General features: G+C 70.7%; 53 protein-coding genes, 2 tRNA genes and 1 other RNA gene (1 of these 56 cut by a window edge). 22 read left to right on the top strand and 34 right to left on the bottom strand.

Translation table 11 applies throughout. From position 1 onward, the window contains the following. Window positions 1–700, bottom strand: partial view of an MFS transporter gene (locus AB0B98_RS15060; RefSeq protein WP_238667279.1) — the start only. Its footprint begins 794 nt before the window's first position; only the first 700 of its 1,494 coding nucleotides appear in the window; its start codon is at window positions 698–700; the stop codon falls past the left edge of the window. A gap of 107 nt (window positions 701–807) precedes the next feature. On the opposite strand from AB0B98_RS15060, the gene AB0B98_RS15055 reads away from it, so the two are divergent. Next, a complete protein-coding gene (locus tag AB0B98_RS15055; protein WP_357363101.1) occupies window positions 808–1,452 on the top strand; it encodes an HNH endonuclease family protein in 645 nt (214 codons plus the stop codon). Continuing rightward, complete coding sequence (locus AB0B98_RS15050; RefSeq protein ID WP_308193410.1) at window positions 1,449–1,835, top strand: hypothetical protein; 387 nt, start codon at window positions 1,449–1,451, stop codon at window positions 1,833–1,835. The genes AB0B98_RS15055 and AB0B98_RS15050 overlap by 4 nt, the downstream gene beginning before the upstream one ends. Window positions 1,836–1,859: 24 nt before the next feature. Here AB0B98_RS15050 and AB0B98_RS15045 read toward each other — a convergent pair whose 3' ends face one another. The 7 genes from AB0B98_RS15045 to AB0B98_RS15015 all read right to left on the bottom strand — a co-directional run bounded on the left by AB0B98_RS15045 (window position 1,860) and on the right by AB0B98_RS15015 (window position 8,980). Next, window positions 1,860–2,972, bottom strand: coding sequence for an oligopeptide/dipeptide ABC transporter ATP-binding protein (locus AB0B98_RS15045; protein WP_357363099.1), 1,113 nt, complete (start codon window positions 2,970–2,972; stop codon window positions 1,860–1,862). Beyond that, entirely contained in the window at window positions 2,969–3,982 is a 1,014-nt protein-coding gene (locus AB0B98_RS15040; RefSeq protein ID WP_357363097.1) for an ABC transporter ATP-binding protein, read from the bottom strand. The genes AB0B98_RS15045 and AB0B98_RS15040 overlap by 4 nt, the downstream gene beginning before the upstream one ends. A gap of 62 nt (window positions 3,983–4,044) precedes the next feature. Further along, on the bottom strand, window positions 4,045–5,007 hold the full coding sequence (locus AB0B98_RS15035) for an ABC transporter permease (RefSeq protein ID WP_196920182.1): 963 nt from the start codon (window positions 5,005–5,007) through the stop codon (window positions 4,045–4,047). After that, window positions 5,004–6,008: an ABC transporter permease gene (locus tag AB0B98_RS15030; RefSeq protein ID WP_124776655.1), complete on the bottom strand. Its 1,005-nt coding sequence runs from the start codon at window positions 6,006–6,008 to the stop codon at window positions 5,004–5,006. The genes AB0B98_RS15035 and AB0B98_RS15030 overlap by 4 nt, the downstream gene beginning before the upstream one ends. A gap of 85 nt (window positions 6,009–6,093) precedes the next feature. Further along, window positions 6,094–7,755 carry an ABC transporter substrate-binding protein gene (locus tag AB0B98_RS15025; RefSeq protein WP_357363095.1) on the bottom strand — a complete coding sequence of 554 codons (1,662 nt, stop codon included), beginning with the start codon at window positions 7,753–7,755 and terminating at the stop codon, window positions 6,094–6,096. A gap of 314 nt (window positions 7,756–8,069) precedes the next feature. Then, complete coding sequence (gene recR / locus AB0B98_RS15020; protein ID WP_091403417.1) at window positions 8,070–8,663, bottom strand: recombination mediator RecR; 594 nt, start codon at window positions 8,661–8,663, stop codon at window positions 8,070–8,072. An 8-nt stretch (window positions 8,664–8,671) separates the two neighbouring features. Then, complete coding sequence (locus tag AB0B98_RS15015; RefSeq protein WP_007466279.1) at window positions 8,672–8,980, bottom strand: YbaB/EbfC family nucleoid-associated protein; 309 nt, start codon at window positions 8,978–8,980, stop codon at window positions 8,672–8,674. Window positions 8,981–9,181: 201 nt separating this feature from the next. On the opposite strand from AB0B98_RS15015, the gene AB0B98_RS15010 reads away from it, so the two are divergent. Then, window positions 9,182–9,853 carry a DUF998 domain-containing protein gene (locus tag AB0B98_RS15010; protein WP_357363093.1) on the top strand — a complete coding sequence of 224 codons (672 nt, stop codon included), beginning with the start codon at window positions 9,182–9,184 and terminating at the stop codon, window positions 9,851–9,853. A 61-nt stretch (window positions 9,854–9,914) separates the two neighbouring features. Here the strand turns inward: AB0B98_RS15010 and AB0B98_RS15005 are convergent, their stop codons facing one another. Together AB0B98_RS15005 and ffs are read right to left on the bottom strand one after the other, a co-directional pair. Further along, a complete protein-coding gene (locus AB0B98_RS15005; protein WP_357363091.1) occupies window positions 9,915–12,869 on the bottom strand; it encodes a DNA polymerase III subunit gamma and tau in 2,955 nt (984 codons plus the stop codon). 203 nt (window positions 12,870–13,072) lie between these two features. Beyond that, window positions 13,073–13,162: signal recognition particle sRNA small type (ffs, locus tag AB0B98_RS15000), an RNA gene on the bottom strand. Between the two features lie 82 nt (window positions 13,163–13,244). Here ffs and AB0B98_RS14995 point away from each other — a divergent pair. Beyond that, window positions 13,245–13,329 (top strand) — tRNA-Ser (locus tag AB0B98_RS14995). A gap of 262 nt (window positions 13,330–13,591) precedes the next feature. Further along, window positions 13,592–14,035: a hypothetical protein gene (locus AB0B98_RS14990; RefSeq protein WP_238667286.1), complete on the top strand. Its 444-nt coding sequence runs from the start codon at window positions 13,592–13,594 to the stop codon at window positions 14,033–14,035. Window positions 14,036–14,204: 169 nt separating this feature from the next. Here AB0B98_RS14990 and AB0B98_RS14985 read toward each other — a convergent pair whose 3' ends face one another. Further along, the gene (locus tag AB0B98_RS14985; RefSeq protein WP_357363089.1) at window positions 14,205–14,837 is read right to left on the bottom strand and encodes a pentapeptide repeat-containing protein; all 633 of its coding nucleotides are present in this window, start codon (window positions 14,835–14,837) and stop codon (window positions 14,205–14,207) included. Between the two features lie 101 nt (window positions 14,838–14,938). Then, window positions 14,939–15,181 (bottom strand): flavin reductase, encoded by a 243-nt coding sequence (locus AB0B98_RS14980; protein WP_357285136.1) that lies wholly within the window; start codon window positions 15,179–15,181, stop codon window positions 14,939–14,941. Window positions 15,182–15,379: 198 nt separating this feature from the next. On the opposite strand from AB0B98_RS14980, the gene AB0B98_RS14975 reads away from it, so the two are divergent. Together AB0B98_RS14975 and AB0B98_RS14970 are read left to right on the top strand one after the other, a co-directional pair. After that, window positions 15,380–16,147, top strand: coding sequence for a helix-turn-helix transcriptional regulator (locus AB0B98_RS14975; protein ID WP_357363087.1), 768 nt, complete (start codon window positions 15,380–15,382; stop codon window positions 16,145–16,147). After that, window positions 16,138–16,329, top strand: a complete 192-nt coding sequence (locus AB0B98_RS14970) for a DUF397 domain-containing protein (protein ID WP_357224749.1) — start codon at window positions 16,138–16,140, stop codon at window positions 16,327–16,329. Before AB0B98_RS14975 ends, AB0B98_RS14970 begins: the two co-directional genes overlap by 10 nt. Window positions 16,330–16,362: 33 nt before the next feature. On the opposite strand, the gene AB0B98_RS14965 is transcribed toward AB0B98_RS14970, so the two are convergent. Next, a complete protein-coding gene (locus AB0B98_RS14965; protein WP_357363085.1) occupies window positions 16,363–17,010 on the bottom strand; it encodes a DUF1349 domain-containing protein in 648 nt (215 codons plus the stop codon). Between the two features lie 157 nt (window positions 17,011–17,167). Between AB0B98_RS14965 and AB0B98_RS14960 the strand changes: the two genes are divergently transcribed. Beyond that, window positions 17,168–17,722: a hypothetical protein gene (locus AB0B98_RS14960; protein ID WP_238667292.1), complete on the top strand. Its 555-nt coding sequence runs from the start codon at window positions 17,168–17,170 to the stop codon at window positions 17,720–17,722. 56 nt (window positions 17,723–17,778) lie between these two features. After that, entirely contained in the window at window positions 17,779–18,309 is a 531-nt protein-coding gene (locus AB0B98_RS14955; protein ID WP_357363082.1) for a hypothetical protein, read from the top strand. A gap of 72 nt (window positions 18,310–18,381) precedes the next feature. Here the strand turns inward: AB0B98_RS14955 and AB0B98_RS14950 are convergent, their stop codons facing one another. Further along, entirely contained in the window at window positions 18,382–19,995 is a 1,614-nt protein-coding gene (locus tag AB0B98_RS14950; protein ID WP_357363081.1) for a carboxylesterase family protein, read from the bottom strand. Between the two features lie 181 nt (window positions 19,996–20,176). Here AB0B98_RS14950 and AB0B98_RS14945 point away from each other — a divergent pair, with 181 nt between their 5' ends. Next, entirely contained in the window at window positions 20,177–21,112 is a 936-nt protein-coding gene (locus AB0B98_RS14945; protein ID WP_357363079.1) for a TetR/AcrR family transcriptional regulator C-terminal domain-containing protein, read from the top strand. Window positions 21,113–21,116: 4 nt separating this feature from the next. Here AB0B98_RS14945 and AB0B98_RS14940 read toward each other — a convergent pair whose 3' ends face one another. Then, on the bottom strand, window positions 21,117–21,749 hold the full coding sequence (locus AB0B98_RS14940; RefSeq protein WP_357363077.1) for a TetR/AcrR family transcriptional regulator: 633 nt from the start codon (window positions 21,747–21,749) through the stop codon (window positions 21,117–21,119). A 160-nt stretch (window positions 21,750–21,909) separates the two neighbouring features. Between AB0B98_RS14940 and AB0B98_RS14935 the strand changes: the two genes are divergently transcribed. Beyond that, a complete protein-coding gene (locus tag AB0B98_RS14935; RefSeq protein ID WP_357363075.1) occupies window positions 21,910–22,659 on the top strand; it encodes an SDR family oxidoreductase in 750 nt (249 codons plus the stop codon). 57 nt (window positions 22,660–22,716) lie between these two features. Here the strand turns inward: AB0B98_RS14935 and AB0B98_RS14930 are convergent. Continuing rightward, a tRNA-Ser gene (locus tag AB0B98_RS14930) sits at window positions 22,717–22,803 on the bottom strand. A gap of 75 nt (window positions 22,804–22,878) precedes the next feature. Here AB0B98_RS14930 and deoD point away from each other — a divergent pair. Beyond that, window positions 22,879–23,586 carry a purine-nucleoside phosphorylase gene (gene deoD / locus AB0B98_RS14925; protein WP_074315244.1) on the top strand — a complete coding sequence of 236 codons (708 nt, stop codon included), beginning with the start codon at window positions 22,879–22,881 and terminating at the stop codon, window positions 23,584–23,586. Window positions 23,587–23,751: 165 nt separating this feature from the next. Here the strand turns inward: deoD and AB0B98_RS14920 are convergent, their stop codons facing one another. Genes AB0B98_RS14920 through AB0B98_RS14905 form a run of 4 tightly spaced genes read right to left on the bottom strand, consistent with a single transcriptional unit; the run spans window position 23,752 to window position 27,243 of the window. Next, entirely contained in the window at window positions 23,752–24,951 is a 1,200-nt protein-coding gene (locus tag AB0B98_RS14920) for an ABC transporter permease (RefSeq protein ID WP_357363073.1), read from the bottom strand. Beyond that, entirely contained in the window at window positions 24,951–25,634 is a 684-nt protein-coding gene (locus AB0B98_RS14915) for an ABC transporter ATP-binding protein (protein ID WP_357363304.1), read from the bottom strand. Before AB0B98_RS14915 ends, AB0B98_RS14920 begins: the two co-directional genes overlap by 1 nt. A gap of 8 nt (window positions 25,635–25,642) precedes the next feature. Continuing rightward, window positions 25,643–26,734, bottom strand: coding sequence for a peptidoglycan-binding domain-containing protein (locus AB0B98_RS14910; protein WP_357363071.1), 1,092 nt, complete (start codon window positions 26,732–26,734; stop codon window positions 25,643–25,645). Continuing rightward, window positions 26,731–27,243, bottom strand: a complete 513-nt coding sequence (locus tag AB0B98_RS14905; protein WP_357363070.1) for a hypothetical protein — start codon at window positions 27,241–27,243, stop codon at window positions 26,731–26,733. The genes AB0B98_RS14910 and AB0B98_RS14905 overlap by 4 nt, the downstream gene beginning before the upstream one ends. A gap of 141 nt (window positions 27,244–27,384) precedes the next feature. On the opposite strand from AB0B98_RS14905, the gene AB0B98_RS14900 reads away from it, so the two are divergent. Beyond that, window positions 27,385–28,041 (top strand): response regulator transcription factor, encoded by a 657-nt coding sequence (locus tag AB0B98_RS14900; RefSeq protein ID WP_238667299.1) that lies wholly within the window; start codon window positions 27,385–27,387, stop codon window positions 28,039–28,041. Then, the gene (locus AB0B98_RS14895; protein WP_357363068.1) at window positions 28,038–29,192 is read left to right on the top strand and encodes a HAMP domain-containing sensor histidine kinase; all 1,155 of its coding nucleotides are present in this window, start codon (window positions 28,038–28,040) and stop codon (window positions 29,190–29,192) included. The genes AB0B98_RS14900 and AB0B98_RS14895 overlap by 4 nt, the downstream gene beginning before the upstream one ends. Window positions 29,193–29,205: 13 nt before the next feature. On the opposite strand, the gene AB0B98_RS14890 is transcribed toward AB0B98_RS14895, so the two are convergent. From AB0B98_RS14890 to AB0B98_RS14875, 4 genes are all read right to left on the bottom strand, one after another. Further along, the gene (locus AB0B98_RS14890; RefSeq protein ID WP_238667321.1) at window positions 29,206–29,652 is read right to left on the bottom strand and encodes a nucleoside deaminase; all 447 of its coding nucleotides are present in this window, start codon (window positions 29,650–29,652) and stop codon (window positions 29,206–29,208) included. A 145-nt stretch (window positions 29,653–29,797) separates the two neighbouring features. Then, window positions 29,798–30,325 (bottom strand): tRNA adenosine deaminase-associated protein, encoded by a 528-nt coding sequence (locus AB0B98_RS14885; RefSeq protein ID WP_112677338.1) that lies wholly within the window; start codon window positions 30,323–30,325, stop codon window positions 29,798–29,800. A gap of 117 nt (window positions 30,326–30,442) precedes the next feature. Continuing rightward, a complete protein-coding gene (locus AB0B98_RS14880) occupies window positions 30,443–30,610 on the bottom strand; it encodes a hypothetical protein (RefSeq protein WP_167362451.1) in 168 nt (55 codons plus the stop codon). Window positions 30,611–30,721: 111 nt separating this feature from the next. Further along, window positions 30,722–31,111, bottom strand: a complete 390-nt coding sequence (locus tag AB0B98_RS14875) for a hypothetical protein (RefSeq protein WP_357363066.1) — start codon at window positions 31,109–31,111, stop codon at window positions 30,722–30,724. Between the two features lie 64 nt (window positions 31,112–31,175). On the opposite strand from AB0B98_RS14875, the gene AB0B98_RS14870 reads away from it, so the two are divergent. After that, window positions 31,176–31,937, top strand: coding sequence for a peptidoglycan DD-metalloendopeptidase family protein (locus tag AB0B98_RS14870; RefSeq protein WP_357363064.1), 762 nt, complete (start codon window positions 31,176–31,178; stop codon window positions 31,935–31,937). 1 nt (window position 31,938) lies between these two features. Then, the gene (locus AB0B98_RS14865; protein ID WP_357363062.1) at window positions 31,939–33,012 is read left to right on the top strand and encodes a PHP domain-containing protein; all 1,074 of its coding nucleotides are present in this window, start codon (window positions 31,939–31,941) and stop codon (window positions 33,010–33,012) included. A 111-nt stretch (window positions 33,013–33,123) separates the two neighbouring features. On the opposite strand, the gene AB0B98_RS14860 is transcribed toward AB0B98_RS14865, so the two are convergent. Next, window positions 33,124–34,104, bottom strand: a complete 981-nt coding sequence (locus AB0B98_RS14860; RefSeq protein WP_357363060.1) for a DMT family transporter — start codon at window positions 34,102–34,104, stop codon at window positions 33,124–33,126. Between the two features lie 130 nt (window positions 34,105–34,234). On the opposite strand from AB0B98_RS14860, the gene AB0B98_RS14855 reads away from it, so the two are divergent. Further along, on the top strand, window positions 34,235–35,905 hold the full coding sequence (locus tag AB0B98_RS14855) for a DUF885 domain-containing protein (RefSeq protein ID WP_357363058.1): 1,671 nt from the start codon (window positions 34,235–34,237) through the stop codon (window positions 35,903–35,905). A 189-nt stretch (window positions 35,906–36,094) separates the two neighbouring features. Here the strand turns inward: AB0B98_RS14855 and AB0B98_RS14850 are convergent, their stop codons facing one another. From AB0B98_RS14850 to AB0B98_RS14835, 4 genes are all read right to left on the bottom strand, one after another. Next, a complete protein-coding gene (locus AB0B98_RS14850) occupies window positions 36,095–37,087 on the bottom strand; it encodes a hypothetical protein (protein WP_357363056.1) in 993 nt (330 codons plus the stop codon). Between the two features lie 35 nt (window positions 37,088–37,122). Continuing rightward, window positions 37,123–38,559: a DUF6114 domain-containing protein gene (locus AB0B98_RS14845; protein WP_357363054.1), complete on the bottom strand. Its 1,437-nt coding sequence runs from the start codon at window positions 38,557–38,559 to the stop codon at window positions 37,123–37,125. 92 nt (window positions 38,560–38,651) lie between these two features. Beyond that, a complete protein-coding gene (locus AB0B98_RS14840; protein ID WP_238667308.1) occupies window positions 38,652–39,275 on the bottom strand; it encodes a DUF6230 family protein in 624 nt (207 codons plus the stop codon). Between the two features lie 396 nt (window positions 39,276–39,671). Continuing rightward, window positions 39,672–40,868, bottom strand: a complete 1,197-nt coding sequence (locus AB0B98_RS14835; RefSeq protein ID WP_357363051.1) for a DUF3068 domain-containing protein — start codon at window positions 40,866–40,868, stop codon at window positions 39,672–39,674. Between the two features lie 111 nt (window positions 40,869–40,979). On the opposite strand from AB0B98_RS14835, the gene AB0B98_RS14830 reads away from it, so the two are divergent. Together AB0B98_RS14830 and AB0B98_RS14825 are read left to right on the top strand one after the other, a co-directional pair. Beyond that, a complete protein-coding gene (locus AB0B98_RS14830) occupies window positions 40,980–42,245 on the top strand; it encodes an acyltransferase (RefSeq protein WP_357363049.1) in 1,266 nt (421 codons plus the stop codon). A 109-nt stretch (window positions 42,246–42,354) separates the two neighbouring features. Continuing rightward, window positions 42,355–43,533, top strand: a complete 1,179-nt coding sequence (locus AB0B98_RS14825) for a glycosyltransferase family 4 protein (RefSeq protein ID WP_238667322.1) — start codon at window positions 42,355–42,357, stop codon at window positions 43,531–43,533. Here AB0B98_RS14825 and AB0B98_RS14820 read toward each other — a convergent pair. From AB0B98_RS14820 to AB0B98_RS14810, 3 genes are read right to left on the bottom strand one after another with little or no spacing between them, the layout of a single operon-like run. Then, window positions 43,518–43,712, bottom strand: coding sequence for a hypothetical protein (locus AB0B98_RS14820; RefSeq protein WP_238667311.1), 195 nt, complete (start codon window positions 43,710–43,712; stop codon window positions 43,518–43,520). The two genes, AB0B98_RS14825 and AB0B98_RS14820, sit on opposite strands and share 16 nt — an antisense overlap. Before the next feature lie 35 nt (window positions 43,713–43,747). Then, window positions 43,748–45,493, bottom strand: coding sequence for a hypothetical protein (locus tag AB0B98_RS14815; protein WP_357363048.1), 1,746 nt, complete (start codon window positions 45,491–45,493; stop codon window positions 43,748–43,750). Beyond that, on the bottom strand, window positions 45,494–47,377 hold the full coding sequence (locus tag AB0B98_RS14810) for a hypothetical protein (protein WP_357363046.1): 1,884 nt from the start codon (window positions 47,375–47,377) through the stop codon (window positions 45,494–45,496). It abuts the gene before it with no gap. Between the two features lie 161 nt (window positions 47,378–47,538). On the opposite strand from AB0B98_RS14810, the gene AB0B98_RS14805 reads away from it, so the two are divergent. Both AB0B98_RS14805 and AB0B98_RS14800 read left to right on the top strand, forming a co-directional pair. Next, window positions 47,539–52,020, top strand: coding sequence for an alpha-(1->3)-arabinofuranosyltransferase (locus AB0B98_RS14805; protein ID WP_357363044.1), 4,482 nt, complete (start codon window positions 47,539–47,541; stop codon window positions 52,018–52,020). A gap of 44 nt (window positions 52,021–52,064) precedes the next feature. Further along, on the top strand, window positions 52,065–53,357 hold the full coding sequence (locus AB0B98_RS14800; RefSeq protein ID WP_357363302.1) for a polysaccharide biosynthesis protein: 1,293 nt from the start codon (window positions 52,065–52,067) through the stop codon (window positions 53,355–53,357). Here the strand turns inward: AB0B98_RS14800 and nudC are convergent. Next, window positions 53,254–54,171 (bottom strand): NAD(+) diphosphatase, encoded by a 918-nt coding sequence (gene nudC, locus AB0B98_RS14795; RefSeq protein ID WP_238672018.1) that lies wholly within the window; start codon window positions 54,169–54,171, stop codon window positions 53,254–53,256. The genes AB0B98_RS14800 and nudC overlap by 104 nt on opposite strands. Window positions 54,172–54,353: 182 nt before the next feature. Between nudC and AB0B98_RS14790 the strand changes: the two genes are divergently transcribed. Next, entirely contained in the window at window positions 54,354–56,174 is a 1,821-nt protein-coding gene (locus AB0B98_RS14790) for a VanW family protein (RefSeq protein WP_357363042.1), read from the top strand. 35 nt (window positions 56,175–56,209) lie between these two features. On the opposite strand, the gene AB0B98_RS14785 is transcribed toward AB0B98_RS14790, so the two are convergent. Next, the gene (locus AB0B98_RS14785; protein WP_238672020.1) at window positions 56,210–56,470 is read right to left on the bottom strand and encodes a hypothetical protein; all 261 of its coding nucleotides are present in this window, start codon (window positions 56,468–56,470) and stop codon (window positions 56,210–56,212) included. Window positions 56,471–56,944: the final 474 nt, after the last annotated feature.

Below are 56,944 nucleotides of genomic sequence, written 5' to 3'. Positions count from 1 at the left end.
GGGCGTAGGTGACGCCGGCGAGCGCGAGCGCTCCGAGCAGGGCTCCGGCGACGTCGAACCGCCGTCGGGTCCGATCCGGTCCCTCGGTGCGGGAGGCGCTCTCGTCCCGGCTCTCCGGCACCCAGCGCAGGGCGGCGAGCAGCACCAGCACGGCGATCGGCAGGTTGAGGAAGAAGATCCAGCGCCAGGAGAGCGCGTCGATCAGCCAGCCTCCGATGAACGGCCCGAGCGCGGTGGACACCCCGGACAGCCCGGCCCAGGCACCGATCGCCCGGCCCCGGTCGTCGGGATGGAAGCTCGCCTGGAGCACCGACAGCGACCCGGGCGTGAGCAGCGCGCCACCGGCGCCCTGGAGGAACCGGGCCGCGATCAGCATGCCGGTGTCCTGGGCCAGCCCGCAGAGCACTGAGGCGGCGGTGAACCAGACCACGCCGATGAGGAAGATGCGTCGCCGGCCGAAGCGGTCGCCCAGCGCGCCGCCGAGCAGCACGAACGCCGCCAGCATCAGCAGATAGCCGTTGATGGTCCACTGGAGATCGGCCACGTTCGCGCCGAGGTCCTGCCCGAGTTTCGGCAGCGCCACGTTGACGACTGTGCTGTCGAGGAAGACCATGCCAGAGGCGAGTACGGCGGCGAGCAGCGTGCCCCGGCCGGCGGTGGTGCCCATCCGGAGGGCAGTCGCCGGTACGGGTGCGCTCATCCCACCAATCTGCCTTGCATCATGTGGGAGACGCCACGAAACGCCGAAACCGTGCCCGGGTACTGTGCGCAATCGCCGGAAGCCCCCAAGCTGGAGAGGTGTCGTCTGTGCGTACCAGATCAGGACCGCGAGCGGCGGTGGCCGCGCTTACCGCGGCGCTGGCGCTCGGCGTGGCCGGTTGCGTCCCGCAGGATGAGCCGACCACACCGCCGTCGAGCGACGGCGGCGGCGGCAACGCCGCGGAGCAGTTGAGTCAGCTCACCGTCGCTACCGCCGGCTCGATGAAGGGCTACAGCCGGGAGCGTTTCCCGCACTGGCGGGACACCGGCAAGAACTGCGATGTCCGGGACAGCATCCTCCAGCGCGACGGCAAGGATGTGAAGCTCTCCGGCTGCAACGTGGTCGGTGGGCGCTGGGAGAGCGTGTACGACGGTCGTAGCTTCTCGGATCCCTCCGACGTGGACATCGACCACATGGTGCCGTTGGCCAACGCGTGGCGCTCGGGTGCCGACGAGTGGGACAACGCGAAGCGCGGTGATTTCGCCAACGACACCACCCGTCCGCAGCTTTTCGCGGTTTCCGCCTCGTCGAACCGGGCAAAGGGTGACCAGGACCCGTCCCAGTGGAAGCCGGCAAACCGGTCCTACTGGTGCAAATACGCTCAGGACTGGGTGACTGTCAAGCACTACTGGCGGCTGACCGTGACCACCGCCGAGAAGGCCGCCCTGACCGACATGTTGGAGGGCTGTTGAGTGGGGAGCTGTTCGTGACCGCCGCCGAGGAGAGCGGCCCGTCCGCCGCCGGGATGACCGCCGACGGCACCGCCGAGACCCCCGCCGCCGTGCCCGGTGCCGGCATGGTCGCGGATTCCGGCGGCGCGGCCGGCCCGCAGAACCGCAGCACCGACATCGTGCCCGGCCCCGGCGGCGTGATGACCGACGAGGTCGGCGTCGTCACCGGTGATCTGACGCTGCGCACCGAATACGCGGACGGCAAAGTCACACTGCGGGTGCAGTACAAGGACGCTGACGAGTGGTACACGGTGACCGGCACCTCGGTCACACTGGCCGATCCGGCTGGGCTGGACGCGGTGCACGGCGTCGCGGTGGGGCTGCTGAACCGCCCCGAGGGCTGACGGCCGCCGGCACCGCGTCCAGTCTCAGACGTACGAACCGGGCTCGGTGGGTGCGGAGACCACGCCTGGCGTGTCCCCCTCGCCCTCGGGCCGGACGACCTGCGCGCTGACCCCGTGCGGGCGCAGTTCGCCGCTGGCGATCTGCTCGGCGAAGTGGCAGGCCACCCGGCTGGCACCGATGTTCCGCAGCACCGGTCGCTCGTCGGCGCAGCGGGTGGGCTGCGCCCACGGGCAGCGGGTGTGGAAGCGGCAGCCGGACGGCGGGTTCGCCGGCGACGGCAGGTCACCCGCGAGCAGGATCCGCTCCCGGCGGTCCTCCACGTCCGGGTCCGGCACCGGTACCGCCGACATCAACGCCCGGGTGTACGGGTGCAGCGGCTCGGTGTAGAGCCTGTCGCTCGGCGCCTCCTCGACAAGCGCTCCCAGGTACATCACGCCGACAGTGTCGGAGATGTGCCGGACCACAGCGAGGTCGTGCGCGATCACCAGGTAGGTCAGCCCCAGGCTGTCCTGGAGTTCGTCCAGCAGGTTGACCACCTGGGCCTGGATCGACACGTCGAGCGCCGAGACCGGCTCGTCGGCGACGATCAGCTCCGGCCCGAGCACCAGCGCGCGGGCGATACCGATGCGCTGCCGCTGCCCGCCGGAGAACTCGTGCGGGTAGCGGGACAGCGCCCAGCGCGGCAGCCCCACCGCGTCCAGGGTCTCGCCGATGATCCGTCGACGGTCGGTGCGGTCGGCGCCGATGCCGTGCGTCTGCAGGCCCTCGGTCAGGATCGACTCGACGTTCTGCCGGGGGTCCAGGCTGGACATCGGATCCTGGAAGATCATCTGCATCCGGCGACGCATGCTGCGCAGCTTGCCGGACGGCAGCGTGGTCAGCTCGACGCCGTCGAAGCTGACCTCACCGGCGGTCGGCGGGGTGAGCTGGAGCAGCGCCCGACCCAACGTGGACTTGCCGCAGCCGGACTCACCCACCAGGCCGTACGTCTTGCCGCGCGCGATGCTCAGGTCGACCCCGTCGACGGCCTTCACCTGGCCGACCACCCGGTCGAAGAGCACCCCCCGTTTGATCGGGAAGTGCACCTTCAGGTCGCGCACCTCGACGAGGATGTCGTTCTCGGTTCGCTCGCTCACGCTGATTCCTCCTCGCGCGGGGCGGGCACCATGCCCGGCAGCGGCTCCGGGTTGACGCACCGGTAGCTCCGTCCGTCGTGCGCGTGCACCAGCTCCGGCGGCTCACCCACGCACTCGTCGGTCCGTCGGGCGCAGCGCGGGGCGAAGGCGCAACCGTCCGGCCAGGGCAGCAGGTCGCGGACCGAACCGGGAATCGGGTTGAGCTTCTCGCCCCGCCCGGCGTCCAGGCGCGGCACCGAACCGAGCAGACCCACCGTGTACGGGTGACGCGGCTGGCGGAACAGCGGACGGCGGCGGGCCGTCTCCACCACCCGGCCGCCGTAGAGCACGTTGACGGTGTCGCACATGCCGGCCACCACGCCCAGATCGTGCGTGATCATCAGCAGTGCGGTGCCGGAGTCCCGGACCAGTTCCTTGAGCAGCTCCAGGATCTGCGCCTGGATGGTGACGTCCAACGCGGTGGTCGGCTCGTCGGCGATCAGCAGCCGAGGCTGGCAGGCCACCGCCATCGCGATGAGCGCACGCTGGCGCATCCCACCGGAGAGCTGGTGCGGGTACTCCTTGAGCCGCCGCTTCGGGTCGGGGATGCCGACCCGGTCCAGCAGCGCCGCCGCTTCCTTCGCCGCGGTCTCGCCCTTCATCCCCCGGTGTCGGGTGAGCACCTCGGTCACCTGCAACCCGATCGGGATCACCGGGTTCAGCGAGGAGAGCGGGTCCTGGAAGATCATCGCGATGTCCCGACCCCGGATGTCCCGCCGCGACCGGTCGTCGAGCTGGAGCAGGTCGGTGCCGTCGAAGACGGCCTTGCCGCCAACCGAAAGGCCGGGCTGCTTGGGCAGCAGGCCCATGATCGCGAGCGAGGTGACGCTCTTGCCGCAGCCGGACTCGCCGACCAGGCCGACCACCTCACCGGCGTCGACCGAGAAGGACACCCCGTCGACAGCGTGCACGGCCCGCTGACCGCGGCGGGCGAACGTGACGGAGAGATCTTCAACTTCGAGCAGTGCCATGCCGTACCGGCCTTTCGTTCGCGACTGCGGGGCTCGCAAGCTCACTCCTCGCGCTCACGGCACTACTTCCGCAGCTTCGGGTCGAGGGCCTCACGCATCGCCTCACCCAGCAGGGTGAAGCCGAGCGCGGTGATGATGATCGCGACGGCGGGGTAGATCGCCAGCGACGGCCGGATGCCGAGGTACTGCTGCGCGTCGGCGAGCATGACCCCCCATTCCGGTACGGCGGTGTCCGGGTTGCCGAGGCCGAGGAAGGAGAGCGCTGCGGCCTCGATGATCGCGGTGGCCAGGGTCAGCGTGGCCTGCACGATCACCGGGGCGAGCGAGTTCGGCACCACGTGGGTCAACGCGATCTTCGACTTCTTGACGCCGAGCGACGTCGCCGCCAGCACGTAGTCGCTGTTGGCCTGGGAGATCATCGAGCCGCGCAGCAGCCGGGCGAAGACCGGCACCGAGACCACGCCGACCGCGATCATCACAGTGGTCAGGCTGGCCCCGAGCAGGGCGGCGATGCTCACCGCCAGCAGCAGGCTCGGCATCGCCAGCAGCATGTCGATGAACCGCATCAGGGTGGTGTCGATCCACCGCCCCCACCGGCCACCGAGGCCGGCCGCCGCGCCGGAGACGCCACCGATCAGCGCGCCGATCGCCAGACCGATCAGGGTGGAGACCACGCCGACCAGCAGGGTCTGGCGGGCACCAACGATCATCCGGCTGAACTCGTCGCGGCCCTGGTGGTCGTAACCGAACCAGTGATCACCGGTCGGGCCGGGGATGACACCCGGCTTGATCAGCCCCTCCCGGATGCCGATCGTGTCCGTCGCCGCGTAGGGCACGAGGAACGGGCCGACCACCGCTACCAGCACGAAGAGCGCCAGGATGATCGCGCCGACGATCGCGGCGGGGTTGCCGCGCAGCCGGCGGAACGCCTCCTGCCAGAGGCTGACGCCCCGCTCGTCGTCGCGGGCGGCCAGTTCGGAGAGCCGGTCGATCTTTTCACGCTTCTTGCCTGGGCTGAGTGTCATCGCACCCTCACCCTCGGGTCGATGAAGCTGTAGGAGAGATCGACCAGGAGGTTCACCAGCACGTACACCACCGCGATGATCAGGATGAAGCCCATCAGCACCGGATAGTCGCGTTGGCCGATGGCCTCGGCGACGAACGCTCCGATGCCGCTGAAGGCGAAGACGGTCTCGGTCAGCACCGCGCCGGAGAGCAGGCCGCCCGCGAGCAGACCGATCGAGGTGGCGACCGGCAGCATGGCATTGCGCAGGACGTGCCGGCGACGAACCGTCTGCTCGGTCAGGCCCTTCGCCTCGGCGGTCCGTACGAAGTCCTCGTTCAGCACCTCCAGCACGCTCGCCCGGGTGATCCGGACGATGATCGCCAGCGGGATGCTGGCCAACGCGATGCTGGGCAACACCAGATGCCAGAGGGCGTCGGCGGCGGCGTCCCACTCACGGGTCATCAACCCGTCCAGGACGAAGAAGTTGGTGACCCGGGTCGCCCCGAGAGTCGGGTCCTGCCGGCCGCTGGACGGGAACCAGTGCAGGTTCTCCGAGAAGATCGCTTTGAGCACGTAGCCCAGGAAGAAGACCGGGATGCAGATGCCGATCAGCGAGCCACCCACCGACGCGTGGTCAAGGAAACGGCCGCGACGACGGGCGGCCAGGTAACCCAGCGGGATACCGACGCCGATCGCGATGATCATCGCGGTGATGGTCAGCTCGACGGTCCCGGGGAAGCGCTCGATGAACTCAGTGGTGACCGCCCGCTTGGTGGAGGTCGAGGTGCCCAGGTCGAGCTTGATCATCCGCCGTACGAAACGGCCGTACTGCACCAGGATGGGCTCGTCGAGCCCCATGTTGCGGCGGATGGCGGCCCGCATCTCAGGGGTGCCGCGCTCGCCGAGGATGGCGGTCTCGGGGCCGCCGGGGAGACGGCGGAGCCAGATGAAGAGCAGGAGGGAGAGCCCGAACAGCGTGGGTATCAGCTGAAGCAGGCGCCTGACGATGAACCGGAACACGGCGGCCTCGAAGGGGTGCGGAGGGTTGCGGGCGGGCGCTGTGCGACAGCGCCCGCCCGCGTTCCTTGCTGCGTCAGATCAGGACTTACTTGAACTCGGCGGTCGCGTACCGCTCGTCGGTGAGCGGGCTCGCCTTGACGCCGGTCACGTCCTTGCCGAACACGATCGCCGGCGGCGAGTGCGAGATCGGCACACCGGGCAGGAAGTCCATCACGGACTTGTTCAGGGCCTTGTACTTCTCGGTCCGGGCCGCGATGTCGGCGGTGCCGTCCGCGTCCTTGAACTGGTCGAACAGGGCCTTGTTGTTGAAGCCCCACTCGTCCTTCGGCCGGTCGAAGAAGGTGCCGATGAAGTTGTAGGCGTCACCGTAGTCACCGGTCCAGCCCAGGAAGTGGATGTCGTGCTTGCTACCCGAGGTGGTGGCGTTCAGGTAGTCCGGGCTCCACTTCAGCGGGATCGCCTCGACGGTGATGCCAACGGCCTTCAGGTCCGCCGAGAGCAACTCGAAGATGTCCTTCGGGTTCGGCATGTACGGCCGGGTGACCTCGGTCGGGTAGTGGAACCTCAGCGTCAGGTTCGACGCGCCGGCCTCGGCCAGCAGCGCCTTCGCCTTGGCCGGGTCGTAGGTGTACTTCGTGACGTCACCGTTCCAGCCCTCGACGGTGTCCGGCATGAAGTTGTCGGCGACCTTGGCACCCGGCGGCAGCTTGGAGGTGACCAGCTGCTGACGGTTCAGGGCGTACGCGATGGCCTGCCGGACGCGGAGGTCGGCGAGCTTCGGGTTGCCCTTCTGGTTGATCGCCAGGTAGAGCACGTTGAACGCCGGGCGCGTGAGCATGTTGAAGCCCTCGCTCTTCAGCGGCTCGACGTCGGCCGGGCCCACCAGGTCGTAGCCCTGGATGTCGCCGGAGCGCAGCGCCTGCTTGCGGGCGTTCTCGTCCGAGATCGTCTTGAAGATGACGGTCTTCAGCTTGGCCTTGGTGCCCCAGTAGTCCTGGTTGCGCTCCAGGGTCAGCGTCTTGTTCGCGACGTCCCAGGTCTTGAACTTGAACGGGCCGGTGCCGGTCGGGTGCTCCGTCGCGTACGCCGGGTACTTGATGTCCTCGGCGGTGCCCGCGACGTTGCTCGCGTCGAACTCCTGCAGCGCCTTCGGGCTGTGGATGCCGAACGAGGGCAGCATCAGCGCGGCCGGGACCTTGCTGGAGACCCGGGTGAAGGACAGGTCCACAGTGGTGGCGTCCTTGGCGGTGCAGGACTTGAAGAGGCTCGGCGGGAGATCCGCGTTCTCGTTCTTGGCGAAGCCGCCCATGACGTCCTGCCAGTACGCGGTCACGTCCGGGCTCTGCATGAGGCCCTTGGCGTTGTACCAGCGGTTGAAGTTGACGCAGACGGCCTCGGCGTTGAAGTCGGTGCCGTCGTGGAACTTCACGCCCGAGCGGAGCTTGAAGGTCCAGGTGGTGCCGGCGGCGTCCGGGGTCCAGGACTCGGCCAGGCCGGGGGTGACCTTCGTGCCACCCTCCTCCGGACGGACCAGGGTCTCGAAGACCTGACGCGCCACGCGCAGCGACTCACCGTCGCTGGCGAAGCTCGGGTCGAGCACCTTCGGGTCTCCGGCGACGCCGAAGACGAGGGTGTCCTTCTTGCTACCGCCTGATTTGTCGTCGCGGTTGCTCTCGGCGCAGCCTGCTACCGCGAGGGCCGCGACCGCGATGGCCGCGATCGCGACCTTCGGCCTGGGTGCACGCATGTGTGCTTCACCTCGTCCTTGGGGGTACGGACAACGTGGTGACAGGGGTCACCGATGGCGGTGACCATAGCTCCCGATGCGTCCACCCGGAAACCGCTGAGTGGACGGTTGGTATCGGATCGTGCCTCAACCGCCGTTTGACATTCGATTCGTAGGTAAACAGCGGCAAAAACCGATCAATCAGTGCCCGCGATGCCAAACTGTTACGTCGAACAGCCCCGATGAGGGCACAGGTGTCAGATCATTTCCGGGCAGAGACGCAGCGGTGGCCGGCACCCACACAGGGTGCCGGCCACCGGCAGTACGTCAGGGAATCAGACCGCGCGACGCCCCTCGAAGGCCCGACCGAGAGTGATCTCGTCGGCGTACTCCAGATCGCCGCCGACCGGCAACCCACTGGCCAGCCGGGTCACCGAGATGCCCATCGGCTTCACCATCAACGCCAGGTAGGTGGCGGTCGCCTCGCCCTCGGTGTTCGGGTCCGTGGCCAGGATCAGCTCCCGCACCCCGCCGCCACCGAGCCGGATCATCAGCTCCCGGATGCGCAGATTGTCCGGGCCGATCCCCTCCAGCGGATTGATCGCGCCACCCAGCACGTGGTAGCGACCGCGGAACTCACCAGTCCGCTCGATGGCCACCACGTCCTTGGGCTCCTCCACCACGCACAGCACCTCGTCGGTGCGACGCTGGTCGCGGCAGATCCGGCACTGCTCGGACTCGGCCACGTTGTAGCAGGTCGTGCAGAACCGCACCAGCTCCTTGACCTTGCGCAGCGCGCCGGCCAGCCGGTTGACGTCGGCCGGATCCGCCGAGAGGACGTGGAACGCGATCCGCTGAGCGCTCTTCGGACCCACGCCCGGCAGCCGACCCAACTCGTCGATCAGATCCTGGATGGCACCTTCGTACATCTGCCGGCTCAGAAACCGGGCAGGCCGAGGCCGCCCATGCCGCCGGCGACCGGACCCATCTTGCGCTCGGTCAGCTCCCGGGCCGCCTCGGCGGCGTTGTGCACGGCCGCGACGACCAGATCCTCAAGCGTCTCCACGTCATCCGGGTCGACGGCCTTCGGGTCGATCTTGATGGCCTTGAGCTCACCGGAGCCGGAGACGGTCGCGGTGACCAACCCGCCGCCGGCGGTGCCGGTCAGCTCGGCCTCGGCCAGCTCGGCCTGGGCGGCGGCGATCTGCTGCTGCATCTTCTGCGCCTGCTTCAGCATCTGCTGCATGTTCGGCTGTCCACCTGGGCGCACGGGATGGCTCCTTCTCGCACTCGTCTGCTCGACCGCCGCTCAGCCTATCCGCTGGGACCGACCTCGCCCCGCCCGGTGCGTCCGCCCACGCCGAGCCTTCGGGTACGGCTACCCCTACCCCGAATCGGCCATCTGCTGGTAGTGCACCCACAGCCGTCGCACTGGTCTGCTCATGGCATGAACCTCAACCGCACCGGCCGGGTCGGCGCACTGTGCTGGCTCGCGGCCGCGCCCATCTTCCTCGTCGCCAGCCTGATCACCGGGCTGCGGTGGCGCGAACCGGCCTACAGCTGGGCCACCCACAACATCAGCGATCTCGGCAACGCCCACTGCGGCATCTGGGACACCACCCGCCCCCGCTACGTCTGCTCACCGTGGCACCCGCTGATGAACACCGCGACACTGGCCACCGCCGTCCTGCTCGCCGGCGGACTCCTGCTGACCTGGCGGGTTCTCGGTCACGGCCCGGTGGTACGGACGGCCCAGACACTCCTGCTGCTGGCCACCGGCGGATACGCCCTCGCGGCCCTCTACCCGGCCGACATCGACGAGAATCTGCACGTCCTCGGCGCAGTCCTGATCATGGGCATGGGCAACGTCGGTTTGCTCCTCGCCGGCTTCGCACCACGCAGCACGACGCTCGGCCGATGGCGACGACTCACCGTCACCGCCGGGCTCGTCGCGCTGGCCGGAACGACGCTGTTCGCCGCCCAACAGAGCCTGGGGATCGGGGTGGGCGGCATGGAACGGGTAGCCGTCCTACCCTTCCCCCTCTGGGCCTGCGCCCTGGGCGTCCTGCTGGCCGAAACCCCTCCCCTACGCGATCTTGCACTTCCTGCATCGACATAAGGGGGCATTCCACGCAAGACGACGACCGAAACTGCAAGATCGCCGGGGCCGGGGCCGGGCGCTAGCGGGCGTCCACTTCGTTGATCTTCTCTGCGCCGAAGGTTTCCCTGAGCAGCCGTACCGCCTGCTCCTCGCTGGACTCCCGCGCGGTCTTCTCGTCGATGATCTCGTCCAACGGCTCGTCGCCCGGGTCGAACCCCTCAAAGGCCGGGGCCGGTGCCGCGCCGCCGGATCGACCGGCCCGCGCAGGGCCGTCGAAGTCCGGGTCGTAGGGCGGCTCGCCCGCCCACTCGGCGTCCGCGACGGGCCGGGCTGCCGCTCCGGTACGCGCACCGCGCCCCGCCGCCGCCGCGCGAGCCGCGGCGATGGCGCTGCTCACCGGTGCGCCACCGGCTGCCGCCGGCTGCCGGGCCGCCGGTGTCGGGTTACCCCGCCCGCCCGGCTTACCGCCACCGGCCACTGACCCCGGACCGCCCGAACCGCCTGGCCCGGTGCCGTTGGTGCCGCTGCCGTTCCCGGTGGCGCCGTTCCCGGTGCTGCCGTTCCCGGTGCTGCCGCTGCCGGTGCTGCCGTTCGCGCCGCTCGACGCCGGTGCGGAGTGGGGGCCCGACTCGTTTCCGGCCGACGCGCCGCCAGGTCGGGCGGCCTCCGGCCAGTCCTCGTCATCAGTAGCCTCGGCGGCGAGGGCCCTGCCGCCGGGCCGGGCCGCCTCCGGCCAGTCGTCGTCGGATGCCGGGGCGGACGGCGCTGTGCCCTGCCCACCAGCACCGTGACCAGTCGAACCCCCACCGACTCCCCCACGCGAAGCCGAGCCGGCAGCGGCGGTCGGGGTCGCCGCGGTCGGCGAGGCGGTCATCGGACCGGCGGCGGTCGGGGCGTCGGGGCCCACAGTCCCCCGCCCGGCGGCGCTCGCACTCGGCGCGGCGTTCGAGCCTGACGTGGCGTTCGAACCAGGCGCACCGTTCGAGCCAGGCGCACCGTTCGAGCCAGGCGCGGCGTTCGAGCCAGGCGCGGCGTTCGAGCTTGGCGGGGCTGGCGGCGCGCTCGTCGGGTCGGCGGCAGTCGGGGTCGCTGCGGACGGCGTGGCTGGCGGGGCGGCGGGTCGAGGCGGTGCGGTCTGCTGCGTGCGCGGTGCGCTGGGCAGCGACACGCCACCGCGCTCGCCGGCCACCTCGCACCGGATCTGCCAGCGCCCGCCCAACTCCTCGTAGAGCGCGTCGGTGAGCACCGCCGCGTGGTCGGCCATCATCTTGGCCAGCACTGTGGACTTCACAGTCAGCACCAGCATGTCGCCGTCGAGTTCGCGGACGACCGCGTCGCGCATCAGGGCGGCGATCCGCTTGTTGGTCCGGTTGACCTTGCCGACCACGTCGGGCCAGACGCGGCGGACCGCTACCGCGTCCAGCGCGGCGGCCGGCGCGCCCGGTCGGGGCGGCGCGGGCGTGGCCGGGTCGGGAAGCACCGCCGACGGTGGCACCACGCGACGCGGGGTCGACCCGGCGGGCGAGACGGGTACGGCCTGGTCAGCGGTTGTCGACCCGGTCGACGCGCCGGGGGAGGCCGGGATCGGCGAGTCGGCCGCCGAGACGTACGAGGCCGGCGCACCGGAGGTCGGAGCGGGCGGGGTCGGTGCCTCGGTGACCGGAGCAGCCGGGGCGGGAGCACTCTGGGCCGGTGACGCCGCCGGGCCGACCTCCCACGGCGGTGCGGAGGTAGGGGCGTTCGCGGGTGCCGGGGTGGCGGCAGCCGGGACCGGGGTGGCGGCAGCCGGGACCGGGGTGGCTGGCTGTGGGCGTACCCCTGGGTGGTTGGTTGGCGCGGAGCCGGCGGCGGCCGACGGCGCTTCGGTGCCGCCCACTGTGAGCCGGCGTTCCATTCGCTCCAGGCGTTGGAGCAGGCCGCCGGTGGAGTCGTCCGCGCCGGGCAGCAGCATCCGGGCGCAGATCAGCTCCAGCAGCAGACGGGGCGCTGTGGTGCCGCGCATCTCGACCAGGCCGTTGTGCACGATGTCGGCGCAGCGGGACAGCGTGGCCGAGCCGAGCTGTGAAGCCTGGGCTGCCATCCGCTCGATCTGGTCGGCCGGGCCGTCGATCAGGCCCTTCGCGGCGGCGTCCGGCACCTGCTGGATGACGATCAGGTCGCGCAGCCGTTCGAGCAGGTCGGAGGCGAACCGGCGCATGTCGTGCCCGGCCTCGGCGACCCTGTCGACGGTGGCGTACGCGGCTGCGCCGTCACCGGCGGCCAACGCGTCGCACATCTCGTCGATCAGCGCCGAGTCGGTGACCCCGAGCAACGCGACGGCCCGGGCGTAGCTGACCCCCTCGGCGCCTGCGCCGGCGATGAGCTGGTCGAGCACTGAGAGGCTGTCCCGCATGCTGCCGCCACCGGCGCGGACCACCAGCGGAAAGACCGCCGGCTCGACGGCGACGCCCTCGGCCTGGGTGAGCTGCTCCAGGTACGGGCGGACCACCTTCGGCGGAAACAGCCGGAACGGGTAGTGGTGGGTCCGCGACCGGATCGTGCCGAGGACCTTCTCCGGCTCGGTGGTGGCGAAGATGAACTTGACGTACTCCGGGGGCTCCTCGACCAGCTTGAGCAGGGCGTTGAAGCCCTGGGTCGAGACCATGTGCGCCTCGTCGATGATGTAGATCTTGAAGCGGCTGCTGGCCGGCGCGAAGAAGGCGCGCTCGCGCAGCTCGCGGGCGTCGTCGACACCGCCGTGGCTGGCCGCGTCGATCTCGATCACGTCGATCGAACCAGCGCCGTCGGCGGCCAGCGAGCGGCAGGAGTCACACTTGCCGCACGGCTCGGGAGTGGGGCCCTGCTCACAGTTGAGCGAGCGGGCCATGATCCGGGCGCTGGTGGTCTTGCCGCAGCCACGGGGGCCGGAGAAGAGGTAGGCGTGGTTGAGTCGTCCGCTGCGCAGCGCCTGCGACAGCGGTTCGGTCACGTGCTCCTGGCCGATGACCTCAGCGAAGGTACGCGGCCGGTACTTGCGGTAGAGCGCCAGCGTCACTCGTCCCGCCTCCTCTCGACCGAGCCATTCTGCGCCGGTCGGGCGCGGGTGACCACCCACCACCCCGGGCGCCGCGGATGCCGTGCTTGATCCACCGGGCCGCCAGGGCTTGATCGACTCGGCTTCCTGGAAACCGCTGTGTCCGCATGGCCGGGACACCGCGACATCACGGATGCCGAGTGGATCAACCGGCCCACAGACAAAAAGGCCTCCCGTGCACCCGGCAGAGCTCGCTTATCCTTGCTGCCTTCCGGCCCTGGGGAGGTTCACGAGATACCGCCGCACGGGAGGTGACGCCCAGCCTACCCGACCGCCCGTCGATCTTCAGGGGGTGGTGGGGTGGCCCGGCCGACACGGGCCTGTATCCTGGCTCGCGGAGGATTCGCCTAGAGGCCTAGGGCGCACGCTTGGAAAGCGTGTTGGGTTTACACCCTCACGAGTTCGAATCTCGTATCCTCCGCTCGCCTGAGCTGCACGAACGACAGGGCCGGCCCCACGGGGACCGGCCCTGAGTCGTCTGTGCTTGGCAGCCGTTGCATCCGGCGCCGCCCAGCGTGCACCACCGCAGGTTGGCGACCTCCAGGTTGGCGTCCCGTTCGCGGATCTCGTGACCTCGGGGTTCAAGGTTTGTCGAAGGTCTGGACAAGCCGGCATCGCAATGATCAAGCCAATCGGCACCGACCGAAGGGCCGGAGCGAGCGATGCAGAGGAGTGCGACGGACATGACACGAGCCCTTGCCAGGCGGGTACTACTGCCGCTGACGGTGGCGCTGACCGCGATCCTGGCCACCACAAACCCGGCGGCTGCCGCTGGCAACGACGACTACACGGTCTACACCGGCCAGTCGGGCGGCGCAGTCGACTTCATCGACTACGGCCCCGGCGCGGCCGGCGGCGGTAACAACGACGACTATCTGGTCATCCGCGACATCGCCGCCGATGGCCACGGGGTGCAGGTCTGGGCGTGGCTGCACGGGAAGTACCTCGGCACGAAGTACAACGGCAACGGCGCGTGGACTTCGGTCATCTACGACCCGTACACGATCTTCCCGAACAACGTCGCGAAGAACGAGGTCATCGGGCTCAAGATCTGCCTGGTCGACGGGATGGACAACCTGATCCAGCCGAGCTGTTCGAGTCTTGAATGGCCCAGCATCGACGGCTGACCGGACGAACAGGGCCGCGGGTCGGCGCCCTTCGGAGGTCCGTGGGTACTCCGAATGGCGCCGGCTCTCCCACCGGTCAGCGACACCGCGTTCAGGCGGCCGTCAGCCGCCGACCCACCGCAGGCCGACAGAGACCTGCATGCCGGTCTGAATCGTCTGGGCGGCGGCGTCAGCCCACCACCTGGACGTGCTCCGCGCCCTGCGCTGAGAACCACGCCTCCAGTTCAGCGCCGCCGAGGGACCGGGTCGCTTCCTCATCGACGAGGACCGGGCCGACGACGGCGCCCTTCGCGCCCTCGAACTGACAGCCGAACATCCTCGTGCCGGTCAGCACCGTCGGCATGCTCGTGCCGCCGAGCGTGCACCAGCGCAGGCTGGCCAGCTCAAGGTTGGCGTCGCGCAGATCGGTCTTGTAGAGCGTGGCGGAGTTGAGAATGGCGTGGCGGAGATCCGCCCCTTTGAGAACGGCATCGTCGAGCTGCGCCGCGAACAGCCGAGCCGAACAGAAGACCGCCCTACCGGCCGAGCAACCCGCCATTTCCGCCTTGGCCAGGTCGGCGCGGGAGAAATCCGCGCCCTGCACGTCGGCGTTGGTCAGGTTGGCGTCGCCGAGGTTGGCCTCCTCGAATCGGACACCGGCCAGGTGGGAATTGGCGAGATAAGCGCCGGCCAGATCGAGCCGGCTGAGGTCCGCCCCGCGAAAATCAAGATGATCCCCGGAGAGGTACGCCGTGGCCGAAGCGTCGGCGAACCATTCCTGGAGCGCTTTCCGCGCGTCCGGGCTGTCCGGCCAGCGGATCACGTCGTCACCGGCCCGCTTGTACCTGCTCATGTGCCGAACACCACCTTGCCGCCTCACTCCGACCTCGGCCTCGATCCGGAACTTAGCGTGCGCGGGCGAGGTCAGGCGCGGGCGCGGGCCCAGGAGAGGAAGCGGTCGGTCAGCCGGGCCGGGTCGACGTCGACGAGGTGTTCACCGGCCTCTGCCTGCAGCGTCGCCAGGTAGACGGTCAACGCGAGCCGGTCGTGCCGGTACTCGCCCAGCAGCCGCAGCTTCGCCGCCGAGCAGGGCCAGGCGATGCCGCACGCGGCGCAGCGCCAGGTCGGTCGGGTCGGCAGGTGGTTGCGGTGGCGGCGGCGGGGCATGCGCGGATCTCCTTCGCGGTGGACGGAGGCCGCCCCGCCTCCCCGTCGGAGCGGCCTCCGGACTGACGCAGACCGCCGGGCTCCTGCACCTCCACCGGCCACGCCGTCTTCTATCGACCACCTTTGGGTGAGTTACCAGGCAGGTACACCGCGTAGCGATATGGTGCCCGGATATTTAGGACATCCGATGGAGGGGCCGTGAACGATGCGCTAAGGATGGCGCTCAGCGACACCGGGCACACCACCGAATCCCTCGCCGAGACCGTCGGCGTCGACCCGAAGACCGTGGGGCGCTGGTTGACCGAGGACCGCATCCCGCATCCACGCCACCGGCTGGCGGCAGCGGAGGCTCTACACAAGGACGTGTCGGACATCTGGCCGGACACTTCAAGACGTCGTGATCCCATTTGGTTTCGTCCGTGGCAGGAGATCGAGCGCGAGGCGGTGTCGCTTCGGTCGTACGAATCGACAGTTCTGCCGGGGTTGCTCCAGACCGAGGCGTACGCCCGCGCGGTGCTGGGCGGCGCGGGCCTGATCCCCCGCGGTGAGATCGAGCGGCACCTCGCGGTCCGGCTCGGCCGGCAGGGCATCCTCAAGCGGGACGACCCTCCGCAGTTCACGGCGGTCGTCGACGAGGCGGTCATCCGCCGTCCGGTGGGCGGCCGGTCGACGATGCGGGAGCAACTGCTGGCCGTGGCGGCGGCGTGCGTCGAGCCGCACATCCGGGTGCACGTCGTGCCCAGCACTGTCGGCGCCTACGCCGGCCTCAACGGACCCTTCGTGATCGCGCACAGCCACGACCACCGGGTCGCCGGCTACCTCGACAACCAACTCCAGGGACAAGTGGCTAGCGACCCCGAGGACATCGCGGCCATGATGGCGGCATGGGAGAACGTGCGCGGCGAGGCGTTGTCCCACTGGCAGTCGGTCGAACTCATCCAGGAAGTGGCGGAGTCATGGAGCTGAACGGCGCCCGGTGGCGCAAGAGCAGCCGCAGCAGCGGCAACGGCGGCAACTGCGTCGAGGTCGCCGACAACCTGCCCGGCGTCATCGGCGTACGGGATTCAAAGGACCCGACCGGCCCGGCGCTCGCCTTCGCGCCCACGGCCTGGCGCGCGTTCGTCAGCCAGCTCACCCGACGCACCTGACCTGCGCCCCGTCACACGCCCATTAGGGCAGGGTCAGGAGCCGTCACGGAGATCACCCAGACGCTCTGCCCGGAACGTGATCTCGTCGAACGTCACGCTGCACCCCTCACCGGTCGGGGACTGGCCCGCGAAGCCGATCCGGTCGCGAGACGTGTCGGGGTCGAGGAGGAAGACGCGGATCAGCTGCCAGGTCTCACCGTCGACCGAGGCGTGGTACGCGTAGACCCCGTCGACCCGGGAGACCCGCAGCCACACCGACCGGTCGGGTACGACGAAGGCGTTCGCGTCGTCGGCGACACCTCGGCAGATGACCGACACGATCATCGGGTCTCCCGCCGGGGAGAACTCGAAGCACAGCTTGGCCCAGCGCCGCTCGTCGAGCCACAGCAGGAGCACACCGGCATCGAAGGTGGCGGCGAAGCCCACTGTGACCCGGGCGCTGAACTGGAAGTCCCCCGTCGGCAGGTCCCCGAGCAGCGTCGCCGCGTTGAGCGTCGACTCGGCGCTGACGGTGGTGGTCTCAGCCGCGTCGGCGGAGCCGGTGCTGGGGTCGATGAAGATGTCAGTGTGCGGCTGCGCCTCGACCGCCACGGTGCCGGCCGCCTCGTCGACCCGCCACAGTTCGGCGGACGAGGGCACGAGCGGGAACGGCACACCGGAGACGCTCAGTTGATTGGCCATGGCCAGGACCGTACAACCGTCGCAGTGCTCGCCGATGCCCACTCATCGAGCGGGGCCCGGCACGTCCACCCTCGGGCCGGTACCGTCCCAGGAACCAACGACGGGGAACCCGTCGTACACATGTTCTATCCACAGGCTGTGGACGGCGGAGGGATCGATGGCTTACCAGCTCAGCGCGGTGGTCGCGGACGTTGAGCTGCTCCGCGAGCAGACCGCCGGGCTGGATCACGCCGTCCTCGGCGAGCTGCGCCAGGACTTCGCGTTGCTCCCGGTCACCCCACAGTTGGTGATCGAGCTGACCGGGTCGTTGCCGGATTTCGCCACCGACGACCGCAGCGCCGCGCACCCGTTCGGCCTGGTGTTGTCGACGGCACTGGTCGAGGTGCTGACCCGGTGGTCACAGTCGGGGCCGGTGGCCTACGTGGAGGCGGAGTTCGGTGGTGGCGTCGGCTACCAGTCGGCAGTGGTGTGGTTGGGCGGGGTGCTGTCCTGGGGCCCGCGCTTTGACGACGAGTTGAGCGCGCCGCGCGAGCAGTGGCCGATCAACTGTGCGCTGAGTCAGCTCGGCGTGGAGCCCGGCACCTGGATCGACAGGTTCGCCGAACTGGGGTTGCACCTGGAGCGGAGCACCGAGGGTTGGCTGGCGCACGGCCGACGTCGACTCAGCGCCGACTACTGGGATGAGCTTGTCGAACAGTGGGAAAACCAGTAATCCGGCGATCGGCAGCAACCTGAACGCTCCCGTTCCGTTGGGGACTGGGGGATTCCATGAAATTGCGACAATTTACTTTTATCGCCACGCTGTTGACGGCTGCCTCGATCGCGGGCAGCGGCGTACCGCCAACCGGGTCGATTCCGAACGGCCGACCCGCCGGCAACGTGGAGATCATCGACCTGAACGGCCTGCGCAACATCGAGTTCGGAGCCACCGAGGACGAGTTGACCCGACGCGGCATCCTGCGTACCAGCCTGGACGCCTGCGGGCCGATGCTCGCCGGCCACGACACGGTCAGCCCGGTCTTCATGGAGGACAAACTCGTGCTGCTCTGGGTCGGCGACCCGATGCGGACACCGGAGGGCATAACGGCGGGCTCGCCCGTTGACGAGGTCTGGGACCGCTACCCGGAGGTCAGCCGGCTGCGCGCTCCACAGGGGACACACCGGCTCGACGGGTTGCTCGCCCGCAGCGGCGACCGCGCGTACCTGTTCCTGCACGACGGGCGCACTGTCCGAAAAACCATCGCCGGGTACGCGGACTGGGCCCGCCGCCTCTTCAACGAGGGTGCGGGCCCGTGCTGAGCCGCTACGGGCTGACCTGCCGGACCGCCCCGATCCACGATGGATCGAGGCGACCGACAGGTCAGTCGTCGTTCAGCGGCGGAACGACCGCCAGAAGTCGTACGAGTGGGCAGCCGCGAAGTCTGTCCTGCCCGACTCGCCGGCACTGCCGAACACGCGCAGGTACGGGGCTTCCGGGCGCAGTCGAGGCCAACCCGCCCGACCCGTCCGGGCGAAGTCGCTCCAGGTGCGGACCATCTCGTCGGAGAGCCTCCGCCGGGTCGGCGTGAGCGCCTCGGCGTAGTCGACAGTGAAGAGGTACGGCAGTTCGGCGCAGTGGTACGCGCCGGTGTCGAACGTCGGCTCGGGCCCTTCGGTGAAGAACGGCGCGTCCTCGTCGGCGAACTCGTACCCGAAGGTCGGCACCCGCCGCGCGAACGCCAACGCGGCGGAGTAGACCGGCTCGGCGTAGTCGTGATCGGTCAGCACGGCGCCCAACGTCACGCTTGCGGGTTGTGCGGGGTCGCGCGGGTAGCGGGCCAGCACCTTGGCCGCCTGGTCACCGAACATGGCGCGCACCTGGTCGCGGTACTGCTCATCGGTGAGCGGGCACGACTCCGGCTCCTGGTTCGGCTTCGGCGGCTCCGAGCAGTTGAGCCCGATCCGTTCCATCCCCCACACCACCAGCCGGGACTCGTCCCGATTCAGCCCGGTCAACACCGGCACCCGATGCAGCCTCCCGGTGGTCAGCGCTTCGGCCGGGTCCACCGGCAACGTGTGACCGTCGACGACCGGGCCGAGGTCGACACCCGCGCCGGGGTAGCCGACCGTCTCGATCAGCCGGGCGGGAGTACGTCCGCGTAGGCAGGTGGTGACCACAGCCGGGTCAGTGCAGCCGATCCTTTGGGCGAACTCGTCGGCCGCCGCGATGGCCTCGGTGCGGGTCTGGACCTGGTTGGCGCACGAGTTGCTCTGCATGATCGCGCGGTGGAACAGGCCAGCGGAACCCGGCGCGGCGAGTTGGGCGCAGACGCTTGTCGCTCCGGCGGACTGGCCGAACACTGTGACGTTGCCCGGGTCACCACCGAAGGTCGGGGCGTTGCGTCCTACCCAGCGCAGAGCGGCCTGCTGATCCTGCAAGCCGAAGTTGCCGGTGATGCCGTCCCGGCCGGCCAGCGCCGGATGTGCCAGGAAGCCGAGCGCGCCGATCCGGTAGTTCACCGTGACGACGATGACGTCGCCAGCGGCCGCCAGTCGCTGTCCGCCGTAGCCGTCGCCGCTGCCGAACCGGAAGTCCCCGCCGTGCAAGAAGACCATGACCGGTCGAGGTGTTCGTGCGGAGGAGCGCGGGGTGGTGACATTCAGGTAGAGGCAGTCCTCGGACTCCGAGGGTGTGTCCATCGGCAGTCCTTGCAGTTGCGCGCAGGCAGCACCGGGCCGGGTCGCGTCGCGTACTCCGGTCCACGTCGGACCGGGCTGCGGCGGGGCCCACCGCAGCGCGCCCAGCGGTGGGCTTGCGTACGGGATGCCCTGGAACGTGCGGTGGTCGGCCGCGACGGTCCCCCGCACCGCGCCCTGGTCGGTCCAGACGACGATCGCGCTGCGGCGGTGGTCGTTGGCCGCGGCCGGCCCGACGGTCACCGTCGAGCCGGCGAGGACGACAGCGCCCACCGCGACGGCCCATCGGGGGTACGAGATGCTGGTCATGACTCTCCCCATCGGTCGATGCCGGTACGGCGTACGCACCGGGCTGCGCCGAGCATGTCGAGCCGACACCCACCCGACCAGGGAGCTCTAGTACGCGTCTGCGGGAAGCGCGCGACCATCGACGGGGCACCGCCCGGTGCTCTAGAGCGCTACGGTCACCGCGAGGCCGAGGGAGGCGACCGTGGCGGAGATCGGCGAGGCTACTCCGCCTTATCTGCGCATCGTCGGGGAGTTGCGACGGCGCATCATGGCGGGCGAGTTGGGCGCCGGCGACCGGGTGCCGTCCACCCGGCAGATCGTCCGGGAGTGGGGCGTAGCCATGGCGACCGCCAGCCGCGCGCTCACCGCGCTGCGGCAGGAGAGCCTGGTGCGGGCGGTGCCGGGTGTGGGCATGGTGGTGACCGGCGCGGAGCCGACCGCGCCGGGTCGGGGTGCGCCGTCCAGCGGTCGACGTCTGCCGGCTCAGGGGCTGACCCGCGACCAACTGGTGCGGACCGCCATGAAGATCGCCGACGCCGAGGGGTTGGCGGCGCTGAGCATGCGGCGCATCGCTACGGAGTTGGACGTCCCCACGATGTCGCTGTACCGGCAGGTTAGGGGCAAGGAGCAGCTCCTCGTGCTGATGGCGGACGCGGCGTTCGCCGCGCACCGGTTGCCGCGTACGTTCCCGCCCGGGTGGCGAGCCCAACTGGAGTTGCTCAGCCGGCTTCAGTGGTCGATCTACCGGCGACATCCATGGCTGGCCCAGGTCATCTCGCTGACCCGCCCCCTGATGGCACCGCACGCCGTCGCGCACACCGAGTGGGCGCTGCGTGCCCTCGCCCGGCACGGCCTGGACCAGCACACCCAGCTCCACCTGGTGGCCGCACTCGCCAACCACGTGCGAGGCACCGCCATCAACCTGGAGCGGGAGGCCGAGGCGGAGCAGGACACCGGCCTGACCGACGACGAGTGGATGGCGGCCCAGGCCCACGTGTTCGGTGGGTTGCTCGCGGCGGGCGAGTTTCCGCATCTGGCCCGGCTCAGCCGGACGGCGGTCGACCTCAACGTCGAAAGTCTCTTCGAATTCGGCCTGCAACGGCTGCTCGACGGGGTGGCAGCGCTACTCGAACGTTGACCGCTCAGACCGGATCGGTGGCCTGCTCGGGCGGGCGCGCCCCGGATGCGGCGGCGAAACCGGCGAGCGCGATCTCGGCGGCCTGCCGCAGGTCTTCCCTGCTGACTCCGGCGGCGGCATGCACCGCCTGCCCCTCGGTGACGATCATGACGAAGCGGGCGAGCGCGACCGGATCGGCCTGCGCGGGTAGGTCGCCTTCGGCGACGGCGCGGGCGAACCGGTCGGCGAGGGCACCTTCACCGCCCAGGCGGCTGCTGGCGAGGAACCCGGCGATGGGCGCGTTCTCGGTGGAGCAGGCGACGCCACCCTGGATCGACAGGCAGCCGAGTGGTCGGTCGGGCCGGGTCACGGCGACCACGTTCTCGCGCAGCAGAGTGGCGACCACCTCGTACGCGGTCGGCTGGGCGAAGGCGTCCCGCGCGTACCCCATGTCCTTTTCGGCGTAGCGGGCCACGGCCTTGCGGAACAGCTCCTCCTTACCGCCGAAGGCGGCGTAGAGGCTGGGCTTGTTGATCCCCATCGCCTCGGTGAGGTCGCTCACCGAAGCGCCCTCGTACCCCTGACGCCAGAACACCTCCACCGCGCGCTCCAGCGCCTCGTCGGCGTCGAAGCCCCGCGGTCGACCTCGCTGCGGCACAGCCCACCACCCCTTCTCCGCCCATCCTACCGGCAGCGAAAACCGATCGGTACAGAAATTTGCGGACGCGGTCGGCGGTTGCTACGGTCGGATACGTACCGCTCGGTACAAAATTCGCTGGACCGGCCGCACCACCACACCCCAACAGAGGAGAACCATCGTGGGACAGCTCGACGGCAAGACCGCCCTCGTCACCGGGGGCACCACGGGCATCGGCCTGGCCGCCGCCCGCCGCTTCGCCGCCGAAGGCGCGTACGTCTTCGTCACCGGCCGCCGCAAGGGCCCGGTGGACGAGGCAGTGGCCAGCATCGGCGCGAACGTCACAGGCATCGCCAGCGATGTCAGCAAGCTCGACGACCTGGACCGGGTGATGCGGGCGATCGAGGAACGGGGCGCGGGGCTGGACGTGGTGTTCGCCAACGCCGGCGGCGGTGAGTTCCGCTCACTCGACTCGATCACGGTCGAGCACGTCGCCAACACCTTCGACACCAACATCTACGGCACCATCTTCACAGTGCAGAAGGCCCTGCCCCTGCTCAACGAGGGCGCGTCGATAGTGCTCACCGGCTCCACGGCCGCCAGCAACGGCACCCCGGCGTTCAGCGTCTACGCCGCGTCCAAGGCGGCCATCCGCTCGTTCGGCCGCACCTGGGCCGCAGAGCTGATCGGCCGGAAGATCCGGGTCAACACCCTGGTGCCCGGCTCGACCGAAACACCCGGGCTCGCCGGCCTCGCGCCAAGCCCCGCGGAGGCCCCCGGGCTGCTCCAGGCCATCGCCTCGGGCGTGCCCATGCAGCGCATGGCACACCCGGACGAGATCGCCAACGCCGCGCTCTTCCTCGCCTCCGACCAGAGCAGCTTCATGACCGGCGGCGAACTGTTCGTCGACGGCGGCGAGCAGCAGCTCTGAACGCGAAAACGCCCGGTCGATCCTCACGGATCGACCGGGCGTTTCTGCATTTCAGAGCGGTGGCGGAGGGATTTGAACCCTCGGAGGGCGTTAACCCTCACACGCTTTCGAGGCGTGCTCCTTAGGCCGCTCGGACACGCCACCGCCGACGAGGGTACAGGACCGCCGGTTCCGACGCCGAACCGGTATCGCCCGGGCCGGCCTGGCAGGATCTTTGCCATGAGTACGCACATCGGCGCGAAGCCGGGCGAGATCGCCGAGCGGGTCCTGATGCCGGGTGACCCCCTGCGGGCCAAGTGGATCGCGGAGACCTACCTCGAGGGCGCCACCTGCTACTCGACGGTTCGGGGCATGCTGGGCTTCACCGGCCGCTGGAACGGCGTCGAGGTTTCCGTCCAGGGCTCCGGCATGGGCATGCCGTCGGCCTCCATCTACGCCCACGAGTTGATCAACGAGTACGGCGTGAAGACGCTGATCCGGGTCGGCTCCTGTGGCGCCCTCAGCACCGACCTGCAACTGCGGGACGTGGTGGCGGCGATCGGGTCGTCCACCGACTCGAACATGAACCGGATGCGCTTCGACGGGCTGATCGACTACGCCCCGGTGGCCGACTTCGGGCTGCTGCGCACGTCGGTCGAAGTGGCCGAGCGGCGCGGCATCACCATGCACGTGGGGCCGATCCTGGCGGCGGACGCCTTCTACACCGACCGGCCGGACCTGTACGACACCCTCGCCGACTACGGCGTGCTGGCGGTGGAGATGGAGTCGGCGGCGCTCTACACGATCGCCGCCCGGTTCAAGGCCCGCGCGCTGACCGTGTTGACGGTCAGCGACCACATCAAGACCGGCGAGAAGACCACCTCCGAGGAGCGCGAGCAGACCTTCAGCCAGATGGTCGAGATCGCCCTCGACACGATCATCGCCTGACCCGTCTGACCGGCCGGGCAACACCGCGGAGAGCGTGATGACTGTGGGACATCTTGATGTCTCCCAGTCATCACGCTCTTTCGCGTCCGACGCCCGACCGTAGGAGGCCACCGCGGTCACCACGGGCCACCACGGCCACCAAAGGCCACTGCGGCGCCGCAGGAGTCAGACGGCGGCCAACGCCTCGGTAGGCGACAGGCGGGCGGCGCGCACCGCCGGGTAGAGGCCGGCGAAGCCGCCGATGACGAGTGTCGCGCCCACCCCGCCGAGCATCGCCCAGGCCGGCACCACCGTCGGCCAGTCCTGCGACAGCGCGTACCCGGCCGTGACCAGGATGCCCAGCAGCACCCCACCGATCCCGCCGAGCGCGGAGAGCAGCAGCGACTCGGTGAGGAACTGGGCCCGTACCTGACCGCGGGTCGCGCCCAGTGACCGGCGCAGGCCGATCTCGGCTCGGCGTTCCAGCACCGAGATCACCATGGTGTTCGCCACGCCGACCCCACCGACCAGCAGGGCGACCGCGCCAAGGCCGAGCAACAGGCCGGTGAACGCGTCGTCGGTCGCCTCGGCGGCGGCCAGCGCGTCCGAGGGCCGGGACACCTCTACCTCGTTCGGCGCCTCCGGGTTGGTGGTCGCGCCGAGCACCGATCGGACCGCTTCGACCTGCGACTCCTGCGCCCGTGTGTAGACGGTGGTCGGATGACCGTCGAAGCCCAGGTATTCGGCCGCCGCCGCCCAGCCGACCAACGCCGACGTGTCCAACTCCGGGGCGAGCGGTGCGGCAGCGAGGGTGCCGACCACCGTGAACGGCCGCCCGCCCAGCCACACCTGTACCTGCGGGTCCGCCGAGGTGATCCCGAGCCGCTGCGCGGCGGTGGCGCCGAGCACGACCGCCGGGTAGCGGGCGGTCGCCTCGTTGAGCCAGGTGCCGGTGGTCACCTCGGCTCCCACGGTGCCGAGCAGGTCCAGCCGGGCCGCCCGGGTGGCGATGCCACCGGTCTCCGCCGCCGGGATCCGGTCCGAGCGGTACACCTTGGCGTCGGGCACCTGCCCGGTCGCGGACACCTCCGTCACCGGGCCGATCCGCCCGATCATCGCGATCGACTCCTCGGGCAGTTGCGCGTCCGCGCCGAACAGTGTGGCCCCCGGCTCGACGGTGAGCAGGTTGGTGCCGAGCGCGTCGAGCGCCCGGTCCAGCTCGGCCCGGGACGACGAGGAGATGCCGACCACCGCGATCATCGCGGCGATGCCGATCGCGATGCCCAACGCGGAGAGAAACGCCCGCAGCGGACGGGTCCGCAGCCCCACCCCACCGACGCGCACGACGTCCGCCGGCCGCAGTCGGGCCGGGGTCAGCGTCGCCATCAGCCGACCCCGCCCGACGCGAGGGCCGAGTCGTGCCGCACCGCGCCGTCGCGCATCCGCACCTGCCGGGGCAGGCTTCCCGCGATCTCCCGATCATGGGTGATCACCACGACTGTGGTGCCGGCCCGGTGCAGATCGTGCAGCAACTCCAACACCCCGGCACCGGAGTGGGAGTCCAGGTTGCCGGTCGGCTCGTCGGCGAGCAGCACCGCCGGCTCGCCGACCACAGCGCGGGCCACCGCCACCCGCTGCCGTTCCCCGCCGGACAGCTCGTGCGGCCGGTGCCCCAACCGGTGGCCCAGGCCGACCCGGACCAACGCGGCCTCCGCACGGTCCCGCCGCCGAGGCAGCGGTACGCCGGAGTAGAGCAACCCGTCGGCCACGTTGTCCACGACCGGGACGCCGGGAGCGAGGTGGAACTGCTGGAAGACGAAGCCGATCCGGGTGGCCCGCAGCGCTGACAACTCCCGGTCGGTCAGCTTCGCCGCGTCGTACCCGTCGATGAGCACGCTGCCCGACGAGGGCCGGTCCAGGGTGCCGATCAGGTGCAGCATCGTCGACTTGCCCGATCCGGATGGGCCGACGATCGCCACCAACTCACCGTGACCGATCCGCAGCGACACGTCGTCCAACGCGACGACGCCGCCGGCGTACCGCTTGCTGACCCGGTCGAGCACTATCACCTCGCCGCTCACGTCGGCACCACCACGGTCGTGCCCTCGGTGAGGCCCGTACCGGTGACCTCCACCCGGCCGTCGGCGAACAACCCGGTGGTCACCGCGAGGACCCGGCTCGCGTCGCCATCGGCGACCTGGACGCCGTAGCCGCCCTCGGCCAGCGCCAACAGGGCCGCCACCGGCACTGTGAGCACGTCGCGGCGCTCCGACACGGTGAACGTGACGTCCGCGCTGGCCTTGTCGAAGCCGGTGAGGGCCTTCGGGTCGGTCACCGCGACTGTCACCTCGATCTTCGTCTCGGCGTCGCCGGCCTGCCCGTTGGCGCCGGTCGCGCCGGCCTGGACGACGGTCTCGACAGTGCTGACAGTGCCCGCCACCGACCGTCCGTCCGGCAACCGCACGGTGACCTTCGCGTCGCGCTTGGCCAACCGCTGGTCGTCCACGTCCAACTCGACTGTGACGACCCGGCTGGTGCCGGTGTAGGTCAGCACCGCCTGCCCGGGCTGGGTGAGGTCGCCGACGTCGACCTGGTGGCTCTCCACCCGAACCTCCCGGTCGGCGTACACGACCCGCCCCGGCTCGACCCGACCGTTCTCGGTCAGGCCCAGGTCCTCCTGCCAGTCCCGGACGGCGTCTGCGGTGGCGCCGGTGTACTCGTCGTCGACGGTGAAGCCGGTGTAGCCCAACGCTTCGAGGTTCTTCTCGAACTGCGTGACGTCGGGCCCCTCCACCCCGGGGGCGAGGGTCCGGTACGCGGGCAACCCGCCGTAGAGCAGCACCACCTCCTCGTTGTCGACCAGGTAGAGCGCTTTGCCCCGTCGTACCGTCGACCCGGTGGCCGTCAGCGCGGTGACGGTGCCGCTGAGCTTCGCCGTGGCGGTACGCGTCGCGCCGTACCCCAGCTCACCGTCCGCGGTCTCCGAGTCGGCAAGGGTCTGGCGGGTGACGGTGGCGGTGGCGGGTGGCGCGCCGCCGGCCTGGGCGCGGCCCCCGTCGGCGCTGCCGTCGAAACCCACCGCGGCGATCACGCCCACGGCGGCGACCAGCAGGACGACGCCGCCGGTGACGGCGGCGCGCAGCCACGAACGTCGGATGGCGCCGGTCACCGGCCACCTCCGAACTGCGGCGCGTGCTGCCGGCACTTCTCCAGCGCGGCCTTCATGGCCGGGTCACCGATGTTGATCGCGTTGCCGCCCGCCCCGATGCGGACCCGCCCGTCGGCGTCCGGGTCCGGGAAGTCCGGCACCCCGTTCTCCCGCATGCACTTCGCCAGCGTCCGCATCTGCTCGGCCTGCTCGGGGTTGAGCTGCGGTCCCTGCCCGCCGTTGGGCAGCTTGTCCTGGCACTTCTCCATGGCCGCCTGGACCTTCTGCTGATCCACGTCCGCCCCGAGCCGGAAGCCGGGACGACCGCCCGGCTCCGGGTCGGGCATGTCCACGCCGTTCTCCCGCATGCACCGCGCGAAGGCGAGTTGCCGCTCCGAATCGCTGACCGGCGTGCCACTCGCCGCGGTCTCGGCCTTCACCCCACCGGCGGTCGCGACCCCGCCGCCATCGTCGCCTCCCGCGCCGCACCCGGACAGCGCCAGGGCGAGCAGGACGGGGATCGCAAGCATCTGTCGTCGCATGGTGTCCGCTTCCGCTCAGGTCCGGCGCGGTTCGCCGAACGAGACACCCAGTGCAGGGCAGCGGGCGTATCCCCGGCGTTACCGTCGGCGGTTATGCCGGCGTTACCGCACCCCGAGCACCATGGAGTGGTGAGAGTGCTGGTGGTCGAGGACGAGAACGTGCTGGCCGACGCGATCGCCGAGTGGCTGCGTCGGGAGTCGTTCGCTGTCGACGTGGCGTACGACGGGGACGCCGCCCTGGAACGGCTCGGCGTCAACGAGTACGCGGTGGTGGTCCTGGACCGGGACCTGCCGGTGGTGCACGGCGACGACGTGTGCCGGGCGATAGTGGACGCGGGCGGGGAGACCCGGGTGCTGATGTTGACCGCGTCGGCGGCCGTCCGGGAACGGGTGGCGGGGTTGGCGCTCGGTGCCGACGACTACCTGACCAAGCCGTTCGCCCTGGTCGAGCTGTCGGCCCGGGTGCACGCGCTGACCCGCCGGTCCCGCCCGGCGGCACCGCCGACGCTGCGTCGCGCCGGCATCCAGCTCGACCCGGCAAGACACGAGGTACGCCGCGACGACAGGCACGTGGCGCTGTCCCGCAAGGAGTTCGCGGTGCTCGCCGAACTGCTGCGCGCCGAAGGCGCTGTGGTTTCCGCCGAGGACCTGCTGGAACGCGCCTGGGACGAGCACATCGACCCGTTCACCAACGTGGTCCGGGTGACAGTCATGAAGCTGCGCCGCAAACTCGGCGACCCGCCGGTGATCGAGACGGTCCCCGGGGCGGGGTACCAGATCCGATGAAACGCCTCACGATCCGCGCCCGGCTCACCCTCATCTACGGCGGGCTCTTCCTGCTGGCCGGCGTGGTCCTGCTCGCCGTCACGTACGTGCTGGTGGATCAGCGGATGCCGCAGCCGTTCGGGGTGAAACTGAGCGACCTGCCGAAGACCGCCCCCACGACGCCCAGCGGGCAGAACGTCGACAACCTGCGCGCCCTGTTGCAGGAGGTGCAGGACGAGGCGAAGCGCAACGCGTTGGAGTCGCTGCTCACCCAGGGCGGTATCGCGTTGATCGTGGTGTCGACGGTGGCGATCGCGTTCGGCTGGCTGCTCGCCGGTCGGGCGTTGCAGCCCCTGCTCCAGATCACCGGCACGGCCCGCCGGATCGCCGGCGCGGACACCGCCGGCCGTGGTCTGCACGAGCGGATCGCGCTCACCGGCCCTGCCGACGAGGTACGCGAACTCGCCGACACCTTCGACGAGATGCTGGAACGGCTGGACCGCTCCTTCGACGGGCAGCGCCGGTTCGTGGCGAACGCCTCGCACGAGCTGCGTACGCCGCTGGCGCTCAACCGCGCCCTGGTGGAGCTGGCGGTCACTCGCCCGGACGCCTCGGCGGAGACCCGGCGACTGGGCGAGTCGCTGTTGGCGGTCAACGAACGCCACGAGCGGCTGATCGACGGTCTGCTGACCCTTGCCGACTCGGAGAACGAGCTGACCGAGCGTACGCCGGTCGACCTGGCCGAGGTCTGCGCGCACACTACCGAGCAGGCCGGGAAGCAGGCACCCGGCGTGCCGGTTCGGCGGACCCTGGCCCCGGCGCTGACCAGCGGCGATCCGGTGCTGTTGGAGCGGCTCACGTTCAACCTGGTGGAGAACGCGTTGCGCCACAACCTGCCCGCCGACGGTTGGGTGGAGGTGCGCACCGGGCTGGTCGACGGCCGGCCCACCCTCACCGTGACCAACACCGGCCCGGTCATTCCCGGCTACGACGTCGAAACGATGTTCCAGCCCTTCCGTCGGCTGTCACGTGAGCGGGTCGTCGGCGCGCGGGGTTTCGGGCTGGGGCTGTCCATCGTCCGCGCGGTGGCCCGGGCGCACGGCGGCACCGCCGAGGCGCAGCCCCGCCCGGACGGCGGTCTGATCGTCACTGTCACCCTGCCGCCGCCCTGACCGGCGACCCGCCTCAGCGGAAGAACGCGCGCAGGACGGTGGCGTTCTCGGCCTCCAGCACCCCGCCGTAGACCTCGGGGCGGTGGTTGAGCCGGCGGTCCCGCAGCACGTCCCAGAGTGATCCGGCCGCGCCGGTCTTGGGCTCCCACGCGCCGAACACGACTGTGGAGACCCGGGCCAGCACCAGCGCCCCGGCGCACATGGTGCACGGTTCGAGGGTGACCACCAGTGTGCAGCCGTCCAGCCGCCACCGGCCGGTGCGCTCGGCGCCCCGGCGCAGGGCCAGCACCTCGGCGTGGGCGGTGGGGTCGCCGGTCAGCTCGCGCTCGTTGCGTCCGGTGGCCAACTCGGTGCCGTCCGGACCGTAGAGCACCGCCCCCACCGGCACGTCGTCGACGTCGGTGCTGACAGTGTCGTCGACTGGTGGGCCGGCGACGGCGACCTCCAGGGCGCGGCGCATCCACAGCTCGTGCCGCTGCCGTCGGCCGACCTCGCCCAGGTCGGCCAGGCCCTCGTGGGCGCCGGGCCCGGCGCGGCCCACCGCGCCGGGGGTCGGCTGGCCCGGTCGGATCGACTCCAGCGACGGATCGGTGGCGTCGGCCGGCTCAGACCTCACGCAGCTCCTCGACCTCGTCGGCGCAGCCGAGCACCTGGCAGATCTCGGCGGTGACGTCCGCCGGCATCATCCCCTCGTGGGTGCAGAGGGTCAGCAGCTTCTGCGCGGAGATGCCCAGGTTGGCCAGCAGGTCGGCCTCACCGACCGGGTCGGCTTCCGGGTCGACGACGGGCTGTTCGCTCTCCTCGTCACCGGTGCTCACCGGGCGCGGCTCGTCGTCACCGTCGAGCCCGGTAACCGAGGTCTTCAGGTCACCGACCAGCAACGCCCCGAGCTGTGACTCCTCGGCGTACGCGGAGTCCGAACCGAACACCCGCAGGTCCTCGCCCTCGTCGAGGCGCAGGATCACCAGGTAGGCGTCGTCGGCCTCGACGAAGAGCAGCGACACGTCGGCCTCCTGGTCGACGTCACGCAGCCGGTCGGCAACCTCGTCGATGTCGGTGGCGCCACGCAAGCTGACCTCGGCGGCGGTCCAGCCACTGTCGTCGCGCACCACGGCCGCAGCGAAGTACGACACGGTCCCCCCAATAGCCCTCGACACAGCGTCGACTCGTTACGCGTGCACGTTAGCCGGTCGGGTCGGCAGGCGACCCGTCAACGCCCCGAAGGGCGGGTCATTCCTGACAAAGTCGGATCAGCCGACGACTCGACGGCGGGTGGCGATGAGCTGGCGCAGACGCTCGGTGCGCTGCCGCTGGGGTCGGCTGCGCTGGCGGACCGCCCGGGCGCCCGCCAACTCGGCAAGCAATTGCAGTCGACGGCGATTGCGATCGGGATCCTGCCGGGGAGTGGTCCAGGCCATGGTCCCGAGCGTGCCGAGTCTCGGCGGCCACGTCAAGACGGCGTTCGCTACGCAGCCAACCGGGCACACGGTGCAGTCACCGAGCGCCGTTTCGGGGCCCGTCCGTACCGGTCACCACAGCGGCCAGTCACCGCTGGTGGCCCAGCGGACCGCCACCACGGCGGCGGCGATGCTCCAACCACCCGCCGTGACGATGGCGACCCCGGTGGCCACCCCTCGGTCGCCGTAGCGGACCAGCACCAGGGCGGTGACCCAGGCCAGCAGGCCGGCGAACACCGTCCACCACGCGTAGCTGGCCACGTCGGTGCCGAGCAGGCCGAACAGCAGCAGCCAACCGGCCGCCGCGCCGCCACCGGCGGCGACACCACCGCCAGTGACCGGGTGCGGCTCGCGGTAGGTGGGCCGCGTCGGTGGCCCCGAGGGAAAGAGACCTGACGGGGTGCGCGGCACCGGGCGGACGGCACCGAAATCCGGGCCAGGGTCGGGTCGGGCAATGGTCACCGTCGTTGCCCTCCCTCACGCGTGCCGCTCGTGCCCACGGTACCGGCTCTGCCAGGATGACCGGATGTCCTCGCCGACGATCAGCCGCCGCGCTCGTCCGGCGTACCCGATCCTGCTGCTGCTCGCCCCGGTGCTGGCCGCCGGCTGTGCGACCACCCGACCGGGGGTGCCCGACGGCGCCGCGCCGACGCCACCTTCGGTCTGGGCGACCGCCGACCAGCCGGCGTCACAGCCGCCCACGCCGGCGGCGACCGAGCCGAGTTCCCCGGCGCCGTCGTCGGCCAGGCCGTCGACGACGGCACCCCGCACCGGGCTGAAGCACGTCTTTCCGGTACGCGCGGACGACGTCGACTACCACCCGACGCACGGGGCGTACCCGGCGACGGATCTCTTCGCCGACTGCGGCGAGCCGTTCGTTGCGGTGACCGACGGGACGGTGCTGGAGGTGAGCCGCGTCGACCGGTACCGCAAGCGTGGGCCGCAGGGCCCTGACAACGGCGGTCTGTCGGTCGCCCTGCTCGGCGACGACGGGGTGCGCTACTACGGCTCGCACCTGAGTGTCGTGACCAGCGGAGTCGACGCCGGGGTGCGGGTCCGCGCCGGGCAGCAGCTCGGCAAGGTGGGCCGCACCGGCAACGCGAACAACGTGTGTCATGTGCACCTCGGCATCTCGCCGTCGTGCGCGGGCAAGGACGGCTGGTGGATCCGGCGCGGAGTGATCTGGCCGGCACGTTACCTGGACTCCTGGCGGCGCGGCGGCAACCGGGAGCCAGCCGCCGAGGTCACCGCGTGGCAACGCAGGCACGGCTGCCCGAAGGCGCCCTGACATGGCTCACGCGAGAGATCCCATCGCCGACCTGCGCCGGATCGCGTTCCTGTTGGAACGGGCGAACGAGGCCACCTACCGGGTACGCGCGTTCCGGTCGGCGGCGCAGGCGCTGGCCGGCCTGCCTGCTGCCGAGCTGACCGAACGGGCCGGCAACGGCACGCTCACCGAGTTGGCCGGTGTCGGTGACGTCACGGCCCGCTGCGTGGCGGAGTCCCTCGCCGGTGAGGAACCGGTCTACCTCCGTCGTCTGGTGGCGACCGAGGGCAGCGACCTGGACGCCGAGGCCACGGCGCTCCGCGCCGCCCTGCGCGGCGACTGTCACACCCACTCGGACTGGTCCGACGGCGGCTCGCCCATCGAGGAGATGGCGCTGGCCGCTGTGGAGTTGGGCCACGAGTATCTGGTGTTGACCGACCACTCGCCCCGGCTGACGGTGGCGCGGGGGCTGACCGCGGAGCGGCTGCGCCGGCAGCTCGACCACGTGGCGCAGGTCAACGCGGCGCTGCCCGAGGGTTTCCGGATCCTCACCGGGATCGAGGTGGACATCCTCGCTGACGGTTCCCTGGACCAGGACGACGACCTGTTGGCGCGGCTCGACGTGGTGGTGGGGTCGGTGCACAGCGGTTTGAAGGACGAGCGGTCGAAGATGACCCGGCGCATGCTGAAGGCGGTCGCGAACCCGCACCTGGACATCCTCGGTCACGTCACCGGCCGGATGGTGTCGTCCCGCCCGGCCGGGGTGACGGGTCCGGGCGATCGGGGGCACCGCGCGCGTACCCGGGCGGAGAGCGACTTCGACGCGGACGCCGTCTTCGCCGCCTGCGCCGAGCACGACACCGCCGTCGAGATCAACTCTCGGCCGGAGCGGCAGGACCCGCCGAAACGCCTGATCCGCCGTGCGTTGGAGGCCGGTTGCCGGTTCGCCATCAACACGGATGCGCACGCCCCCGGCCAGCTCGACTGGCAACGGTTCGGCTGCGAACGCGCCGCCCTTTGCGGGGTCCCCGCCGACCGTGTGGTCAACACCTGGTCGGCAGAGCAGTTGGTGGCCTGGACGCACGACCGCACCTGATCAGCCCGCCCCTGCCCTTCGGGGCTGATCCACTCGCGTTTCGTGAAACCGGGGTGTCCCGGTCCGCCGGACACCCCGATTTCTAGGAAGCCGAGTCGATCAGGTGGTCTGTCAGCGGTGGGCGGGTTCGGCGGCGGGGGTAGCGGGAGCGCCGACGCCGACGACCGGGCTGCTCCGGCGGCGACTGAACATCCCCTGCGAAACCGCGACCCCGAGCAGCACGATCAGCGCGCCGACCGGTTGGTGCCAGTTGAGTCGTTCGTCGAGCGCCAGCGCACCGATCAGCACCGCGAAGATCGGAATCAGGTACGTGACAGTGGATGCGGTGCTCGCGCCGGCCACCCGGATGTTGCGCATGTTGATCACGAACGCGAGCCCGGTGCCGAGCGCGCCGAGGGTCAGCACACTTGCCACCACCCCGGCCGACAGCTCGGTGGGCAGCGGCGGCAGGCCGGCGACGAAGGGGGCGACGATGGCCAACTGCGCGGCCGCGAGCAGCAGTTGCGCGGTGGAGAGCGACAGGCCGGAGTACGCGCTGCCGGCGACGAACCGCTTCTGGTACGGGATGGCCACGCCGTAGCAGGCCGCCGCACCGAAGCACATGAGCTGCCCGGTGAAGTGCGCCCCGCCGATGCCCTCCCAGACCCCGAGCACCACCAGCACCCCGACGAAGCCCAGCCCGAGCCCGACCGCACGGCGCACCGTGAGCCGCTCGGTGCGGAAGACCAGCACCGCCAGCGGCAGCACGATCAACGGCGTGGTGGCGTTCCAGATGCCGGCCAGCATCGACTCGACCCGCTGCTCGCCGTAGCCGAAGAGGGTGAACGGCACTGCCACGCCGAAGGCGGCGACGACGGTCAGGTGGGCCCAGACCCGGGGCTCGCGGGGCAGCCGGTCGCGCAGCACGGCGAGGACCACCAGCAGGGTCAGCGCGCCGGCGACGACCCGGTAGAGGGTGAGTTGCACGGGGTGCAGCTCGGCCACCCCGACCTTGATGAAGAGAAAGCTGGAACCCCAGATCGCGGCGAGGGCGACAAAGCCGGGCAGCCAGGCACGGACCGGCGCTTTGTCAGGAGTGGTATCGGTGTTCACCCCTGACACTCTGCCGCAACCGTGCGACAAAGTCGCGCGCCTTTCGGCCGTCACGCCGTGCCTCAACCCGCAGCTCCAACACGACAAACGTCGGCGACATGGGGGCGGCGTGGTCACGTAGGGTCGCAGCGTGGGACGAATTGATGAACTCGCCAACCGCTACGTGGCCGAGTGGGCGCCGTTGAGCCCCACCGGCGCCACCTTCGTCGGCATCGCCGGCCATGACGACCAGCTCGACGACCTCTCGCCCGACGGCTACGGGGCACGCGCGGACCTCACCCGCCGGACCCTCGCCGAGCTGGAGGTGACCGAGCCGGAGACCGAATCGGAACGGACCGCCAAGGAGGCCATGCAGGAACGACTCGGCCTGGACCTCGCCCGCTACGACGCCGGTGAGGTGACCAGCGAGGTCAGCGTGATCACCAGCGGGCTGCACGAGATCCGCATGGTGTTCGACCTGATGCCCACCGCGACCAGCGACGATCAGGCCAACATCGCCGCCCGGCTCAACGGCTTCGGCGCCGCGCTGGAGGGCTACAAGACCACACTGCGTGAGGCGCTCGCCGCCGGTGAGGTCAGCTCGAAGGTGCAGCTGGTCGAGGTGGCCAAGCAGTGCGACATCTGGGTCGACCCGACCGGTGACAACTTCTTCCACGGGCTGGTCGAGCGGCTCGGGGCGGAGGGCACGCTCGGCTCGGAGCTGCGTCGGGGTGCGGCGGCGGCGACAGCGGCGACAGCCGAGTTCGGCCAGTTCCTGCGCAGCGAGCTGGCCCCGCACGGGCGGGACAAGCAGGCCGCCGGCCGGGAGCGCTACGAGCTCGCCTCGCAGTACTTCCTCGGCGCCAAGGTCGACCTGGACGAGACGTACGCCTGGGGCTTCGCAGAGCTGGCCCGCCTGGAGGCGGAGATGCGGGTCGTGGCGGGGCGCATCGCCGGCTCCGGTGCCACAGTCGACGAGGCAGTGGCCACCCTGGACGCCGACCCCGCCCGGACCATCCAGGGCAAGGAGGCATTCCGGGACTGGATGCAGGCGCTGGCCGACAAGGCGATCACCGAGCTGCACGGCACCCACTTCGACATCCCGGAGCAGGTCCGCCGCATCGAGTGCTGCCTCGCCCCGACCAGCGACGGTGCCATCTACTACACCGGCCCCAGTGAGGACTTCTCCCGCCCGGGTCGGATGTGGTGGGCGGTGCCGCAGGGCATCAGCGACTTCTCCACCTGGCGCGAGGTGACAACGGTCTACCACGAGGGCGTGCCGGGTCACCATCTTCAGGTGGCGCAGACCGCCGTCCGGGCCGACCTGCTCAACCGTTGGCAGCGGCTGCTCTGCTGGGTCTCCGGGCACGGCGAGGGCTGGGCGCTCTACTCGGAGCGGCTGATGGACGAGCTGGGCTACCTGGATGATCCGGGCGACAAGCTGGGCATGCTCGACGGCCAGGCAATGCGCGCGGCACGGGTGATCGTGGACATCGGCATGCACCTGGAGCTGGAGATCCCGAAGGACAATCCGTTCGGTTTCCACCCGGGCGAGCGGTGGACGCCCGAGCTGGGCTGGGAGTTCATGCGGGCACACTGCCGGGTTCCGGACGAGAACCTGCGCTTCGAGCTGAACCGCTACCTGGGTTGGCCGGGACAGGCGCCCTCGTACAAGGTGGGTGAGCGGATCTGGCTCCAGGCCCGCGAGGACGCCAAGGCCCGCAAGGGCGCCGATTTCGACCTGCGGGAGTTCCACCGGCAGGCGTTGGACCTGGGTGCACTGGGTCTCGACCCGCTGCGCCGGGCGCTGGCCCGGCTCTGACCGGGCGGTGGGGGGGGGCGCCCGGCGGGCGGCCGGGCCGGTGGGCGGCGCCCCCCCCCCCCCCCCCCCCCGACCCGGCGCCGGCAGCGGGGGGGGGACCCCCCTTCCTTTGCTGCTGTCGTTGGCCGCGCCCCCCCACGCCCCGAGCCGAGACTGCTGGCGCGGAAATGCGGGCGAGCAAGCGCCTCCTCACGCTTCAGCCAGCGACCCCCGTTCTCTTTTCTGTAGGTACGACAGAAATTCCGATACGCTGGGCAGGTCGTCCGCCGGAAATGTGATGCCGAGAGTGTAGGTGTCCTGGTTGAGCTTCCCGAGCGAATCTCGGAGGAATGACTCCCTCAACTCGACCACCAGTCGCAGGTAGCTGCCCCAGACGCCAATCTGCTTCGCCTGGAGCGGCAGGGAGAAAAACGGTTGCTCGGCCAACACTTCAGCCGGCGGGGTTCGCGTGGTGCCGTAAAATGTGGGGAGCACATAGGCAATGTCTTCGCCAAACGGTCGGCTTGTCATCAAGGCGGGCTCCATGAACTCGCTTATGGTCAGCCGCCCTGCCGCACGGTCGAGCCTGAAAAGGCCATGCTTGCCGGATTCTCGGACTCCGACCGTTCCCTCCAGGGGCACTTCTTGACATAGGCGTTCGACCGCAAGCAGGAGTAGTTGGCAGACGTCGATGGCATCACTCACCGTCTCCTTGCTTGGAACTCGGTATTCGTGTTCCATCACGTTGCGCTCGACGTTCAGCTTCCGAAATATGCTCAGCGAGATCAATCCACACTCGTCGAGCAGGCGTAGCTTCTGTCCGAAGTCGCACCGCTTGTTCAGCGCGAGCAGGCCGTAGTTGTGCAGCAGGGTGTCAATCGCAAGGTGCAGCGCCCTCTTGGCATTTCCCATCGCATTTACGAGGCCCCGCTCCTGACCCGACTTGAAATCTTCGTGGGCGAAGCTCAGGTACTGCTCGGCGGAGATCTCAGAGGATAGCGGAATAGCGCTGGCGTGTGAGACCTCGCCGAAGTAGCCAAAAGGTCCATCGTCAAAGAAAATAACCCTCGCCACCCGGTGGTCCTCCTCCTGTCGGAACAGGACAGCGTATCGACGCGAGGGCCCTGCTGGACAGCCTGTTTCGACGCTCGTCTCTGGTGTCGTCCAGCGGTAGCCGCGCAAGCCCCACCAGTTGGCGCGCATGCGCGCCAACCGAGGCTGCGCCCACTGTCGTGCGCTCAGCCGAGGGTGAGTGCCAGCGCCGGGCGGGCGGTGAGCGTGTCGCTGGTGACGTACGCCAGGTCGATGGTGGGGTCGGTGAACGTGATCGGAATGGGCGAGGTGATCGGAAGGCCGTCCGGTAGCGGCAGATCCGGGGTCAGGGTGATCTTGATGCCGAGCAGTCGGCCGACGAACCGGGTCGCGTAGAAGGCCACGTCTCCCCGGACGGTCAGCTGGTTGGTCGCGTACCGCTGGTTGCGCCCTGCGGGGCCGTCGGCCCGCAGCAGGAAGTCGGCGGTCACCGCCTCCCGCATGCTGAACTTCAGCACCTTGAGGTCGCCCTTCACGGTGTGCAGGTCCGTGACCCCGTCGAACCGCAGCCCGGTCATCCGCACCGACGACCCGGTGAGCTTCGACGGCGTCTGGGCCACCGTCGGCAGGGCCGGATCGGCGACGATGCGCGGCAGGAGTTTGCCCGGCTGCACCGTTGCCGGCCGCTCGGGTGCCGGTTTGCCGGGCTTGCCGGGGGTCGGCTTGCCCGGGGGCTGCGACGGACAGTCGGCGGGGCCGGGGCGAGGCGTCGCCGTGCTGGTCGGCTGGGCTGTCGGCGTGGCGGTGGGACGCACCGAGGGCGCGGGGTCCGCCTGATCTCCGATGCCGAGCAGGTCCCCGATCCCGTCCAGGATGTCGGTGATCACGTTGCCGCCCCGCGTCGGGCTCGGGGTGGGCGTCGGCGTGGCGGTGCCGCGACCGGGCGACGGGGCGACGGCCCGGGGCGGGGTGGGACAGCCGGACGGGGCCTGTCGATTCGGTGCGGCCTGCACCGCTCGGGGCTGGGCGGTCAGGCCGACGGCCGCCAGGCCGAGGACCACGAGAGCGATGGCGAAGGCTCGCGGATCAGCGGAACGCCCCGGCCACTCGGGCGGCGCACCCTCGTCGGAGGCTCCGACCCCCGGATGATCGACCCGCACGGCAGCGCCCTCGCCGGCACTGCCCTGGTCGTCGTTGCCCTGGTCATCGTCGTGCTGCTCGATCTCGGCCGGCGGCGGGGTGGGTGGTGTGGGGTGGATGGGCGTCCAGGCGAAGGCGAGCGCGCTGCCGACGATGCCGAGCAGCAGGCCGACGAAGAAGCCGCCCAGGTTGAGCCCGATCAGCGAGTACACAGCGGTGACCGCCGCGACGACCGAGTAGAACAGCCGCTGCGCCGGGGTGAACCAGAGCAGCAGGCCACAGGTCACCAGGATGATCGGGATCAGTAGCGAGAGCAGGCCGGTCGCACCGCTGTGGAAGCTGAGGCCGTTGAGGGTCATCCGGGTGGAGGCGAACATCTCCAGTCCGGCCAGGGCGATGAGCAGTCCACCCCAGAACGGCCGGCTGCGCTGCCAGCGGCGGAAGGTCCGCCACGCCTGAGCCGGACCACCGGGCCGGGCGTGGGACGGGTTCGCGGTTGTCACGTACTCCTCCTGGCCGAGCGGGGACGGGACCGAGCGGGGATGGGGGCAAGGGCCCGGCCCGCGGTGCTGACCACCGCGGGCCTCGGCTCAGCTCAGAAGCACTCCTTGCCCTTGGCGTCGTCACCCACGTTGACCTTGAGTCGGAGGCCGACCAGGTTGAACGTGGCCGCCGTGGTGTAGCGGGACACCTGTTGCAGGTTGGTGATGGTGACGTGGTCGGAGTTCTGGCCGAACGAGCCGGCCTGAGCCGTCGGGTTCAGGTCGGTGGCGTCCCGACCGATCCTGATGTTGGTGAAGGTCGCGTTGCCGTTCAACGAGTCCATCGCGATCAGCAGGTCCTTGGCGCGGGCGGGTTCCTTGCCCTCGCCGGCGTTGATGGTGAGCACCACAGGCAGGCCCGGCAGGTCGGCGCGGACGGACTGGCAGAGGCTGTACAACTCGGCGCTGCTGATCTCGGAGAGCGCGATCGGGTGGACCTTGCCGGACTTCCCGTCGGTGCCCTTCTCGCGGACGATGCCGCCGTACTGCTTGAAGCCGTCGCCCTCCAGGCGATCGGCGCCGATCTTGAACGTCTGCCCGGAGACAGTGATGTCGGACGCGATCGCGCCGGTCGACATTCCGAAGAGGATGGCGCCGGCAGCCGCCGTGGCGGGCACCATCATGGCGGCGAAACGCCACCATCGGGTACGACCCTGACTGTCTATCCGATCCTGCACGGGTTCCTCCTCGGGTCGATGCGCGCGAGTGGCCGGTACCGAGCGGGCGGCCCGCGCTGGGAGCCCGCGTTCTGTTACCGACTGGTAACCATCGGGCTTGATGGTGCACCCGTTGCGGCGCAGGTCACAACCCCCCGATTACCGAGCGGTAACAGTCGGCCGACACCACGGAGGTGGGACATCACGGAAGGTGAGCGGATTCGCCTTCGCAACACGCCTATATGTCCACAAAATGGGCGCTGGGCGGCAGATCGATCAGCGCAACGTGACGCTGCATTGACTAATTACAATCGAATAACAAATGTAAAGCACGCAGGTCGTACGGGTTGTCACACAGGTCGAGGGGCGGACCGCGTCGCGGTCCACCCCTCGGTCGTACGTCCTGTCGTACGCGCGTCAGCGCTGCTCCACCTCGCCCGGAGCCGGGCGCTGGGTCGGCACGGTCGGATCCTCCGACTTCCAGTTGGTCGAAGCCGGCGGGATCTCGTCGGTCAGTGGCCCGCCGACCGGCTGCGGCCTTGGCTGCTCGACGGTGTCCGTGTCGCGCACCGGCTCCTGGTCCACCCGGGTCGGCGTCGGGTCGTCGACCGCCGGCTCGGCGCGGTGCCGGGCCGTCCCACCCTCGGGTCGGGTCACCAGCCACACACCGAAGACGACAGCGATCAGACCGAGGACACCAGCGACGATCGGGCCCCAGAAACTGATCAGGCCGATCTTGAAGCGGTTTTCCTTGACCGTCTCCACACTGCGGCTGACCGTGTCGTCGGTGTAGTTGAAGTCCGCGTCCAACAGCACAGTGGGAGTGCCGGTGTCAGGGCGCAACTCCTTGTGCTGCTGCTCCCGCACGTTCACGTAGGAGCCGGTGACCGGGTCGACCCAGAGCGTACGGATGTTGCTGTAGACGATCTGGCCGTTGGTGGCACCCGGCGCGAACTTGCCGACCAGCGTCTGGATGCTGCTCTCCGGGGTGGCCAGCACCTCGTTCTCGATCCGCTGCTCGAAGCGGTACGCCTCGATGCCCTTGATCTTCTCGGTGCCGACGAACTTGGCCGGGACAGCCCGCTTCAGGTCACGGTCGAAAACCTGGTAGTCGCGCTTGGCAGTGCCGAACGGGAACTTGTAGATCTGGCCGGTGTACTTCACGTTGCCGACCGGAGTCCCGTCCGCCCCGGTCTCGTTGAGCCACTGGTCCTTCCACGAGGCGGCCGCACCGGAGATCCGGTAGAGAGCGAGTTCGGTGCTGTACTGGCTGACCACGTCCTGGTTGTCGGTGCGCCGGACCGTCTGGTAGACGTCCCAGATCACCGCGTCACCCTTGAGGTCCGCGGGCAGCCGATCCTTGGTGTCGTCGGGCTGTGGGATGACCTCCACGTTGGACACCAGGTCGCCCTGCGGAACCTCGATGCTCACCGAGCTGCCGGTGGCCGTGATCTTCAGGAACCTGGCGTTCTTCGCCTCGGCGACGGACGTCGTTGGCTCAAGATCGTAGGGGAGCTTGGTCACGGCGGGGGCCACGTAAAACGGCAGCCCGGCCGCGAAGACCAGCAATAAGACGCCAAGCCCGAAGAGCGCGGCGCCCACGCGAAGCTTCACTCATCCTCCTGTAACCTGCCGCCCTACGACCTGTTGTCCGGGGCACCCGATCCTTAACATGGCGGGAGGTTACTCCCCGGTCACCTTCAAAGCGACCCCCTGGATGTCCAGATGTCCACAGCCGCCGCGCCAACAGTTTCGGAGCCTTCGGCAACCGGCCGACTTCCCGCCCTCGACGCGCTGCGAGCAATCGGCGCGGTGGCGGTCGTCGGTCACCACGTCGGGTTCCAGACCGCCGCCACCATGAACACCACCTGGGGCGGCTGGCTGGCTCGACTGGACGTCGGCGTCGCCATCTTCTTCGTACTGTCCGGGTTTCTGCTGTTTCGGCCGTGGGCGCTCAACGTCGCGACGGGCCGGAAGCGACCCCGCGCCGAGCGTTACCTGTGGCGGCGAGCAGTGCGCATCCTGCCCGCCTACTGGTTGGCGACGGTGGTCTGCCTGATCGTCCTGCCGCAGAACGGGCAGGCGTCCGGCGGCGACTGGATCCGCCACCTCACCTTCACCCAGATCTACCAGGCCGGGCAGTTGCGCGCCGGGCTCAGCCAGACCTGGAGCCTCGCCACCGAGGTCGTGTTCTACCTGATCCTGCCGCTGGTCGCCGTGCTCGCCGTCGGCCGGTCCTGGCGTCCTGTCCGGACCATCGTGATCGTCAGCGGAAGTGTGCTGGTGACCGCCGGGTGGCTCACCCTGATGGGGCTGGGCTGGCTCGACACCGCCCTGCACACCATGTGGTTCCCCTCGTACGCCGCATGGTTCGGCACCGGCATGGCACTGGCGGCGGCGCACGTCGCCCTGCGCACCGGGACGGCGCCCGCGGCTCTCCGGGTCCTTGACGACCTGGCCTCGGCGCCGGTCACCTGCTGGGCTGCCGCCGTCGGCCTGATGGCGATCGCGACGACGCCCGTCGCCGGCCCCCGCGACCTCAGCAGGCCGACGGCCGCCGAGTTCGGCGTCAAGCTGGCCCTCTACCTCGTGATCGCGGCGCTGATCCTGATCCCGGTGGCCTTCGGCGGGCCGAGCCGGGCCAAGGAGATCTTCGGCAGCTCGTCCGCCCGGTGGCTCGGCGCGGTCTCGTACGGGCTGTTCCTGTGGCACCCCATGGTCATCGAACTCATCTACCTTGTCGGCGACCGACAGCTGTTCACCGGCGGGCTGCTCAACACCTTCGCCCTCACCATGGCCTTCGGCCTGTTGTACGCAGCGGTCAGCTACTACGGCGTCGAGCGGCCCCTGCAACTGCTCGGGTCGCAGGGTCGACGCCGATCCGCAGGGCGTGGGCAGACGCCCGCGACTCCCGCCGCCGACGTGGCCGCACCGGCCACCACGCCGCCGACCGTCGCGGCTGGCACTCCGGCGCCCACCGTCGGCGGGTAGCGCCCAGCGCTGGCCCATCGGGGCATTGCCGGCCGGCACACCAGCCCCTAATGTGACGCGGGTCGCTAAATTACTTGAGAGTAGGGTTCGCGTGGAGCGTCGCTTCGGCATGCCCGGACACGTGTTGTTCCTCAACTGGCGAGACACCCGCAACCCCGAGGGCGGCGGTTCCGAGGTGTACGTCGAACGGATCGCCGCCGAACTGGTCGCGCGCGGATTCCGTGCCACTCTCTTCTGCGCCGCCCACAGCCAGGCTCCCGCCGACGAGGTCAACGAGACGGGCGTACGGCTGGTACGGCGCGGCGGCCGACACAGCGTCTACCTCTGGGCGGCACTCTGTTACGTCGCGGGCGCGCTGGGCATCGGCCCGCTGGCGGCCCGGCGCGGCGGCCGGCCCGACGTCCTGGTCGACGTCTGCAACGGGTTGCCCTTCCTCTCCCCGCTGTGGGCACGACGCCCGGTGGTCAAGCTGATCCACCACGTGCACCGCGAGCAGTGGCCCGTTGTGCTTCCACAGTGGGCGGCCCGGTTCGGCTGGTGGGTCGAATCGTCGCTCGCCGTACGCGTCTACCAGCGGTGCCGGTACGTCACCGTCTCCGAGGCGACCCGCCGGGAGTTGGCAGAGCTCGGAGTGCCGCCGGAGCAGGTCTCCGTGGTGCACAACGGCACCCCGACGCTGCCCCGCACCGACGCCGAACGGGCGACGTTCCCGCTGCTCGTGACGCTGAACCGTCTGGTGCCGCACAAGCGGGTGGAGGTGGCGCTGCGGGCCGTCGCGGCCCTCGCCGACGAACTGCCCCAACTACGTCTGATCGTCGCCGGCCAGGGCTGGTGGGAGTCGCACCTGCGTGAACTCGCCGCGGAGCTGGACATCACCGAGCGGGTGGACTTCCGGGGCTTCGTGACCGAGGAGGAGAAGGCCGCCCTGCTCGCCTCGGCCTGGGTAGCCCTGACCCCGTCGCTCAAGGAGGGCTGGGGCCTCACGATCGTGGAGGCGGGTTCGGCGGGCACCCCGACTGTGGCGTTCCGGGGAGCGGGCGGAGTCGCCGAAGCTGTCGTCGACGGGCGTACCGGCCTGCTGGCCGACGACATCGACGACTACCTGATGAAGGTGCGCACGCTTCTGCACCGGGATGAGCTGCGGCGGGAGATGGGCGCCCAGGCCCGGGAGCACGCCGCCAGCTTCACCTGGCAGGCCGCGGGTGGGCGCTTCGAGGCGATCCTCACCGGTGTGGAGTCGCCCCGCCCAGTGCAGCAGCGGGGCGAGCCGTCCTACCTGTCGCCGTAAACCGCTGGGGCGTACGGGTCCTTCTTACCGGCCCGCTTGGCGGCCTCCGTGACGAGCTTGGCCTCCTTTGCGGCCTCCTCGTCGGTGGCGGTCGCGGCGGCCGAGATCCCGCCGAGAGCCAGGATCCCCAGCAACGCCGCCACCAGGCCAGACACGACCAGGGTCAGAGCTCTACGCATGCCAATCCTCCAATGGCGAGACGTGCGAGCGGACGTTACCACGCGGTAGCTCGCCGGTGTAGTGCCGAAACGGCGGCAGCGATGACCACCAGAAGGGCAGCGCTGAGGGCCGCCACCACCGCCAGTCGGGCCGGTCCGGACCCGCCCGGTTGCAGCACGGTCTCCGGGTTGCGGTACAGCGTCAGGAACGGTCCGTCGTGGACGCGCTCGAGGCCGCCGAGCACCTGAGGATCCAGTTCGCCGGAGACCTCGTGCTGCACCAGGACCCAGCGCACCCCGGTGGTCCAGACCGGCCGCCCCTCGTCCAGCGCCCGGCGCATCTCGCGGACGCGCGGGTTCTCACCGGCCACGGCGACGTCGCCGACCCGGAGCGTGTCGTCGGTCAGCACCGTCCCCGGCAGGTAGCGCGGCGCCGGGTCCAGGACAACCCGACCAGGGTTCCACGGGTACGCCCGGTAGGCGCTCAGCGGCAACGAGAGGATCTCCCCCGGCTCCTCCTCGATGTGCTCGGCCACCCGCTGCCACTCCTCCGGATAGCTCACCGGACGAAGCCGACCGGCACCGCCGAACGCCAGGTCCGGCAGGACCGCCACCGGCAGGAACAGCAGCCCGACCAGGATCACCCCGGCCACCTCCCGGTCGATCCGGGCCACCAGCCGCTCGGCCCCCAACGCCGCGCACACCACCAGCAGCAGGGCGTACGGCGCCAGGAACTTCTGCCCATCCCGCAGCAGCCCCGCGCCGGGCAGGTGCACCACCGCCCAGCGCAACGCGGCATCCCCGCCGGGGAGCAACCCGAAGGCGGCGAGCAGACAACCGGTCCCGGCGAGCACCGCCAGGCGCGCCGCCCCACCCAGGGGTAGCCGACGCCGCAGCAGGCCCGCACCGACACCGGCCAGGATCAGCAGCACGACCGTCGCCACCGGCACCAGTGGCGTCGCGCGACTGGCGGGGGTGGCCTGCGCGCTCCAGATACCGCCGGTGCCGGCCAGCGCCACCAGCGGGCCCGCCCAGTTCTCCGCACGCGCCGCGAACGCCGCCACCCCCGCCGGGTCCGAGGAACCCCCGGCGCCGGTGACCACTGCCGCTACCACCCAGGGGGCGTTGAGCACTCCGACCGCGGCCAACGCCTGCCGGGACCGGTGCGGATGCATCCGCTGCGACACCAGCAGCGACCGGGGCGCGCGCATCCGGTCCGACGTCAGCACCAGCACCGTGCCCAGCGCGATCAGACCACCGGTCGGCGTGATGGCGGCCGGAGCGGCGGCGAGCACCACCCGGGCGAGCGCGCCGTCGCGCCCGGCCCGCAGGTCCAGCGCCGCCCGCACCAGCCAGGGCAGCGCGGCGTACGCGAGCAGCAGCCCCCACTGCCCGATCAGCAACCGCTCGGCGAGGTACGGCGACCACGCGTACGCCAACGCGGCGAACAGCCGGACCGCACGCCGTTCGGTCGGCACCAACCGGCCGGCGCCGACCGCCGCGAGGAAGACCGCCCCGGCGAGCGCCAACCGCTGCACCACCCAGCCCGGCACGAGTTGAGTGACCAGCGAGACGAGCGCGTCCATCGGCACCGCCCGGGGCAGACTCTGCGCCGGGGCGACGAGATCCCAGGTCAACGGCTGCCGGGGTACGAACACCATGTCGTACAGCAACGCGTAGCCGGGTGCCGCCAGCGGGGCCAGCACCACCACGGTGACCGCCGCCGCTACCACGTACAGCGACAGCGTGTCGGGCGTCCGCCGAACCGGTGCGGCCTCGACGCCGTCGGTCGGCTCAACCATTCACGATGCCGGCACCGCCCGGCCCACCGTGATCAGCTCGGTGCACACCCCGACCCCTGGCGTTTGGACGGTGAGCTCGACGGCGTCCCCCGCACCCTCCAACAGGAAGAACAGGTCGTTCAGCCCACGTCGCAGAGTGATCTCGCGGGTGGCGTCCCCGAGCCGGAAAAGCGCTGTCGAGTCACCCGAGCTGAGATAGCCGAAGTGCACCACGTACGGCCACTCCACCAGGTACCCGTCCAACGGGATCCGAGTGGGTCGGCCGCCCTGGGCCAGGTGTCCGCAACCGTCCACCGGACCGGGCACGATCTTCCGACCCTGGACCACCACCGGACGGATCCGGCCGAGATCATCGAACGTCGACGGGCGCGCGGCCTCCGTCACGAAGGTGGGTCGACGCTCGGCCGGGCGGAAGAAGTGCGACTGGAGATTGTCCGGCCAGAAGTAGCCGGCGATCACCCGGTCCGGGACCGCGGTGTCGAAGAAGACGGTGCCCGGCGGCGCAGCGGCCAGCTCGGCCTGCGTCGTCGCGAGATAGTCCCGCCCGTACTTCGTACTCCAGTTGTCGCCGAAACGGGCAGTGCTCCACAGGGTGCCCACGCCAATGGTCACCAGGACGACGATCATCGAGACCAGGCCGACAGCGAACGCGCCCGGCTCCCGCAGGACCGTCGGCACCGGCCACGCCGACACCTCGTCCTCGTCGGTGTCCTTGATCCCCAGCAGGGCCGCGCCCACACAGATCGCGGCGACCAGCACCACGTCGGCGACGTACCGGGGGACGACACCGATCAGTGGGCCGAGCGGCCCACCCAGCCGGGTGATGGCGAAGAGCGCGGCGACCAGGCCGAGGTAGGAGGTGAGCAACAGCCAGGCCCGGCCGGCCGACGGACGCCGCCGGACGGTGACCACGACGAGCGTCGCCAGCACCGCCCAGGACAACCACTTGGCGATGTCGTACGGATCGACGAGCGGGGGACCGTCACCGGCGTAGGTCCAGCGCCAGGGGCCTCCGAGCAGACCCGGCACCACTGTCTCGCCGACCAGGTCACCGAGGAAGTTGAGGACCGGACCGACCGAGGTCGGGTCCCGCAGTTCACCGGAGGGGCGGGTCAGGTAGAACGCCAGGTATCCCCCCGACAGCGCGCTGAGCACCAGCCAGGCCGGCCAGTGCCGGCGGATCGCCGCCGCGAGACTGCGCCACACGCCACCGGAGGTGAAGAGGAAGACGGTCAGCAGGAACAGCAGCGGCACGATCAGCAGGGACTTGGTGTCGAAGAGCAGGCCGAACACCAGCCACAGCGCGACCGCCACGAGGTGCCGCAGGCGACCCGTCCGCACGTACCGGACCTGGGCTGTCACCGCCATGACCAGTGCCAACTGCATCGGCAGCACGAGCAGTCCGACCAACCACAGCGAGGAGACCTCAAGCGTCAGCGGGCTGAACACGAACAGGCACAGCGGAATGAGCAAACCCCAGCCGGGCCGGAGCAGATCGCGCAACAACCGGTACACGGCGATCCCGGTCGCCGCCTGGCCAACAGCCAGCAGCAACACCCACGGCCAGGTGGCGAAGCCCGCCGCCCGCACCATCGCCCACGCCACCAACAGGCCGCCCGGCATGAGGTGGTTGTTGAACGTACGCAGGAGGTAGTCCGCGTCCAGCCCGGTGTCGAGGACCTGGGCGGCGATGACGAACTCGTCCTGCGAGAACCAGCCACGGGCGGCGAGGCCGGCGCGCCAGGCGACGGACACCGCGATGAGGGCGATCGCCACGGCGCGGACGGGGTCGGCGCGGAGCCATCGGCCGATCGGCCCGGGCCCGTCGCCGTCGGACGCGACGCGTTCCGGATGCGTCTCGGCCTCAGCTTCTGGCATTGACATGGTCGGCAGCCTGCCACACGCTTACACGCCGTGGGGACGGCCGTTCTCCCGATAACGCCACCGCAGCGCCCCTGGTCGCCCGTCCGTGCCCGGTCCGGATAACGTCGCGCGACAGTCGTCGGCTGCAGGTGCGCGTCCGGCCGGTGAAGACAGGAGCCGAAATGCGTGCAGAGGTGGCCAGTGGCGCCGCACCGGGGTCCAGCCGGAGCCGGCACACGGCCCGACGGTTCCGGCACCTGGTCATCTGCATCGCTCTCACCGCCCTCGCCTTCCAGCAGGCCCCGGGCCAGGTCGTCCCGGACACCAAGGTCGACCTGAACGTCAACCCGGCCGGGTGGCTGCTTCGCTCGCTGCACCTGTGGGATCCCACCGGCACGTTCGGCCAACTACAGAACCAGGCGTACGGCTATCTCTGGCCGATGGGCCCGTTCTTCCTGCTCGGGTCGGAGTCCGGCCTCGCGCCGTGGGTGGTGCAGCGGCTGTGGTGGGCACTGCTCTTCTGTGTCGCCTACCTGGGGGCGGTGCGCCTGGCGGGCCGGCTCACCATCGGAACGCCTGCCGGGCGCATGATCGCCGGCGTCGCCTTCGCGCTGTCACCGCGCATCCTCACCCAGCTCGGCTGGTCCTCGGTGGAAGCCTGGCCCAGCGCCGTCGCCCCCTGGGTGCTCATTCCACTTGTCGGTCTCGCCGCCGGCACGCGACTGCGACGCGCCGTCGCGGCCTCGGCCCTCGCCGTCGCCTGCGCCGGTGGGGTCAACGCCACCGCCGTGTTCGCGGTGGTGCCACTGGCCCTGCTCTGGCTCGCCACCGTCCAGCCCGTACGCCGCCGGGTCACCGCCATCGCCGCCTGGTGTGGCGCGGTGGCCCTGGCCACCGCGTGGTGGTTGGTTCCGCTGCTGGTCCTCGGGCGGTACAGCCCACCCTTCCTGGACTACATCGAGACCGCCCGAAACACCACCAGCGTCACCGACGGGGTGACCACCCTGCGCGGCGCCTCCTACTGGGTCGCCTACCTCGCCTCCCCGTTCGGACCGACCATCCCGTCCGGCGCGCGACTCGCCAACGAGGCGGTGCTGGTCGCCGCCACCCTGGCGGTCGCCGCCCTCGGTGTGCTCGGGCTGTCCCGACGGGGGATGCCGCACCGCCGGTTCCTCATCACCGGTCTGGTGCTCGGCGTCGCGCTCGTCGGTCTCGGGCACGTCGGCGACCTGCCGAACATCCTCGCCGGGCCACAGCGGGAGTTCCTCGACGGCGTCGGCGCACCCCTGCGCAACGTGCACAAGTTCGACGTCCTGCTCCGCCTACCGGTGTGCCTGGGCATGGCGCACCTGATCGGGCTGGCCGTCCGGGCGGCGCGCACCACGCCCGCGCGGCACCGTCAGCGAACCGTCGCACGCGCCTGGCTGACCGCAGGTGCCGCGATCATCGCCGTCACGGCGGTCGCCACACCCGCCCTCGCGGGTGGTCTCGCCACCCCGGGCAGCGTCAAGGAGGTGCCCGGCTACTGGCACGACGCCACCGACTGGCTCGACGCGAACACGGGACGCGGGCGGGTGCTCGTCGTACCCGGGGCGCGTTTCCCGTCGTACGACTGGGGCAACACCACCGACGAGATCACCCAGCCGCTGCTCAACAGCCGGTGGGCAGTACGCAACGCCATCCCCTTCACCCCACCGACCACGATCCGACTACTGGACGTGATCGAGTCGACGCTCGCCACCGGCTCCGGGTCGACCGGCCTGGCGGACCTGCTGGCCCGATCCGGAATCAGTCACGTCCTGTTCCGCGCCGACCTCGACCACGGCCGCTCCGACACGGCCCGCCCGGCTGTGGTTCGGCAGGCGCTGGAGCGCTCACCCGGGCTGACCCGCGTCACGTCCTTCGGCCCCCTGCGCGGAGGGCCCTCGTCCCCCGACGAGTTCCGCGACCACGGACTCGACGTGCCCGTCCGGGCGCTGGAGGTCTACCGGGTCGACAGGCCCGTCGAGCCGGTGGTCGCCTACGACAGAGCCGCCGTGACGACAGTGGTCGGTGGCCCCGAATCACTGCTCGATCTCGCCGCGGCCGGGCAGCTCGGCTCGGCACCCACCGTCCTGGCCGGCGACGCGTCGACCGGCGACGTTGCCGGACCGGTGGCGATGACCGACGGTCTGCGCAGGCGGGACGTGTCGTTCGGCGGGCTGCGTGACAACACCTCACAGACGATGACCGCCGACGACACCTTCGACGTCACCGCGCCCGCCCACGACTACCTGCCCGACTGGGGTGCGGAACACTCCACAGTCGCCCGTTTCGGGGGCATCGACACGATCCGCACCTCCACCGCCCGTTCGCAGGTCGACGCCCCCGGCGGTGCCCGCCCCGAGCACCAGCCGTACGCGGCGATGGACGGCAACCCGGCGACCTCCTGGCAGTCCGCGCCGTACTCGCCCAGCGACCAACAGTGGATCGAGGTGGGCCTCGCCAACCCGACGACTGTCACCCGGGTCGAGGTGTGGTTCGACCTGAAGGCCGATGCCCTGCCCACAACGGTGACAGTCAGCGCCGGGTACGAGAGCAGCACCATCGAACAGTTCAGCGACCACATGGTGTTCGAACTGCCCGGCGTCCACGCCACCCGCGAGGTCCGGGTCTCGGTCGACAGCGCGTACGACCTGCGCCCGTTCGGAAACGGCTCGGTCGGTGTCGCGGAGATCAAGATTCCGGGCATCCAGACCAGCCGCACCCTGGTCCTGCCGACCGCACCGGTCACCGACCGGCCGGCGACCGTCGTCGTGTCCGCGGCACCCACCACGCCGGCCTGCTTCTCCGTCGACGGGCACCCTCGCTGCTCCAGCGACGCCATCCGTGGTTCCGAGGACGGGTCCACCATCGACCGGACCCTGAGCCTGCCGGCCGCCGGCGCGTACGACGCCAAGCTGTGGGCGCGGCCGACGGCCGGCCCCGACCTGGACAACGCCCTCGACAAGCTGGTGACCGACGCGCAGCCGCTGCGCCTCACGCCGCAGATCAGCGCCTCGTCCACTGCCGTGCCCGACCCGACCGGCCGGGCCGGGGCGGCGCTCGACGGGAACCCGGCCACCAGTTGGTCACCGGCGATCGACGACGAGGCGCCGATCCTGCGACTCAAGTGGCTCAAGCCGCAGACAATCACCGGGCTCCGCTTCTCGGCCGACGACAAGACAGCCGCCACCCGTCTCGGCAGTGTTCGCGTGGTCGGCGACGACGGCTTCCGCAGCAGCCTGCTCGGCGACGACGGGCTGCTCCGCCTGGACCCGCCGATGCGGACCGACGAGATCACCATCCAGTTCCTCGACAAGCCGTCCGCCACCAGCACCGACCCGTACAAACTGCGGTTGCCCGAGCGGTTGCCGGTCGCGGTCGGCGAGGTGACGGTGCTACCCGGAGCACCCACAGTCGGACCGCGCCTCGACACACCGGTGTCGCTGGCCTGCGGATCGGGGCCGACGCTCCAGGTCGGCGCGGCGCGGGTGACCACCACGCTGCGCGGCACGCTCCGCGACCTGCTGGAAATGCGCGAGATGCCGGTGACGCCGTGCGGCCGGGACACGCCCCGGCAGCTTGACCTGGGCCGCGGGGAGCACCGTGTCGTCGCCACCCCGAGCCAGCTGGCCTCACCCACCAGGGTCGCCCTGGTTCCGAAGACGACCACGCCGGCCGCGGCGACCGCCACCGCCAGCGCCGCCGAGATCGAATCCTGGGCGGCCACCGAACGACGGGTACGGGTGGCCAGTCACCCCGTCGACCGGGTGCTCGCCGTACGGGAGAACACCAACACCGGCTGGCAGGCCACCCTTGACGGGCGGACGCTGAAGCCACTGGTGGTGGACGGGTGGCAGCAGGGCTGGATCCTTCCCGCCGGCGCCTCCGGAGAGGTGCTGCTGCGTTTCGCCCCGGACACGCCGTACCGGGCGGGGCTTCTCCTCGGCGGCATCCTGCTCGCGGTGGTGGTCCTGCTCGCTGTGGTGCCCGCCCGACAGTCCACCGGGCGAACCTCGGCGACCGTCAGACCACGCGGCCGACGTCGAGTCACCCGCTCGCTGCCGCTGCTGGCAGTCGGGGCCGCTGCGCTGGTGCTGTGGAGCGGCCTCATCGGCGGCCTGCTGGTCGCGGCGGGATTCATGCTGGCGGTACCCGGCCCACGTCGCCTGCAGTGGCCGGCCGACCCACGTCGGGCCAGGATGCTCAGCCGGGCCGTCGAGACCTGGCTCCCCGGCGCGCTCGTCCTGCTCGCCGGGTTGCTCTACCTCGACTCGACGCGGCGGAACACCGACGCGTTGGTGCAACTCACTGTCGTCGCCGCCCTGGGTGCCCTCTGGCTCTCCACCGCCGCCCGACGACGTCCGGTACGCCGGCCCACGCCAACCGCCGGGACCTCGGTCGTTGCGGCGGCTGCGCTGGTCGCGGAGGGACCGGATCCGTACCCGGCCGAGCCGGACGGGACCGGGCCGGACGGGACCGAGCCGGACGGGACCGAGCCGGACGGGACCGGGCCGGTTGCGGCTGAACCGGACGCGAGCGAGCCGGGCCCGGCCGAGCACGATGTGGCCGAGCCGGCGAGGTCCGGCCCGTCGGCCGGGCCAGCCGACGGACAGCTCCCGACCTTCTCCGAGATCACGTGAGCCCCCGACGACCCGTCCGTCGGGAGACGACAGCCCAGACGGAGCTGACACGCGGATGGAGTACGGGCCTCGGCGCTGCCGGGGTCAGCGTCACAGTGGCCGGGGTCCTGGTCAACGGCCTGGCCTACCTGGTGCCGGTCCTGGCCGCCCGGCGGCTCGACCCGGCCGACCTCAGCGCGCTCGCCACCGCCCTCGGTCTGGTGGCCATCGTCGGTGTGCCCGGGCTCGGCCTGCAACTGGCCGTCGCAGTGCACCGCGCCCGGCACGGCGCCTCCGACACTCGGCGGCTCACCGCGGTCACCGCCGCAGTGTGCGCGGGAGCCCTCGTCGCGGCGACACCACTGCTGGTCACCGCCCTGGATCTCCCGGTCGAGATGCCCGCGCTGCTGGCGGTCACCACCGCGGCGATAGTGCTCTCCTCCCGGTCCCTCGGAGAGTTGCAGGGTGGCCAACGGTTCGTACGACTCGCCATCGGGATGGCAGTGCTCGCCGCCGGCCGCTACGGCGGCGTGATCGCCGGGTTGCTGCTCGGCACGGGACCGACCGGCGCGCTGGCTGTCGGCGCGTTGACCGCCGCCCTCACCCCTGCGGTGCTGGCCCGACTCGCCCGCGAGCCCCACCTGTCGTCCACCGCCCCACGGCTGACCGTCGCCCAGGTCGTCGCCGGCTGTGGTGCGACACTGGCGATGCTCGTCGTCTCCTACGCCGACCTGCTGCTGTCCCGGCAACTGCTGTCCCCGTCGGATTCCGGGGCGTACTCGGTCGGCACCGTCCTGAGCAAGGGCGCACTCTGGGCACCGCAGGTCGCCGCCGTCCTCGCCCTACCACGCCTGGCCCGCGGTGACCGGCGCAGCCGAACGGTTGCGCTCGCGGTGACAGGCGGGTGTGGAGTGGTGCTGGTCCTCGCCTCGACGCTCGCCGGAGGACTCGCCTTCCGCCTCGCCGGTGGGCCCGACTACGACCACCTGGGCCGGTACGCGCCCCTCTTCGCGGCGGTCGGTGCGCTCTACGCGGTGACGTTCGTGCTGCTCAACGACCGCCTCGCGGCCGGCGCGCGCTGGGCGGCGGCACCGCTGTGGGTGGGCGTGGCCGGCCTTGTGGTCGTCGCCGCGACCCTCCGGCCCCACACCGTCCCCGGTCTGCTCCTCGCGGCAGTGGGCACGGCCATCGTCACCACCGCGCTGATGGCGGTCACGTCCCGTCGGCCCGCGCCGGTTCCGGCGGCCGAGCCGACTAGCCCTCCGCGAGCCAGTCCGTCAGCAGCCGGTGGTCGATCGAGTCCACCCGACCGAGCGGACGACCCGAGGCCGCCCGGTCCCGCAACTCCGCCCGGGTGAACCAGCGCGCCTCCAGCAACTCCTCGCCGTCCACGCGTACCTCGTCGGACGTGGCGGTGGCCCGGAAGCCCACCATCAGGCCGGCGGGGAACGGCCACGCCTGTGACCCCTGGTAGGTCACGTCGGTGACGGTCACGCCAGCCTCCTCGCCCATCTCCCGACGGACGGCGTCCTCCAGGCTCTCGCCGATCTCGACGAAGCCGGCCAGCGTCGAGTACGCGTCCTCGGCCGCGCCCGCGTGCCGCGCCAGCAGACAGCGCCCCGACCGCCCGGGTGCCTCGACCAACACGATGATGGCCGGTTCGATCCGGGGGAACAGCAGACGTCCGCACTCCGTGCCGGTGCAGGTCCGCAGGTGCCCGCCGCCGCCGACAACGGCCGGCGCGCCGCACGTCCCGCAGAATCGCTGCTGCCGGTGCCAGTGCAACAAACCCCTGGCGTACGCCAGGTCGGCCGCGTCGCCGGGTTCGAGCCGCCCGACCAGGGCCCGCACGTCCACGGACCGCACCGCACCGGTCATCTCGACGGCGGACCGCTCGGGGAGCGCGGAGAGGTCCGCGGCGAACACGGCGGCCTCCCCATCGAGCCCCAGGAAGACGGTCTCGCCGGCGGCGGACCGCACCAGCGCCGCGCGCTCCGCACTGAGCCGAACCGGCCCGTGCCCGTCCACGAGACAACGGTCCCGCCACATCGGCAGCAGCACGCTGGTCGCGTCGGTGAGCAGCGCGCCCAACCGCGTCGGATCGGTGCGCAATGGTCCCGCCCGGTCCAGCGATCCGCCCCCGTACGCCAACACCCGCTCCGCAGTGCCCACCCGGTCACCGTGCCACGTCGGTGGTCGGCCGTCGGCACCGCCCCCGGACCACTGCGACACGCGGAACGACACGCGGTAGCAGCGCCTGATGGGCGCAGCCGACGAGGACGGCCGGGCATTCGTTACCGTAGGTGCCTCCGGGAGGGAGGACCTCCCGCGGCACCCTGGCGATCGAGGTTGCAGTGACGCTGTACGGCGAAAACAGTCCACCCGCCGACGACCGGCCCACCGTGCAGGTCACCGCTGTCACCTGGCCGGACGACGGAGCTGAGCCGGTCACCACAGCCGCTCCCGGCGAGCCGGACGGTGGCCCGCGCCGGCCGCGTCGGGTACGCATGCTGCTCGCCGCCGGCATCACCGGTGGCGTCCTCGCCGCCGTGGCGGGTGCCGGCGCCTGGGCGTACGCCGGTGATGTTCCCCGTGGCACCAGCGTGCTCGGCACCGAACTGGGCGGCCGGAGCCGCGCGGACGCCGACCGGGAGTTGCGGGCCGAGCTGGACCGGCGGGCGGCGGAGCTGGCCACGCCACTGAAGGTCACCGTCGACGGGCGCACCGCCGAGATCAACCCCGCCGACGTGGGGCTGACCGTCGACGTGCCGGCGACCGTCGCGGCAGCCGCCGAGGCCGACGCCCACCCGGTCAGCCGGTTGGTCGGCTCCCGCACCGTCGAGCCGGTGGTGACCGTCGACGTGGGCCGGCTGGACGACGCACTCCGTAAGGTGCTCGGCAACCAGGCCCAGGGCATGACCATGCCGGCGATCACCTATCAGGGCACCACGCCGAGGGTCGTACAGCCCAAGCCCGGGCTGGCTCTGAACCCGGAGCGCTCCGCCGAGGTGGTCCGCACCGGCTGGTTGGCCGGCGCCCCGGTCACAGTGCCCCTGGTCGAGACCCACCCGGCGACCACTCCGGACGAGTTGGACCGGCTGGTCACCGAACTGGCGAAGCCGGCGGTCGCCGCACCGGTCACCCTGCGCACCAACAAAGGCCAGGTGACGATCCCGCCCGCCGCCATCGCGAAGAGCCTCCGGTTCGCTGCCGACAAGACGGGCAAGCTCACCCCCTCGGTGGACGTCAAGCGGCTGCGGGCGGCGCTCGGCGACAAACTGGCCACCATCGAGGTGCCGCCGAAGGACGCGACGATGACGATTTCCGGCGGCCGGCCCACCGCCAAGGAGGGGCAATCCGGGCAGCAACTGGACACGGCAGCCCTCAGCCGAGACCTGCTGGCAGTACTACCGAAGGCGGACGGCCGCGAGGTGACCGGCGAGTTGAAGCCGACGCCGCCGCAACTGACCGGGGAGAAGCTCGCCGGCCTGGGCATCAAGGAACGGGTGTCGACATTCACCACCCGGTTCACCGGCGGCATGGCCTCCTCCCGCAGCCAGAACATCGCGACCATCGCGAAGAAGGTGGACGGCACCGTCGTACTACCTGGCAAGACGTTCTCGCTCAACGGGCACACCGGCGAGCGCGGCTACGCCCAGGGCTACCGGGACGCACCTGTCATCCTCGACGGCAAGCTGGTGCCGGGCGTCGGAGGCGGCACCTCCCAGTTCACCACCACGCTGTTCAACGCGACCTACTACGCGGGCCTGGAGGACGTCGAGCACAAGCCGCACTCGTACTGGTTCGACAGGTACCCGGCGGTCATCGAGTCGACGATCTTCTGGCCGAACCTGGACTTCAAGTTCCGCAACAACACCGAGTACGGCGTACTCATCGACACGTCGTACACGTCCAGCACGATCACCGTGTCGATCTGGAGCACGAAGATCTACGACAGCGTGAAGACCGAGTACGGACCGCGCCGCAACATCACGACACCGAAGCAGATCCATCTGACTCCCGGCCCCTCGTGCATCGAGACCAACGGCATCAACGGCTTCACCCAGGACGCCTTCCGGGTCATCAAGAAGGGCGGTGTGGTGGTCAAGCGGGAGAAGTTCACCTGGCGCTACGACGCTGAGCCCCGCTACGTCTGCGGGCCGAAGACGTCCTGAGGCCCCACCCGCTCCGGTTCGCCCCTGCTCTGGGGTCAGTTCGGCGGTGTTGCCGTCGTGCCCGTTGCGCTCCCATTGCGCTTGCCGCCCTGCGGCGGCATCGGCACCGTGCGAGTCTCCTGCACCCGAATCTCGGCCCGAAAGCGGTGCGCCGCGGGGTGCCACATCTCCTCGAACGGGCCCATGACCTCACCACCAATGCCACGACGACGGACCCGGGACGCGAGCCACCAGAGGATGCCCAGGACCGCCGCAACGCAGCCCGCGAACACCGCAGATATCAGAACCTCATCCACAGGCCGAGCCTAACCCTGGGCGCCAGGCCCAGCCCTGGCCGCCAAGCCCAGCCCCGAACCGCCGCGATCTTGCACTTTTGGTCGTCGAAACACGAACTATGAGCCGCTTTATCGCCGCAGAAACTGCAAGATCGCGGGATGAGGGGGAGCGCGGGTTCGGGGTGGGGGCAGCACAGGCCCGGACTGCTCACCTGCTGACCGCGAGTGGCGCTGGCTGCCGCATGGCGGCCGGCCGGCCGCAAGATCGCGCAACATCCTGGATGTAGTGGCCTCACGAGGCGCGAACACCACTACAACCAGGATCCAGCGTGACCTTGACGTCGGGCCCGCTGTTCCCGGCCTCGCCGGCCGTCCCGCCGGGATGTCAGGGGAACGGGGCCTCATGCAAGGAAAAAGGGAAATGCAGAATGGGCCACCCCCTGTCGGGGGTGGCCCATTCTGAAAGATTGTCCGGCGGCGTCCTACTCTCCCACA

The sequence above is a fragment of the Micromonospora sp. NPDC048947 genome (assembly GCF_040649495.1).
GTDB classification, from domain to species: Bacteria; Actinomycetota; Actinomycetes; order Mycobacteriales; family Micromonosporaceae; genus Micromonospora; species Micromonospora alfalfae.
This window is presented reverse-complemented; position numbering and strand designations above follow the sequence as displayed.

What these genes read in the sequence shown, in the direction of transcription:
- AB0B98_RS15040 (WP_357363097.1), bottom strand. Translation starts at nt 3,982, where the DNA reads ATGGCACTGCTCGAAGTTGAAGATCTCTCCGTCACGTTCGCCCGCCGC.
- AB0B98_RS15035 (WP_196920182.1), bottom strand. Translation starts at nt 5,007, where the DNA reads ATGACACTCAGCCCAGGCAAGAAGCGTGAAAAGATCGACCGGCTCTCC.
- AB0B98_RS15025 (WP_357363095.1), bottom strand. Translation starts at nt 7,755, where the DNA reads ATGCGTGCACCCAGGCCGAAGGTCGCGATCGCGGCCATCGCGGTCGCG.
- recR (WP_091403417.1), bottom strand. Translation starts at nt 8,663, where the DNA reads ATGTACGAAGGTGCCATCCAGGATCTGATCGACGAGTTGGGTCGGCTG.
- AB0B98_RS15015 (WP_007466279.1), bottom strand. Translation starts at nt 8,980, where the DNA reads ATGCAGCAGATGCTGAAGCAGGCGCAGAAGATGCAGCAGCAGATCGCC.
- AB0B98_RS15010 (WP_357363093.1), top strand. Translation starts at nt 9,182, where the DNA reads ATGAACCTCAACCGCACCGGCCGGGTCGGCGCACTGTGCTGGCTCGCG.
- AB0B98_RS14990 (WP_238667286.1), top strand. Translation starts at nt 13,592, where the DNA reads ATGACACGAGCCCTTGCCAGGCGGGTACTACTGCCGCTGACGGTGGCG.
- AB0B98_RS14980 (WP_357285136.1), bottom strand. Translation starts at nt 15,181, where the DNA reads ATGCCCCGCCGCCGCCACCGCAACCACCTGCCGACCCGACCGACCTGG.
- AB0B98_RS14970 (WP_357224749.1), top strand. Translation starts at nt 16,138, where the DNA reads ATGGAGCTGAACGGCGCCCGGTGGCGCAAGAGCAGCCGCAGCAGCGGC.
- AB0B98_RS14965 (WP_357363085.1), bottom strand. Translation starts at nt 17,010, where the DNA reads ATGGCCAATCAACTGAGCGTCTCCGGTGTGCCGTTCCCGCTCGTGCCC.
- AB0B98_RS14960 (WP_238667292.1), top strand. Translation starts at nt 17,168, where the DNA reads ATGGCTTACCAGCTCAGCGCGGTGGTCGCGGACGTTGAGCTGCTCCGC.
- AB0B98_RS14955 (WP_357363082.1), top strand. Translation starts at nt 17,779, where the DNA reads ATGAAATTGCGACAATTTACTTTTATCGCCACGCTGTTGACGGCTGCC.
- AB0B98_RS14950 (WP_357363081.1), bottom strand. Translation starts at nt 19,995, where the DNA reads ATGACCAGCATCTCGTACCCCCGATGGGCCGTCGCGGTGGGCGCTGTC.
- deoD (WP_074315244.1), top strand. Translation starts at nt 22,879, where the DNA reads ATGAGTACGCACATCGGCGCGAAGCCGGGCGAGATCGCCGAGCGGGTC.
- AB0B98_RS14920 (WP_357363073.1), bottom strand. Translation starts at nt 24,951, where the DNA reads ATGGCGACGCTGACCCCGGCCCGACTGCGGCCGGCGGACGTCGTGCGC.
- AB0B98_RS14905 (WP_357363070.1), bottom strand. Translation starts at nt 27,243, where the DNA reads ATGCTTGCGATCCCCGTCCTGCTCGCCCTGGCGCTGTCCGGGTGCGGC.
- AB0B98_RS14895 (WP_357363068.1), top strand. Translation starts at nt 28,038, where the DNA reads ATGAAACGCCTCACGATCCGCGCCCGGCTCACCCTCATCTACGGCGGG.
- AB0B98_RS14890 (WP_238667321.1), bottom strand. Translation starts at nt 29,652, where the DNA reads ATGCGCCGCGCCCTGGAGGTCGCCGTCGCCGGCCCACCAGTCGACGAC.
- AB0B98_RS14880 (WP_167362451.1), bottom strand. Translation starts at nt 30,610, where the DNA reads ATGGCCTGGACCACTCCCCGGCAGGATCCCGATCGCAATCGCCGTCGA.
- AB0B98_RS14870 (WP_357363064.1), top strand. Translation starts at nt 31,176, where the DNA reads ATGTCCTCGCCGACGATCAGCCGCCGCGCTCGTCCGGCGTACCCGATC.
- AB0B98_RS14865 (WP_357363062.1), top strand. Translation starts at nt 31,939, where the DNA reads ATGGCTCACGCGAGAGATCCCATCGCCGACCTGCGCCGGATCGCGTTC.
- AB0B98_RS14850 (WP_357363056.1), bottom strand. Translation starts at nt 37,087, where the DNA reads ATGCGCGCCAACTGGTGGGGCTTGCGCGGCTACCGCTGGACGACACCA.
- AB0B98_RS14830 (WP_357363049.1), top strand. Translation starts at nt 40,980, where the DNA reads ATGTCCACAGCCGCCGCGCCAACAGTTTCGGAGCCTTCGGCAACCGGC.
- AB0B98_RS14825 (WP_238667322.1), top strand. Translation starts at nt 42,355, where the DNA reads ATGCCCGGACACGTGTTGTTCCTCAACTGGCGAGACACCCGCAACCCC.
- AB0B98_RS14820 (WP_238667311.1), bottom strand. Translation starts at nt 43,712, where the DNA reads ATGCGTAGAGCTCTGACCCTGGTCGTGTCTGGCCTGGTGGCGGCGTTG.
- AB0B98_RS14815 (WP_357363048.1), bottom strand. Translation starts at nt 45,493, where the DNA reads ATGGTTGAGCCGACCGACGGCGTCGAGGCCGCACCGGTTCGGCGGACG.
- AB0B98_RS14810 (WP_357363046.1), bottom strand. Translation starts at nt 47,377, where the DNA reads ATGTCAATGCCAGAAGCTGAGGCCGAGACGCATCCGGAACGCGTCGCG.
- AB0B98_RS14805 (WP_357363044.1), top strand. Translation starts at nt 47,539, where the DNA reads ATGCGTGCAGAGGTGGCCAGTGGCGCCGCACCGGGGTCCAGCCGGAGC.